This window comes from Psychrobacter immobilis (assembly GCF_003148585.1).
Lineage (GTDB): Bacteria > Pseudomonadota > Gammaproteobacteria > Pseudomonadales > Moraxellaceae > Psychrobacter > Psychrobacter immobilis.
Genome location: NZ_QGGM01000013.1, coordinates 1 through 57,671, shown reverse-complemented (window position 1 = coordinate 57,671; position 57,671 = coordinate 1). Strand labels below are relative to the sequence as shown.

Here is a 57,671-nt window from a genome sequence, read left to right as displayed (position 1 = left end):
CATCTATCTAGATCACCATGATAAACAGCAATGGTACAAGCTATACGATTACAGAAATTATTTGTTATATCTTTATCAGATAAAGTGACTAATCTTTCCATCGCAGTGACAAGTTTAATAATTTGAGAGTTTTCATTATTATCTTTTGCTGCCTCTCCAAACCAGTAGAATGCGTCAATTAAGCGGTCTGCTAAGCACTCTTTGCTATTGATAGAGCTTGCATGATTAGCAAGCTTGCTTATAACAGTTCCTATATCAGACTTTAAGTCTTCTTCGAATAAATCCCAAAATTCCTTTAAATCCTCATTGAACAAATAGGAGCCTTCAATCCAGTAATCATCATTGCTACTAGCTATATAATGAGTAGTATCTTTATGAAAAGGATGATTCAACAATATTATTTGATCGGCTTTATAGTGATAGGATGTGGTGAAAACTCTAATAACACCATATATGAAATTTGCGACATTCTCTGCTCTGTGCTTACTAAGATTACTAGAGCTCTCTGGTATAGGTATATGTAATAGACAATTGAAGATATCTTCATTACTCTTTATAAAGAAACGATAATGGTCATCCTCTTTGACTTTAGCGTAAATGCTATCTTTATGAATTATTTTTAAATTCCCAATATTTATTTCTTTTTCAGGGCTCAAACCAACTGCATTAAACGGAAAGAAGTAAGTAATCTGCTTCCTACTTCTCTTCGCTCTTTTCTGTGCCCTTGCGAGTAATTTCATACAGCCGGGTGAATCAAAACTACCATTATTCTTTAAATGTATATATATGGAGTTTCTAATCTCAGTTTCTAAATCAAGTACTGTTACACCTTCAGTAAGTCTATATTGCCTTTTGGCTATATTTTCTAATACTTTCTGAGCAGCTGATGAAAAATTGAATTGGATTAACGTGTGATCAATTTCACCTATGTCTTGGGGTGGTTTTAAAGAAGAAACTATACAATCAATATCATTGTAAAAATCACTTTTATATAACTCAGGATCTAGTCTAGATAATTTATTAAGTCTTATTGCTTCAGTTATAATGAAGTTCAAGTCTTCAATATCTTGATTAGCAGCGCTCATAGATTTATACCTTAGCTAATATGGATGACTAGCATGCCTTAACCCACATAAATAATTTAAAAACGTTTATTTAACCCTTCTCAGTCAACAGCCTAATTCCCAAGCCAATAAATACCACACCGCTTATCTTGTTTAAAATGGCTTCGATAGAGGGCTTTTTTCTCAGGTTCTCACTGAATTTTGACGCCAATAATGCTAAGCATAAGCACCATATAAAGCCAGTGACAGCAAAGGTCAGTCCTAAAATGACGAACGACACCATGCTATAAGCATAACTGGCATCGATAAACTGAGGGAAGAACGCCAAAAAGAATAATGCAACTTTTGGATTAAAGGTATTGGTGAGCACACCTTGCTTATATATCTGCCAGTGATCTAAAGGCTGAACGGGCTTTGGCTTCTCGTCATCCTGCAAACTCGCGGCTATCAAAGGCTGTTGTTTACTTATGAGCATTTTGACGCCTAGATAGCACAAATAGCTGGCACCAATATATTTTACGAGCATAAATGCCGTAGGGGAGTTAGCCAGCAACACGGACAATCCTAGCGAAGCCAGTAGCGTATGCACCAGAATGCCTGAAGTAATACCCAACACAGAATAAAACCCTGCCGTTTGCCCCTGCGAAATACTACGGGTAATGATGTACATGCTATCCGTGCCTGGGGTCAGGTTTAACAAAATAGCTGCCATGATAAACCCTAGATAGTTCTCAATCCCGAACATGGTTAAAACGTCCTTGTGTTAAGCCTAAAAATTTTTACGTTATAAAGTATTTATACATTCTATAAAATTCTTATAGGATTGATGGTAGCGAGGATCTTACGGGTTGGCAATAGAATAAATCATTCAATAAATACTGATATTAAAAACCATAAAGCAGGTTATGGCTTCAGTCTTTATCAAAATCAATAAAACGTAAATATCTTATAAAATCGCAGATACCGCAATGTGAACTCTGATAAGATATCAGAGATTAATAAGACATTTGTTGATAATAAGGATTTAAGATGAAACGTTTGGCTTATACCATTGCTGTATCTGTTTTGGCCACGACGGTTGGGATAAATGCCGCGCATGCCGAGAGAGTTTGCAAAGTAACAGATCCGACGGGTACTCCATTAAATATTCGTGATGAACCTAATGGCAAGGTTATTAATAAGCTGCGTAATGATCGCGAGGTGTATGTCACAGATACCACTTATGATAATAAAAATCGTCCGTGGGTATATTTAGAAGGCTATTACAAGGGCGAATACAGGCATTGGGGCTGGGCGATTAGAGAGTTTGTCTCTTGTTATGATCGTTGATATATTAATTTCAGCTTATCCAAACTATAATGAACTGGATATAACAAAACCAATAGACATAAAAAAGCCCAGTCACCGTATGATGACTGGGCTTTTTTATTGTTCGCTTACTAGTCTAATCTGATGCTAAGCAAAAGTGCTAATAAGTGACGCCGAATAGTGGCGTCCCCAGGGGGATTCGAACCCCCGTTACCGCCGTGAAAGGGCGGTGTCCTAGGCCTCTAGACGATGGGGACGCATAGAGTGTTATAACCAATGGTTACAACGGTATTTCACAATATCAGATAGCTTAATAAATAAGCATTGCCTAGGTGCTGATATCGTCCTACTAGCGAGTATTTATGATTACGTTTCAGTAGTACTGAGCGTTGCAATAAATAGTATGGTGGAGCTAAACGGAGTCGAACCGTTGACCCCTTGCATGCCATGCAAGTGCTCTACCAACTGAGCTATAGCCCCTCGCTAAGAGTGTGCGTATTTTATGCAAGACCGGCAGTCCTGTCAACTACTATTTTAAAAATAATGCATAAATATTTGAAAAAAAGCGTTTAAAGCTATTTTAGCTGCTTAATATGCCCAAATTAGCGTGGATTTTGCTTAAGAGAGATCTCTTTGATGGCTTTATCGGTGAAAAACTCTTCTTCGCTGCCATCAGAAAAGATAATAGCACTGCATTCAGTCGGTATGTATTGACCGCCTTTTTCTCTGACGGTTCTTATACCTTTAAAGCCAGTGATGTCAAACTTGCTTAATTTGTCTAGATTATGATTGGTATAACCACAGTAAGTAGTATATATCCATTTCAAATCTTCGAAATCTTGACCCTTTGTCAGGGTAAGCTGTGCATCATAAAGCTCTTTTACGATGGCGTCATAATATTTCTGTGCTTCTTTGAGCGTGTTAAAGACATAATCTTTGCTTTCTATCGTGACGGTTTTGGCGGCCATGTTAGCATCCAGTAAATATTCTAATGTAGTTTGGATTATCGAATTCATAATACTTCTCTTTCGGTAAAGCTATTTTTACAACTATAATTTCACCTAATGATAGTTAGTCATCTTTGACATAGCTAGGATCTCTTCTGCATCGTGGACAAATTATCTCTACATCACCTTCATCAGTCCATACAACTCTTCGTAAATCATCAGAAGGCCATGTGATACCACATATTGTACAATCACTTTCTATATCATCACTATATTCGTTATCGCAGTAAACGCACCGATATCCTGTTTCACTATTCTTTTCAGGTATCATGCTATCACTAGAGCATTCTACACAATATATTATTTGCTCATCATTAGGTGAATGACTCTCGTACCTTTCAAATTCATGGCTCTGTTTGTGGCGTTGGAGTTTTAGAATCCCCTTTATTTTTCTCAAATATGATTCAGATTGTAGAATACGCTCAGCTTGTAGATTACTCTGAGCTTGACTATTTATAAGCTGGTTCAATAGTATTCTTGTTTCACCTGCCTCCTGCAAAGTTTCTTCTGAAACACTCGCTTTTAGGTAATCTCTAGAATATTTAAGGAAAAACTCTGCGTCATACATTAGAAAATTTTTGACTTCTGCATGGTTATACATATCATCAAGTAGTTCAGGTCTTGGCTGTCGATGCTTTGTTTGAGAGTTACCGTTAAATACAGCAACTTCTAACCACCAGTCTGCCTTATTATCATCCGTTACAAAGATAATATCCTTTAGTTCTACTTCTTTTACATGGTCCAATATCTGTTGCCATATAAGATAGTCAGCATACTTTTTCTGATAAACAATTTGATTGTCTACACAAACTTCATCTTTTTTTTCATCTAAATAGCCTGGAGATATTTTTAGTTTATATTTAACTTGAGCATTTTTGTACAAAGTATCTATTTTTTCTTGAGTGTAAGCTGCGCTCCCAACTCTATTATCAAAAATCGTATCTATCTTTTCTTCAAGAGGATCGGCTTCATTAATTTTTTGTTGATCGTTGATAGTGTTATTAATTTCTCTTATTAGTTCATCACCTAACGATTTAAATTTTTCTTTAATATTGTCAACATCAATTGGCGAGTGTACTTTCTTTATCTGTAATTTATTTAATTCCGATACTAAAGTGCTTTGCGATTTATTTATGGCTTCTTTTGCTTCTATAAGTAAATTCGTTCTGCTTCTAATAGTCGTTAATCTATTACGTTTGAATTCGAGAGCTACATGGTGAGGAATCCATATTCTATCATCCAGACTTTCTAGAATTTTTATAAATTCATCTCTACTACTATCTTGGTATCTATAAAGATTGAGTAATATATTGGTATCAAAAATAAATAAAGAATTTTCCCAAATATGACGGTATTCTTGCTCTGTAAAATTATAATCATACTGTTTAAACATATTTTTCATGGCATATTACCTTAACCGATTTTTAATTGAAAAGTAGTATTTTTTATAATGGAGGTAGTGAAAGTTTAGAATGCATATTTCTATTATTAGAATATCAACTTCAATAGATAATTTAATTTTTATAAATTTCAGATCTACTTATGATTAATTGCAATATCATTACTGACACGCACCAGAAACTATCTAAAAACGAGAGGTTGTAACTTAGTTTTATTATTAATTAAATATAGAATATTTTATTTAAAATTTTTTTTGGTAAACTAAGTAAGTGTTTACCAAAAAAAAGTTATCCTAATCGTATATTGATTAGGATAACTTGAACAGCTGTTATAAAATTATTTTTTAAATCGACTCATGTATCGCTACTCAGCTGCCAAAAAGTCTGGCAATTCAGCTGCTTGTTTCTCAAGTTTTTTTAGCTTCTTTTTACCTAAGCCGCCAAGCACGTCAACTGCATGGCGCAAGCGAGTCAAGGTCATATCAGCGCCGATAATTGCCATAGAATTCATGACAGGCGTCGATGAGGTGCTACCAGCGATAGCGATAAAGAATGGTGCCATAAAGTCACGCATTTTAATATCAAGATGGGCGGCAAGACCTTTTAAGGTGGCGTAGATATTTTCTTCTGACCACGTTGGCAAGGTTTCTAGCTGCCAAAGCGCTAGTTGCAGCATCTCAGTAATTTGCTCAGGGGTGAGCGATTTATGGGTAAAGCTTTCCGCAGTGATAGCAGGTAAGTTTTGGAAATAGAAGCCACCCCAATTAACTGCATCAGATAACAGCTCAATACGAGGCTGAATCGCCGCTGCGATAGCCGTAAGCTTGTCACTGTTATTTGCCCAATCGAGGATTTTATTTTTTAACTGTTCAGGAGTAAGCGCGCGTAGCCATTCTGCGTTGAGCCAGTTTAGTTTTTCGATATCAAAGATAGGGCCGCCAAGTGACACCCGCTGAATATCAAAACTAGCAATCATTTCTGCTAAGGTAAATTGTTCAGCTTCGTCAGGCATTGAGTAGCCCATACGACCGAGGTAGTTTAGCAGCGCTTCAGGGAGCACACCAGCATCACGATAGTAAGTGATAGAGGTTGGGTTTTTACGCTTAGACAGTTTTGATTTATCTGGGTTACGCAGCAGTGGCATATGGCAAAGTACAGGCATCTCCCAACCAAAATACTCATAGAGCAGCTGATGCTTGGGCGCAGAGTTAAGCCACTCTTCACCGCGTAGCACATGGCTGATGTCCATCAAATGGTCATCGACGACGTTGGCCAAATGGTATGTTGGCATGCCGTCGGTTTTTAGCAGCACTTGCATGTCGACTTGTGTCCAAGGAATCTCAACCGTACCGCGCAACATGTCATGTACTTGACAGACGCCTTCGGTTGGCACACGCATACGAATGACATGCGGTTTGCCCTCACTGACCAATTGCGCGGTTTTTTCAGGGGCCAAATGGGCACAACGACCGTCATAACGTGGCGTTTCACCATTGGCCATTTGTGCAGCACGCATGGCATCTAACTCTTCACTGGTACAAAAGCAGCGAAACGCATGGTCGTTTTCTATGAGCTGTTCAGCGTGCTTTTTATAAATATCACTACGCTCACTCTGACGATAAGGCGCGTGCGGACCACCAATATCTGGACCTTCCGCCCAATCGAGACCAACCCAACGCAGCGCATCCAAAATCATTTTTTCAGATTGTTCGGTTGAGCGCGTTTGATCCGTGTCTTCGATACGTAAAATAAATTCGCCGCCGTGGGCTTTAGCAAAAGCTAAATTGAATAGGGCAATATAAGCGGTGCCGACATGCGGAAAGCCAGTAGGCGATGGCGCAATGCGGGTGCGGACAGGGCGCGTGCTGTTAGTTGAAGTCGATGATTGCATCATAAAATTCTCAGAATAGGCTAGTTAATGAATATGGCAGTGAAAAATGCTAATGATAAATATGAATGACAAGTTTGAATAAAAAATACGGATGAAACAATAGCCGTCAATGTAGAAAAATAGCGTAAAATATAGCGCTAGTATAACAGAGAGATGGAATATTTTTAACGAAATGCCCGTATAGCGCTTGACTACCCGTGTATCCTTGCGATAATAATGTTAGACAAGCCATAACTTGTTTATTTTCATCTGATTTTTCACTCTTACTGACCAAAATGGTCGTCATCTACTGAGTCGTTTGTGTCCATATTGAATAATAAGCCAAAAAATACGCCGAATACTAAGCAAGATTCTAAAATAGACTCTTCTTTAGCCACTGTTAATGCTGCATCAGCGGTTGAGCTGTCTGCTGTAGAAAACGATTTTGTGGTAGAGAGTGACTCTACTAATCAGCCGACGCAAGAGTCTGTCACTGATAAAGCCAACTCTGATGAATTGAGCTTTGTTCATGATGCGGTGTTATTGCAAGAAACCGTCGCGGCAGTGTTGGGTGTCAAAGCGCTACCTAAGCAAACAGACGATGCAGAACAAAGCAGTGGCAACCAAAATAGCTTGCAGATGAGTGGCGTCTACGTTGATGCTACCTTTGGGCGTGGTGGTCATAGCCGACTACTATTAAGTCAGTTGGCCGATGATGCAACCTTGATTGTTTTTGATAAAGATCCAACGGCGATTAGCGTCGCGCGCGAATTGGCAAAGACCGATAGTCGCGTAAAAGTGGTGCACGATAGTTTTGCGACGTTGACGGATAGTCTAGCGGCAATGGGAATCACTCAAGTTGATGGCTTAATGGCAGATTTGGGTATCTCATCACCGCAAATTGATGATGGCAGTCGTGGTTTTAGTTTTATGCGCGACGGGGCGGTCGATATGCGTATGGATACCAGCCGTGGGCAGTCGGTCGCTGAGTGGCTTGAAAAAGTCGACGATGAAACCTTAGCCAATGTGCTTTATGAGTTTGGCGAAGAGCGCCATAGTCGCCGCATCGCCCGTGCTATTAAGCAGATGGACAGTTACGATTCTACTTTGGCATTGGCTGAAGTGATTAAAGTGGCGCATCCTAATTGGCAGCGTGGTAAGCATCCAGCGACTCAAAGTTTTCAGGCGATGCGCATTTTTATTAACAATGAGCTTGGCGATGTTGATGACTTTTTAGAACAAAGCATTCCGATTTTAAAGTCAGGCGGGCAGCTGGCAGTGATTAGTTTTCACTCATTAGAAGATCGCCGTATCAAGCAGTTTTTGCAGCGTCATAGCAAAGGGCAATATCCAGAGGATGAGAATTTGCCGATGCCGCCGAAGCGTCCACGCTACTTTAGCAAGCCTAAACGCGTGGGTCCAAGCAAAGCTGAAACCAGTCAAAATCCACGCGCGCGTAGTGCGTGGTTGCGCATGGCGACTCGTACTGATACCGACTATCTACACAGTGTCGAGCAATAACACAGATAGCGTGATGTTATAGAGAGGGTGTTTGGCTGCGTTGCTGGTGATTGGTTACTGGCAATTAAGTAGGATAGAAAGTCTGAATACTTACGCGGCTGTTAAAAATCTGTAAACATTATCTGCTAGGCTCGGCTGTTCCTTTTTCGTTTGGTTTTACTTTATTGATGGTTCTGTACAAAGCGTCTTACCGCTCTAAAACAGTTGCCAATTTTCATACTTGAAGTCCACTTTTTGAGAGCGTCATGGCAATATCTGACAAACCCGCAAACCGTCGCGCTGCAATTCCGCATAACACCGATATCGGCGAGCTATTTGTGCGCCGATTTAATGTGGTTAGTATTTATGTAGGGGTGCTATTGCTGTTAGCAGTGGCGATTGTGTGGAGCGGTATCAAAACAGCCGAAGGCGTTCAGCAATATCATCAGGATTATAAAACCTTGCAAGACATGAAAAAACAAGAGCGTAATCTGCAAGTCGAACATCAGCGTTTGCTCATTGAACAGCAGACTTTTAGTGCGACGCCGCAAATTGCTAGCCGTGCGGTGGCTGAATTGGGCATGTTTTCACCGACGCTAAAAGATAAGCTTATTATCCAGCCGGGTGTTGCCACAGCACAGGTGCCAGTCGTCGATACTGACTCAGATGAGGATAAGTCTGACGTTATCGAACCACGAGCTGCTACGGATATATCGCCTGACGCTCCTATCACCGATGCCACGGTAGCGGAGGCAGGACAATGAGTGATAAAAAACCTAATGCCAATAGCGGTAAAACGACCGCGAAAAATGTGAATAAAAAGCCAACTAGCGGTAAGGTGACTAAGCCCTTACGTCCTGCCAGTGCAGCCAAATCCGGACAAACAGGCAGCACGGCTGAAAAAAAATCATCCGGCAACCGTAAGGCTAAACTGTTTGATCGATTGAAAAAGAGTGAAGAGCAAGGCGCTTATACCAGTGTCAAAAACCTGAAAAATAAAAGAGGATTTTTGGGTAAAGCGTCTGGCGCTTCCTCTCGCGGCGGTTTTGAGCAAGACAAAAACCGTTTCCGTACTATTTGGGTCATTGCATTGGTTGTCTTGGGTTTGCTGATAGCCCGTGCTTATTATTTACAAGTTGCCAATGCCCAGTTTTATCAAGACAAAGGTGATGAGCTCATCACTAGCGTGCGCACGCAAAAATCCTATCGCGGTATGATTACCGATCGCAATAATTTGCCACTTGCAGTCAGTGCACCACTGGCGACGGTCTCCTTTAGTCCGCATGATTATGCGCGCGAATATTACGAGCTTAAGCGTATTATTATCACCAATCCTGAGAGTCCACAGCTGGTTGCGCGTATGCAAAAGCGTTTGGATAATATGGATCTGACCACGCTTGCAGCTGCTGCGAATATTTCGGTCACTGAGCTGAAAAAAGTTACCGCTATCGATGACAGTATTGATGTAACCGATGAAGCAGCAGTTAAAGCCGCGCTGCCATCGGGTGCAGGCTCGCACTATTTGCCGCTACTGAATAAAGTAACGCCTGAGATTGCCCAAAGTGTCAGCACCCTTGATTTTCCTGGCGTCTATGAAAAAAACTTTTTCCAACGTTATTACCCGCAGCCACAACCAAACTCGCAACTATTGGGCTTTATGGGACAAAATGTCAGCGATCCTGAAGGTGGTTACGAAGGTCGTGCTGGTATCGAACGCCAATATGAAACTGAGCTGGCAGGTGATGATGGTAAAGTGTTGGTGCTAAAAGACGCCAAACAAAACAGTTTAAAAGAAATTAAACAGATTGAACCAGAAATACCAGGTAAAGATGTGGCGTTGACCATTGATTCGCGCCTGCAGTATTTGCTTTATAAAGAACTAGAGAAAGCAGGGCGTTTGCAAAAAGCGCGCTGGTCAACAGGCATGATTGTTGATGTGCAAACGGGTGAAGTGCTTGCCTTGTCAACATGGCCATCTTTTAATTCTAATAACCTGAATGAGATGACTGGTGAAAACCAACGTAACCGTGCGCTGCTCGATGTCTTTGAACCCGGTTCTGTGATGAAACCATTCACCGTTGCAGCGGCTTTAGATTCAGGAAAATATACCGCCACTACTTTAATCGATACCAATCCTGGCTCTATTCGTGTCCGTGGTTATACCATTCGTGACCATAATAATTTAGGGCGGATCACGATGGCAACGCTATTACAGAAATCTAGTAACGTCGCCTCGACTAAGATTGCTTTGTCTTTACCCGCTGATGGCATTACCAATATGCAAAAGCAATTTGGTTTTGGTTCAAAGACACCACTACAGTTCCCAGGGGAAGGTAGTGGGCTGGTGGTCACACCAAAAGAAAAAGAAACCTCACGACGTGCAACGGTCAGTTATGGTTATGGTCTACAGGTAACATTGGCTCAGGTCGCGCAGGCTTATTCGGCGCTGGCGGCAGGCGGTGTGATGCACCCATTGACCCTCATTAAAGATGACAAGCCGCAGCCAAGCAAGCGTATCATGGCACACGAGCAAGCGATGTCTATCGTACAAATGATGGAAAGTGTCACCGAACCGGGTGGTACGGCTAAAGGTGCTGCTATTGACGGTTATCGCGTCGCTGGTAAAACAGGAACGTCACGCCGTATCAATCCGAAAGGTGGCTATTATACTGACCAATACCGCAACGTTTTTGCGGGTATGGCACCAGCGTCCAACCCTAGGCTGGTCGGTGTAATGCTCATCGAAGACCCGCGTGGTCAGATTTATGCTGGTTTAACAGTCGCGCCAGTCTTTCATAATGTCATGAAAGAGGCGCTGCGTTTATACAATGTACCCTTAGATAAGCCGTTAAAAACGGAAGATCTATAGGCTTAAAAGTAAGTTTGTTAGATGTTCAGTTTTTAACTATTTGATGTGTTTTAACCGTATAGGATTTGCCAATGACCCTGTCACCCTCGTCGCCAAGCATTACCCCAGTCACCTTGCAACAGCTGACTGAATCTAGTAGTAGCAATAGCAGGCATGGTGTAGGTATAGAGCAGGCGTTGCAAAAACTATCGACTCAGACGACATTGATTGGGGCGGATTCAAAACCAATCAATTCGTTTCTTGATATTCCATTCCTGCAGTTTCGTTTAGACAGTCGTCAGCTAGAGCCGAACGATGTGTTTGTGTTATTAAAAAGCCACATACCAAACTGTCAAAAAAGTCGCGACTACCTCTATCAAGCCGCTGAAAATGCGGCTTTTATCCTATCAGAAATAGATCCTACGGCTTTGCTTAACACGACTAGTGTATCAAATCATGCCGATATCACTTTACCAAATGATAGTACTGCTAAAGCGCAGCGGCAATTAGCAGCACTGCCTTGCCCCATTTTATACGTGCCCAATATTCGTGATTTTTTAGGAACGCTCATTCAAGCACGTTTGCAATATCAGCAGCCCGTGACCTTGCCAACGGTGGTCGCAGTGACGGGCACCAATGGCAAAACGACTATCAGTCAATTGGTGGCGCAGTTGACGCAGCTGACAGGTATGAGCAGCGCAGTTATGGGCACGGCAGGTAATGGTAGGCTTGGTGCTTTGGTGCAAGCCAGCCATACCACGGGTGATGCCTTAGCAGTTCAGCAATTTTTATATCAAATGGGTACAGAGAATGCTGAATTATTGGCATTGGAAGCCAGCTCACATGGTTTGGATCAGCAGCGTTTACAAGGTATGCCAGTGTCGGTTGCGATTTATACCAATCTTAGCCGTGACCACTTAGACTATCATGCCGATATGGCAGAGTATGCAGCAACAAAAGCTAAACTGTTTGATAAAGCGCATTTTCCAGATTTAACCCATGCCATTATCAATATCGATGATGAACATGCCCAGATTATGCTCGACACCGCACATGCCAGTGATTTAACGGTCTGGACGTACAGTTTAGAACCATCAAAATCTGCGACCTTTGTTGCGGCTGAAATCAGACCAAGCTTACAAGGTGTCGAGATTACGCTACGTACTGATTTAGGCGATGGCGAAGTTAATCATTTAGATATCGTCAGCCCATTACTCGGGCGCTTTAACGTTGCCAATTTGCTTGCCGCGATGGCAGCAGCCGTCGCTTTAGGCATTAGCCTTGAGCGTATTACTGCAGTGGTGCCGCAGCTACAAGGTGCGGTTGGACGTATGCAGCGTGTGCCGTCTAATGATGGCTGCTTTATCGTTGATTATGCGCATACGCCAGATGCCTTAAGCCAAGTGCTTGCCAGCCTAAAGACCCATTGTAAAGGTCAGCTGTGGGCAGTGTTTGGTTGTGGTGGCGACCGTGATGCGGGCAAACGTCCTTTGATGGCGCAAGCAGGATTGGCAGGCGCGGATAAAGTTGTGTTAACGGCAGACAATCCACGCACCGAAGATCCCAATATCATTTTGCAAGATATGCAAGCTGGTATGACGAGTGAGCAATATCAGCGTACCTATATTGAGCCTGCGCGCCAAACCGCCATTGAATATGCAGTTAATAAAGCAGCGCCTGATGATATTGTCGTTATCGCTGGCAAGGGTCATGAAACCTATCAAGAAATTAACCATGTTCGTTATGATTTTGACGACAGTATTATTTTGCAAAACGCCTTAAAACAAGCAGGGCGCGTATAGCCTTGATAAATAAATAGTAGCGCTGAACATCCATTTTATATGCTTCTTAAGAAGCATGAGTCGTTAACGATAAAAAATAAATAAGTAGTCATCATATATAAGGTAATCATTATGACAGCCGACAACGATAACAGCATTCAGTCGCAAGGGCTGTATGTTTGGCGAGCAGACAACCTGCTCGCAGCAACCGCAACACTGGGTGGACATTGGCAACTGAGTGAAGATCAACCCGATTCAGAAAACACTTCAGTAAATGATGTCATGAGCACTCGTATCGCCACCGATACCCGTACGATAAAACCTGGTGATATATTTTTAGCGTTATCGGGTGATAATTTTGATGGTCACGATTATCTCGATACGGCCATCGCGCAAGGTGCGGTTGCGGCTATCGTCGCTCGCCCTGTTGCTACGGCTGATGCAAATAGCATTCCGCAGTTAGTGGTGAGCGATACCCGTTTGGCGCTAGGAAAATTGGCTGCGTATCGTCGTCAACAGCATCAAAATTTAACCGTCATTGCTATTACTGGCTCTAGCGGTAAGACCACCTGTAAAGAGATGCTGGGTAGTATCTTTGGCAGACTTGCCCCAACGCTTATCACGCGTGGTAACCTAAATAATGACTTGGGTGTGCCGATGATGTTGCTCGAATTATCCGACCATCATCGCTATGCCATCCTAGAGCTTGGCGCAAACCATATTGGCGAAATTGCTTATACTACCGAGATTGTAAAGCCAGATGTCGCGTGTATTTTAAATATTGGCACGGCGCATTTGGGTGAGTTTGGTAGCCGTGAAGGGATTTGCCAAACCAAGGCTGAGATTTACCATACCTTGAATGACAGCCAATTTGCGATCGTTCCTGATAAAGATGATTTTACCAATCAATTACGCCGTATCGCTGAAAAGTATACGTCACACGTGATTGGTTTTGGTAATACTGATGTCAGTGCCAGCCATTTAGATGTCGAGCCTGAGCGCAGTGAATTTAAGCTGCATATCGGCAATCAAGTCCATGATATCAACTTGCCACTAGCGGGCGAGCACAATGTCAATAATGCTTTAGCCGCTGCTGCTTGTGCTCATGCACTGAATATCGATGTTAGTGATATCGTTGTCGGGCTTGAAAATGCGCGTCCTGCCAAAGGTCGCTTGAACAGTCAGCTGTTAGGCATGCATCGCTTGATTGATGATACCTATAATGCCAATCCGCATTCGGTGCGAGCGGCAGCAAAAGTATTGGCGGCGCAAACGGGCACGCAAGTCATGGTGCTGGGCGATATCGCAGAACTTGGAGAGGCGGCGGTCAGCGAGCATCAAAGCTTGGGTCGTACCATTGCGACAACGGGCATCAATGTGCTGCTGTGTGTTGGTGAATACGCGCCTTTTACCGTGGCGGGTGCACAAGAGGTTTCTGACATCAATGCCCATGCGTTTACCGATAAAGACAGTTTATTGGCGTATTTGAAGCCGTATTTGCAAGCGCAGCAGGCGCAGCCTTGTACGGTGCTGTTTAAAGGTTCTCGTTCCATGCAAATGGAAACCCTTATCAATGCGCTAATCGAGGAGTAGGCGGTGTTAGTTTGGTTGTTTGGCTGGCTTGGCCAGTATTACACGCCGTTTTCTGCGGTTTCTTCGTTGACGCTGCGAGCGTTACTCGCGGTCATTACCGCCCTCGCATTTAGCATGTTTTTTGGTGGGCCTGTCATTCGACGTCTGCGTGCATTGAAATATGGTCAAGCGATTCGCAATGATGGCCCGCAATCGCATTTGGCGAAAACTGGTACGCCGACCATGGGTGGGGTGCTGATTTTAAGTGCGATTGGCGTGTCCACCTTACTATGGGCGCGTTTGAATAATCCGTACGTTTGGATTTTGCTCATTGTTATGATTATCTTTGGCGCGGTCGGCTGGGCAGATGATTGGCTAAAAATTAAGTATAAAGATCCCAAAGGCTTAATTGCTCGTAAGAAATATTTTTGGCTCTCTATGGGTGCTTTGTTCGTCGGTGTGTCTTTGTATTATATCGCCACCTTGCAGCCAGATATCGCGACCACGCGTGAGATGCAGGATTTGCTGCTACCGATTTTCAAAGATTGGATGATTCCTTTTTCGGCAGTGCCGTTTGGCATTGGCTTTATTATCTTTACCTACTTTGTGATTAATGGTGCTTCTAACGCCGTCAACTTGACCGATGGCTTGGATGGTTTAGCGATTTTGCCTGTGGTCTTGGTCGCGGCAGGTTTGGGCGCGATGGCTTATGTATCAGGTGATGTACGCTTTGCTGATTACTTGCATGTGCCTTATATTGCCTATAACTCCGAGGTTCTCATTGTCTGTGGTTCGATGATTGGTGCAGGGCTTGGTTTCTTATGGTTCAATGCCCATCCAGCCCAAGTATTTATGGGGGATGTAGGAGCGCTTGCTCTCGGGGCTATGCTCGGTACGATTGCTGTCATGACTCGTCAAGAAATCGCTTTTGCTATTATGGGCGGTCTATTTGTCGCCGAAGCATTATCGGTCATGCTACAGGTTGGCTCGTATAAGCTGCGTAAAAAACGTGTCTTTCGGATGGCGCCATTGCATCATCACTTTGAAGAGATTGGCTGGAAAGAGACGCAAGTGGTGGCAAGGTTTTGGATTATTGCCATTATTCTCGTCATCCTTGGGCTCATGACCTTAAAACTGCGTTAACATAGCCATATCGTTCGAACATGTCAGCAGATATCTTGTATGCAAAAGCCATCTCACTTTAGTTGAGGTGGCTTTTTTTGGTTGCTAACAGTTTGGTTGCTGATAGTTTATTTTTCGCATTTTCTTTCCTGCATTGTTTATCACGCAGTAAGCCTGAATTTTGTTAAAATGGCAGCCATATTGCGATGACGTTGAGATACTTGTGAGCTTATTTATTTGTCCCCTTTGCCAATCACCATTACAGCCTGCTGCAAATACGTGGCGCTGCGATGGCAGCTTGCACCCAAAACAAACTGCTCATCCATTTGATGTGGCACGTCAGGGTTATGTTAATTTATTACCCGTGCAACAAAAAAAATCCAAAGCACCGGGCGATAGCCAGCAATCAATTGATGCGCGCAAACGGTTTTTAAACGCCGGACATTATCAGCCATTGCAGACGCTTATTTGCCAAAAAATGAGGGAATTGTTGGCGAAAAATGAGTCGGTTGCTGATTCAGCAATTGAGCCGATAACTAAAAAAGATAGCAAGGCAATCAATTGGTTGGATATTGGTTGCGGTGAAGGGTATTACACGCAGGCAATGGCACAGACAGGCATGGATACGCTCATCGCTGCAGATATCAGTAAACCTGCTGTGGTAGAGCTTGCGAAAGCCAGTAAGGTAGCAGGGCGTCTTTGGTATCAGCAAGTTAAAGACAGTGTTACTAATGCGACAGCCAAGTCGGCAGTCATCTATCCGCTTGTTACCAGCGCTGCCCATTTGCCGTTACGCGCGCATAGCATAAAGGGTATTAGCAGTATTTTTAGCCCTATCTTGCCAGACGCGTTCAATGAGGTATTGGCTGCAGACGGTTATTTAATCATTGCCAAGCCAGATATCGGGCATCTAGCGACGATGCGCGAAGCGTTATTTGATAACGTCCGTGAGCATGATTCGGATAAGTTTTTGCATGAATTGGCTCCATACTTTACGCTGATGGGTACGGAGCATGTCAGTACCGAGATGACGTTGTCAGCCGCTGATTTGGCTGATTTGATGACTATGACGCCTTATGCTTATCGCGCGCTTAATGAAAAAAGACAGGCGCTACTAGCAGCCGTCGAAACAGAATCCTTTACGACACAAGCTAAGTTTGTCGTTTATATTTTGCAGAAGACAGCAGCTGAATAGAATGGCTTAAGGTCATTAGCCCGTTTAGATATGATCAATTGAATTGAGGGCACGCCCTAATAATGGGTTACAAAACAGGCCCCATCGTGGCGACAATGTTATTCCAGATTTTATAAGATAACGGCCAGTTTTCAACTTGCTCACGAGTGACCTCTTCAGAATCAGCGATATACTGGTATTGTCGCTCAACGATGGCCGCTGTGAGCGTTTTATCGCTAAACACAATGTTGTTTTCATAGTTCAAATCAAAGCTACGCAAGTCTAAATTAGTCGAGCCAATCAGACTGATTTCACCATCGATGGTCAAGGTTTTTGCGTGTAATAGACCGGGTTCATATTCGTAAATATTGACCCCCGCTTCAAGCAGCTGCCAGTAATAACTGTGACTGGTAGCAGCCACGACTATTGAGTCGTTATTCTTTGGGAAAATCATGGTTACTTGTACACCGCGATAAGCGGTCGCACACAAAATGCTAACGAGCGAATAATCAGGCACAAAATAAGGCGTTGAGATAATCAGGGTTCTTTTTGCCTGACCAATTAAGACACCTAAAAATTGTGGCGTGGTGCTGCGTCGTTGGGTAGGACCATCAGAAAAAACTTGTGCAGCAAAGCCATTTGGCGGCAATGTGACTGGTAATGGTGGCGGTGATGTTATTGGTAAAGGCTCATCAGTTTCTGGCTGTGGGGATTTTTGTTGCTTTGGTTTAGGGTCAATAAAATAAGGAAAGCTGGCAAGCGGCGTATCAGGATTTTCAGTCAGCCAATCACTGGCGAACAACATCTGATTCTGTGCCACCACTGGCCCTTTGACCCGCAGCATAATGTCTACCCACGGCGCAAATTTTGGCTTTACACGAAACTCAGGATCGGCGCAGTTGCGACTGCCACAGTAGCCGATTTTGCCGTCAATAACCGTAATCTTGCGGTGATTTCGCAAGTCAATCCGGCTAAACATGAGTACCTTTAAAAGATTACTAATTGGTAGGGCAACACTGACTTGTACGCCAGCTTCTATCATTTCCTGCCATATCTTTGAGCCGACCATTTTTCGTGAGCCCATGCCGTCAACCATTGCTCGGCATATGACGCCGCGCCTTGCCGCTCGTATGAGCGCTTGAGCAGTATCGATTCCCATACCATCGATTAGCCAAATATAATACAGCACATGAATATGATCGGTCGCTGCATCAAAGTCGGCAATCATACGTTTGCGCGTCTCAGCCGCATCTGCCATCAGCTCTGCGTGATTGCCCACCGTTGTATGATAGCCAGTTGCATTGGCAGAGTAGGCAAAGGCCGCTTGGTATTCAGGTTTGATGGCCTCCGACAAAGCGATGTCATCACCAAGTACTTCAGGACTATGTGCGCTTAATTTATCGATGATTTCTTTACGTTTGCGCGTAAAATCGCGTCCTAGATGCACCTCACCAAACATCCAATAAATTACAACCCCCAGATAAGGCAAAATGAACAATATGACGAGCCAAGCAAGCCGAGCGGGCGAGGTCAGATCATGGCGGGCAAGCACTCGCAAAGAGATCAGTATCAGCAGCATGAAATGAACAGTTAAAAAGATATCCAATAGCATAATGCGCTCCATCATTATTATTTTTATTTGCAGTATTTATCAGTGGTTCTTACTGATTATAACGCACTGTAAAATTACCACCGTTTTGATTGGTAAAAACAGTAATGCGGCAACGCTAGAGCTATGATATTTAGCAGTAAGCTTGTTCAAACTGATGAAATATACATCACTATCAATACTCTCCTAACAGCCAGCCACTAACAAAAGCAAAATACTCGCGAAACCAAGCGTTATAACGAATGGATAAAGGCGTGGGACTGGCGACGGTGATCGGCTGTGTATAGCCCTGATGTCGCGCAATGCTGGCTGCGCGAATGCTATGAAAGTCACTGGTAACGATGGCGATAGGATCAGTGATAGATAGCCCTTTTGCTTCTAACAACGCTCGGCTGTTAGCGAGGTTTTCTTCCGTACTGGTACTTTTACCTTCTTGTAAAATGCGTTCGAATGGCACGCCATGTGCCTCATGCAAATACGTGGCCATGATATCGGCTTCGCTACGTGTACGCTGAAAACCAACGCCACCACTGGTCATCACCAAAGCATCTGGTTGTGTCTCGATAAGGGGCACAGCGGTGTCCAAACGCTTGGCGAGCGTCGGTGTCGGCTTACCTGCAACCGTGCCTGAGCCTAATATAATAATCGCTGCCACTGTCGGTGCAGGCTGCTGGCTAAGCGTAATCTGCTGTTGTAATGACCAAATAAATAGAGCGAAGCTCAACAACCAAAGTATAAATACAGCCCATAACCCATACCAAAGGCGGTTAAAGCCATAATGTTGGCTGCAAAACCTGCGTATTGCATGCCAAAACATCCCATGTATGACAAAAACCATGCCGAGTAAAAAAGGTACAACCGAGCCGAAGTTGACTTTACCGACGACCATCAATGCAACGCAATCGATGATAAGTATGATGCCGATAACAGATAAGAGGCCACGAATAACGGAAATTAAACCTTTAGACATAGTGAAAGACGCTTTTATTCAAGTGAATGGAGTTTCTGATAGTGGCTTATAAAAGTAGGCGGTAGTGAGGTATGTCTTAACCCATTTTCAACCTTTTTTTAACCTGTCTTTATAAAATATAGTGATTCTGGACATACTGAATGCACAGTTCATGAAACGCTTGTGCTGGCGGTGAAATCGTTTTATTTGCCAATTTAAAAATACCAATTTGTCTGTCTAAGGCAGGTTCAAGTAAGTCGAGCCATACCAATTCTGGCTCATTCGATGGAAAGGCGAGCTTGGGTAGGGTGGTGATGCCAAGATCATTGCGTAATAATGAAAATAAGGAAGTAATATTCTCGACCGTGTAACGCGCATTACGGTTGAGCACCTCGGCGGGTGTGTTTTCGAGTAGTCGGCAAGTGCCATTATAGATAAAAGGCTGGATCATAAGTTGTTGCCATTTAAGCCCTGTTTTTTGATAGTTTCTTGACGGTTTTACTGGTTGATTTAACGAATTGCTTTTTAAGCAGACCACGCCAATCGGGTCAGATATGAGCAAGGTGAAATCTATATTTGATTGGTCGATACTGGTGCAGTTGCCCAATGCCAAATCGATTTCACCTGCCAATAAACGATTGGCCACACCGACAGAGTTATCATCTATTAGTACAATCTCGACATCAGGATATCTCTTGGAGTATTCAACCAACACACTAGGCAAGAGTTTTGTCACCAGTGATGGCACGCTTGCAATCCTTATTTTGCCTTTATCGCCAGCGGCTGCTCCTTTTAAATCATCCTCTAGCGCTTGATAAACCGTCATAAACTGCTCGATTTTGGGTAAACAAGTCTCGCCAAAAGGCGTGAGTGTTGCTTTATTTCCTCCTTCAAATAAGCGCTGACCTAGTATTTTTTCCAATTCCTTTATCGAGGCAGACAATGCCGCTTGCGAGCGATTGGCTCGGTCAGCGGCCGCCCGAAAGCCACCTTCCTCTACCACGCATAAAAAGTGACGTAATTGCTGTAATTTCATACGCTTACTCCTCACCACTATTAATATATAAGATATCGTCTATGATAGATTAAATCTATCATATTCTAAATTTAATTAGTTAGATTTATCATTAGTACTTGGGTAGGATACCTCTATAGCAATCGCTGCCCAATCATTGATCAAAGGATATGACGACATGACGACTCATTCAACCAAACAAGCCATCAAAACCTCACTTTATGCGTCTAAAGCCCCTTTAGAATGGGCGATCACTAGCAATGGTACGTTGTACACCGCGCAGATTCCTATCGATGAAAATGGTGATGTGGTTGCAGGTGGTATCGAAGTGCAAACCCGTCAAACGCTAGACAATCTCAAGCACACACTAGAATGTGCCAATGTCAGCATGAATTCGGTACTACAGGTCATGATCTATGTGACCGATCGCGACTATCTAAAAACGGTCAATCAAGTTTATGCTGAATACTTTGAAGCACCCTATCCAAATCGGGCAGCACTCGTAATAGCAGGACTGGCACGAGAGGAAATGCTGGTTGAGCTGGTCGTATATGCCGCTGTGCCTTAAAACTAATTTTAATATTCCATCTTTTAATACTTTATCAAGGAAGCTCTTATGTCAGCTCACACCGCCAAACAGATATTGCAGCAAGACCCAACCAAATCACTTTATATCAATGGTGAATGGCAGGCGGGCGTAAATACCGTTGCCAATATTAACCCATCTGATATCACTGACACTATCGGTGAGTTCGCACAGGCCAGTGGCGATCAAGTCAAAGACGCTATTGCTGCTGCTCGTCACGCTCAACCAAAATGGGAAGCGACTCCTTTAGAAAAAAAGCAGTCTATCCTACAAGCAATTGGCGATGAAATGATTGCTCGCTGTGATGAGCTAGGTACGCTGTTGTCTCTTGAAGAAGGTAAGCCTTTTGCGGAAGGTCGCGGAGAGATTTACCGCGCAGGTCAGTTCTTTCATTACTATGCCGCTGAAGTATTGCGCCAAATCGGTGATAACGCAGCCTCAGTACGTCCTGGTGTCAAGGTTGAAGTCACCCGCGAAGCAGTCGGTGTGGTCGCGATTATCTCACCTTGGAACTTTCCAACGGCCACCGCTGTATGGAAGATCGCGCCAGCTCTGGCCTTTGGTAACACGGTCATTTGGAAGCCTGCGAACTTAACACCTGCCAGCGCAGTGGCATTGGCTGAAATCATTCACCGTCAAGGCATGCCAGAAGGGACGTTTAACCTGCTACTGGGTGGCGGCTCGTCAGTCGGCGATGCACTCATCAATTCTACAGATATCGATGCCGTTAGCTTTACCGGTTCTGTACCAACAGGTCGCAAGGTCGCTGCTGCGACGGCACCGAACTTTATCCGTTGCCAGCTTGAGATGGGCAGCAAAAACGCCTTGGTCATCGCAGATGATGCCGATTTGCAAGTTGCTATCGATGCGGCAGTGGCTGGTGCGTTTGGCGGTTCGGGACAAAAATGTACCGCTTCTTCACGACTCATCGTAATGGACAGTATTCATGATGCCTTCGTCGAAGGTGTGGTCGCAAAAATGAAGACTTTAAAGGTCGGTCATGCGCTTGATGAAGGTATCTTTATGGGGCCTGTCGTCGATGACAAGCAGCTGGCATCAAACATGGGCTGGATCGAAAAAGCCAAGCAATCTGGTGCCAATTTAGCCTTTGGTGGTGAGCGTTTAGAGATGCCGCATGACGGCTACTATATGTCGCCGACGTTATTTACCGAGACGGACAACAGCTGGGATATCAACCAAGAAGAAGTATTTGCGCCGCTCGCTTGCGTCATGCGTGTCAAGGATTTGGACGAAGCGATTGCGATGACCAATGACACGCGTTTTGGTCTGACGGGCGGCATCATTACCCAGAGCTTGCGTAGCAGTGCGATGTTCAAAGAGCAAGTGCAAGCAGGTTGCGTGATGGTCAATCTAGCGACTGCGGGAACTGACTACCACGTGCCGTTTGGTGGTCGTAAACAGTCAAGCTTTGGCCCGCGTGAGCAAGGTCAATATGCCAAAGAGTTCTATACCATCGTGAAGACCGCTTATCAAAAAGCGTACTAAAAATGTCTTAACAAGCATACTCGCCGCTATCGAAGCGATACTGTGCTAAAACGCGCTCAATCGCTAATGATAGCGGCTACCGATAAAAGTATTAAAGGGAATTGATATGTACCAAGACCATATCGTCATTGACGGATTACAGTATAGCCATTGGGATCGTGACTACTTTAAGATGCTACAAGCCAGTGGTATCAATGCGGTACATGCCACTTTGGTCTATCACGAAGATGCCCGTCAGACCATGACCCGCTTTAGCGAGTGGCATGCACGCTTTGAGCAAAACTCAGATCTTATCTTGCCAGTGTCCTCAGTTGCTGATATCAAGATGGCAAAAGAGCAGGGTAAAGTTGGCATCTTCTTTGGCGCGCAAAACTGCTCACCAATCGATGATGAAATCGGACTAATCAGCGTAATGCGCCGTTTGGGTTTATTGATTATGCAGCTGACTTACAACAACCAGAGCTTACTAGCCACTGGTTGTTATGAGCAGAATGACAGCGGCATTACCCGATTTGGTCAGCAGGCCATCGCTGAGATGAACCGTGTCGGTATGATTATTGACATGTCGCACAGCGCAGAACGTTCAACGCTTGAGGCGATAGAAGCATCATCGCGCCCGATATGTATCAGTCATGCCAATCCAACCACAGCACACGATGCCCTGCGTAATAAATCGGATACGGTCATCAGTGCCTTGACCCAAGCAGGCGGGTTGTTAGGTTTCAGCTTATATCCGTTTCATTTACCAAATGGTAGTGATTGCACATTAGATGATTTTTGTACGATGATTGCCAATTGTGCTGACAAATATGGCGTCGAGCATTTATCCATTGGTAGTGACTTGTGTCTCAATCAACCGCAAGCCGTGCTTGAGTGGATGCGTAATGGGCGCTGGTCAAAAGCGATGGACTATGGTGAAGGCAATGCCAATAATTCAGGTTGGCCAGATACCTTGCCATGGTTTGCTGGCAAGGACGGTATGGAAAATATCTATAACGGTCTACTCAAACACGGCTTTAATGAAAGCGATGCTGGAAAAGTCATCGGTCAAAACTGGTTTGATTTTTTAGAGCAAGGTCTAAAGCCTTTGGCTTGAACAGCCAGTTCTAAAGATTTTTTAGCCAGTTATTGTGTGAAACCGCTATAAGACGACAGACGTTTTATAGCGTATAGCCATCCGAAATAGAGAGCTTTGAAATCAATAATATAGTGAGGCTATCTGGCTATATCCTCATTGCGATACCTCTAATTTAGAACGCAACATTAGCCTTAGCATATGGAGCCACATCATGGCCGATTTAAAGGGACTTAACCAAGGTGAGCAAGGACGCTCAAACGCTGCCAATAGCACAGCGGATAAGGTCAGCGCTGTACCAGCTGCTACCGATATTGATGCGTTGGGGCTAAAAAACCCTGCCTTTTGGTATAGTGGCGGGTTTATTACGATTTTTGTGCTCATGGCGATTTTTGCAGAAGCACAGTTAGCAACGATTGTGGATGTTGGTTTTAAATGGTCGGCCAATATCTTTGGTCCTTTTTGGCAAATTCTGCTTCTCGCTACTTTCGTCATCGCTTTAGCGGTTGGTGCAGGTCGCACGGGTCGTGTAATTTTGGGAAACTTACCAAAGCCTGAAATGGACAACTTCAAGTGGATGGCCATCCTATTTTGTACATTGTTGGCTGGCGGCGGGGTTTTTTGGGCGGCGGCAGAACCTATTGCTCATTTCGTGTCAGCGCCTCCTTTATACGGTGAGTCACCAGACTTGCAACAACGAGCATTTAACGCCTTATCACAATCTTTTATGCATTGGGGATTTTTGGCGTGGTCGATTGTCGGTAGTTTGACCGCGATTGTGGTCATGCATTTGCATTATGACAAAGGTTTGCCGCTGAAACCTCGCACACTTCTTTATCCTATGTTTGGTGAGCGCGTACTTACTGGTCAAACGGGCGCGATTATCGATGCTTGCTGTATCGTCGCCGTGGCTGCGGGTACGATTGGCCCTATTGGTTTTTTGGGTCTACAGACCAGCTATGCACTGAATGAATTGTTTGGTATTCCTGATACTTTTGCCACCCAGCTTATCATTATCATATTCGCGATTGCGCTTTATACCTTATCAGCGATCAGTGGTCTTGCTCGAGGCATGCAATTGCTCAGCCGCTTCAATGTCATATTGGCAGTTGCGCTGATGGTCTTTATTTTGATATTTGGACCGACCAATTTTATCGTCAATGGTTATATTCAAGGTGTCGGCACGATGGTCGATAACTTTATTCCGATGGCCACTTTTCGCGGTGATGAAGGCTGGCTTGGCGGTTGGACCGTGTTCTTTTGGGGTTGGTTCTTAGGTTATGGCCCGATGATGGCTATCTTTATCGCTCGTATCTCACGTGGTCGTACGATTCGTCAATTGATTACCACGGTTTGTATCATTGCGCCACTCGTTACTTGCTTTTGGTTCACCGTCGTTGGTGGTTCGGGTCTGGCGTTTGAGATTGCCAATCCGGGCAGTGTCAGTAGCGCATTTGAAGGCTTTAACTTACCTGGTGCACTATTAGCCGTTACCCAGCAATTACCCTTTCCTTTAATTACCTCGATATTATTTCTAATTTTAACCACCGTTTTTATCGTCACGACAGGTGATTCGATGACCTATACCATCAGTGTGGTCATCAGTGGCGAGCGTGAGCCAAACGCCATGATTCGTACCTTTTGGGGCATTATGATGGGGGTGACAGCGATTGTTTTAATCTCGCTTGGTTCAGGTGGCGTGACAGCATTGCAGTCTTTTATCGTGATTACCGCTGTGCCTGTCTCCTTTATCCTGCTGCCATCGCTATGGAACGGGCCACAAATTGCCCAGCAAATGGCGCGAGAGCAAGACTTGTATCGACCTAATCAGGTAGAGGTAAGACATAAAATTAGCGAAGAAAAGCTCGCTAAGGAAAAGCTTACTCAAAAAACTGATTGACTACCAAACGGTCAAGGTCAAAACAACGATCCTAAAAACGGCTGAATACTTATTTACCAATAGATATCATCATTGGCATTATTAACAAAGCTGCTGGCTCAATATATTAGGTAAGGTAGTGAAATTATGAATATGATTCATGCAAATAATGAAAGAATTAATGTCAACCCGCCTCAACTGAGCACTGACTTTCGTACTCGTGACGTGATTATGAATGCAGAAAGGTTGGGCGCGATGCACCAAACTCGCATTAGCTTTGTGCGCACGTTACTGCGTAAGATTGATAGAGAGCAATGGACGCTCAGTACCCATTTGTGGGATTTGGATGAGCAAGGCTATGGCACGGTTATTTATCGCCTCAATACTCCAGAGCATCTGTATCATCTGGTGGTGTTTTGTAATGAGCTGGCTGATGAAGAGCGTAATGATAGGGTGATTGCCCAAAAATGGGATGTGACCTTTGGTTTGGTCTTTGGTGAGATAAGTGAAGAATTACTGGGTAATCTACAAGCCAACGTACCGCTGCAAGAAGCAGGTCGCAACTCTAATATGGTGATGGTGCTGGCACGAGCAAATAAGAGCGTACGGGTCTTTGATCATATCGTTAGCTCACTCGCCATTGGTCAGCAACCAGATTTAGATATACTCGCGCAAGTGGGTTATATATTGCGCACTACTGCCGTCTATGGCAATGGTAAGTTTGGTATTTATGACTTCAAACCGTTAGATCACAGTGCAGATTTTGATCAATCCTTTCGCGCGCAGATGTGTGCCGTGTATTTGCTGCGTGAGTTTAGCTTAGATTGGGTCGATTATTTGGCAAAGCAAAAAGGCGGTAGCAACGCCGCTGCGCTGCATCCAGAGATTAAGCGTTACTTGGGAGTTGGTAACGCCACCGGTCTGGGCATGGCACCGTATCTAATCAACCATCCTTGTGTCGTCGATCAATGGCTAACTACCCGTGAAGAAGCGTTGCAAGTAACACTGATCTGCCAGATTGAACCCAAAAAAACCGCATATTTTGCCAGTTTAATCAAACGTGCTATTCAGCATTTTAGCGAGATTGTTACCATCAATGAGTCGCAAATCAAACTCAATGAAGCGGTCGTTGCAGAATTAGCCGTATTACAAAATAATTTGATGGTAACCATTAATCAATACAGTACATGGGCAGAGTTCTTACAAGCTCACTATCATCTAAGCCTTGAGAGCCAAGAAGTGATTATCTCTTGCTTGATGGAGCTTTATCCTGAGCGTGTCGATGCGTTTCAAGAAAAAATAAATGCCGATGAAACGCTGTCGCTACCGAAAGGCAAGGTGATCCAAGATTTAATCGATGTATTAGAGCGATATTATCAGTGGGTGATTAATATTGATTTTAGCCAGCCTGATAATAGCCATTGGTTTTGGTATCGCTCGGTGGATAAAGAAGAGCCAAGGATGGGCGTGCGCGGGCAAGAACCGGGTGCTGATCGTGAGCTTGCATTAGACATCGCACGGCAAGCAAATAAGCTGTATCTCGCGTTGAAACCCACCGATCCAAAGCAGCTCATTTCAGAGTTCATCTTAAATCAGCCAAAATATCGCTCGATTGCGCGCCGCGTTTGGACGATGGGACATAAGCCACTGGGCGATATTCAGATGAATGTCTTGCATAAAACCGCATTACCCATGCACCTGTTACGGTGTAAATTATCGATGTTTGGTGCCACCAAGTTCGATCCCAGATCAGATCGCTGGGTGCGGATCACCTTGTTTCAAGGTGCGCCTTTGTTTGCAGAAGTGCATAGTGATGAATGGCTGTTTCCTTTATTACCCGATTTATCGAAAGAGCAGGGAGGTTTGACTCATGATCGTATCGCATAATGAAATCGTGACGATAGTACACAAAGCCTTTACTGGGATGCACCGTGAAGTAGGCGAAGCGGATGTGATTGCTACTATGGTCGCTGAGTTACAGATGGCGGGCTTGGACGGTATCAGACACTTTAACAATGCCAGTCCGTATATCTTAACTGAGCACGATACGCCAATCGATATCGTCCATCAACAAGACGGCGCTATTCGTTTAGATTTGCATGGTAGCAGCTTGGCTTGTCACTTGCCGACTATCATCGATTATGCGCTTGAAAAAATGGGTGATTTGGCGCATTTTCATATTTATTTACAGAACTGTCATAACCGCTGGTTGGCTTATAGCGAGCTGGTGGGGCTGGCTGCCAAAGGCTTTGCTTGTCTGGCTAAATGGGACAATGGCTCTGTGCCCAAACATACATTGTTTACATTAAATAAAGATTTTGTTTATCCTGACCTTTATTTTTTTGACAACGCGCAAGCCAATTACAATACCAATGATATGGTCATTGAAATTGCCACGCAAAACTTCGATATCGAATCAGATACACAGAATTTCGATCGCAAAATATCAACAGATGAATTGTTTGAAACGCATCAGCGCGCATGGAAAGAAGGCATCTATGTCGATGATGAGCAGTGGGCGATACTCAAAAAAACGGCTGCGGCGATGTTGGTAGAAAATAGCGAAACATCAAGTAAAGGTGCGGGAGGGGCGTAAGCGAGAGGAATGTAATAAATAAAAGGTTACAAAATGACATAGGCAAATAGATTAAGCCAAAATGAGGTTTGTAATTAAAAATTTCAGAAAGTATTTTGGATTAAAAGGTATTTCGGAGTTGTTTGAACAGATGGGAAAAGCTAGAGGCTTTGATTAAGCAGAATAAGATTGGCGGTGAAGGAGGGATTCGAACCCTCGATACGCTATTAACGCATACACACTTTCCAGGCGTGCGGTTTCAGCCACTCACCCACTTCACCGTTTTTAGACGGCTCAGTATAGCGGATACTGTCTAGAATGTCACGACTTGCACCTTATCTTTCTTTATTTACAAACGCCTGCTACGATAGCGTATACGTAATGACAAGCATAGATGGTTGAAAGTTGAATGATAAGTTTCGGTAGGCTCAATGCTCGTTTGAAAAACAGTATTACAATGACCGTGATGGCGGTGGTCGTAAGTATAACTTCAGCGCATGCTGATGACTTTACTCAGTGTAGCGAGTCCTTTTATGGCGGTGTCTATCCTGAGTTTATTAATACCAAGCTAAGCAACAAAACCCAAGCTTTATGCATGGATGGTTTTGCCGTTATGTATTCTGGTGTGTCGCGTACACCGCTTTGGTCAGCAGAATATTTGGATCGCAAGCGTTTACAACAAGCAAAAGAAATTGATCGTGAAGACAGCTTTCATGAAGAAAGTAGGTTACCAAAATCCGCACGCGCCTCATTGTCCGACTATTCAGGCTCTGGCTATGATCGCGGGCATTTAGCGCCCAATGCCGATATGGCGAATCGTAGTCAACAATATGATAGCTTTAGCCTTGCCAATATCGCCCCGCAGTCACCGCGCAACAATCGCTATATCTGGCGTAATATTGAATCAGCCACTCGCTATTTGACCCAGCAATATGGAGAGGTTTATAGCATTACAGGGGTAGCATTTACTGGCAAAACAACCAAGCAACTGGCAGATCGTGTACTGGTGCCCAGTCATTTTTTTAAAGCCGTCTATATACCAGCGATTAATCAAGCAGGGGTCTATTATGCACCCAATGATGAGTCAGAGCGCATAGAGGTTATTAGTGTTGATGAACTCTCGACCAGGATTGGTATCGATGTGCTGCCCGTCTTGGATGCCAAAACCAAAACACAGGCATTTGATCTGCCATTAAAGGCGGGTGAAAGCTCCGAGTTGCCGGATGAGCCAACAGAAGAGCCGGCTTGGATGCTGTTTGTTTGGGCGATTCTTGAGTGGGTAATCGCCCAATTGCAAGCATAATGCCTTTGTGACACAAGTCTATATATAATAAAAGGCACAAAAAATCCAAAAATTACGCAAGGTATTAATAAAAAGGAGAATCAAATGATTGATCCATTTGCCAATGACCACCAAAGCATGCAAATCGGTGAGCTTATCATCGAAAACCAAACAGATAAAATTATTATATATGGCGATATTGATTTGACTCTTGATGCTACTGGATATAAGCAAGCACAACAGTTACATGAACTAACAAGCAAGATTCTTCAGGCATTTGAAAATGATGCTATTTACAATAATAGTCAGCATAAGTCAAAAGAAAAAGATGACCGGTTGGATAAAAATATTGACAATCCTTTTTTATAACTATTTGATATAGTTCAATTTTTATAGAAATAATAAACTATAAAAAAATTACTAGGCAAAAGCTTAAAATTGCTTATAATGAGTCAAGACATCGCTTATGTCGTATAAAATTTTGATGAGCAGTTTTTTTAGATGCGCTAATCACTTCCAAAGAGTAGAAAGTCGCATAGCTGTTAATAGGAATTTTAGCGAAGGATAAGCCTAGGAGATCAGAAACATAACGTTTCGAGTAATCATTGTATGAAGGGAATCAGTCTATGAAATTATTTACCAAAACCACTCTAGCTGTTGCAGGTATCAGTTTAGCAAGCATGGCATTCGCCGCTGATCCTTTGGCCAATACCACGTGGCAGACATTTGATGAAGGTAAGCCAAAAGGTACCGTAAAGATTACTGAGTCAAACGGTGTACTAACAGGTACGCTTATCGCTACCAACTCAGCCAAAGGCAAAAAGCACGTTGGTACGACCATTATTAAAGGTTTAAAGTCTGATGGTGGTGGCAAATATAGTGGTGGTACGATTACTGATCCTGAAAAGGGCAAAGACTATCGTATGACCGCAAACTTGAGTGGCAACACCTTAAATCTAAAAGGTTATATCGGTCCATTCTCACGCAGTCAAACGTGGAAAAAGAAATAAACCTATCGTTTATTTTTAGTATTAGACCTAATATTGATAAATAAAAATCCCGCAATACCTTTTGGTAATGCGGGATTTTTAGTACATATATTTTAATATTGGCTTCAGAGCTTATCTCACAAACTCAGGATATGCTTCCATACCACACTCTGCTATATCCGCACCTTCATACTCATCTTCTTCAGATATACGCAGACCAATCACTAATTTGATAACCGCCCAAGTGATTAAGCTGGCGATGAATACCCAAGTAAAGATAGTGGCTGCACCAGCAATCTGACCTACGAACGATGCTGCTGGGTTGGTAATTGGTACGATAAGCAGACCGAACAGACCGACTACACCATGAACTGAGATAGCACCCACTGGATCATCTATTTTTATTTTATCCAATGCTAAGATAGATAGCACAACGATAACGCCAGCGATCAAACCAAACAGTGTTGCTTGTAATGCAGATGGGGTTGAGGGTTCTGCCGTGATAGCGACTAATCCTGCGAGTGCACCATTTAAGAGCATGGTTAAGTCAGCTTTGCCAAAGATGATGCGTGCTATTATTAAAGCACCAATTGCACCGCCGGCCGCTGCTGCATTGGTATTCAAAAAGACCATAGCAACCGAGTTGGCGCTGGCAATATCACCCAGTTTTAGCACCGAGCCGCCATTGAAACCGAACCAACCCATCCAGAGAATAAGTGTTCCAAGCGCTGCCAGTGGTAAGTTAGCACCTGGAATGGCGCGTATTTCACCATTAGGGCCATACTTGCCTTTACGTGCACCTAATAATAATACCCCTGCTAATGCAGCCGCAGCACCCGCCATATGGACGATACCAGAACCTGCAAAATCAGAAAAACCCATGTCGCCTAAATTGAACATACCAAATACATCATTGCCACCCCACGTCCAGCTACCCTCTAATGGATAAATGACACCAGTCATCACCACAGCAAATAATAAGAACGACCACAGCTTCATGCGCTCAGCCACCGCTCCTGAAACGATCGACATACAGGTTGCAACAAACACCACTTGGAAGAAAAAATCAGACGCAGCGGAGTAAACAGAATCACCATCAAAGCCGTTTTCAGCGGAGGCTGCTAGGGCATCTGCTACCAGCGTTTCATTACCCGCGATACCGCTCAAGAATAGGTTGCCACCATACATAATGGCATAGCCGCATATCATGTACATGGTACAAGCGGTGGCAAAAAGTGCGATATTTTTGGTTAAAATCTCAACGGTGTTTTTTGAGCGGACAAGTCCAGCTTCTAACATAGTGAAGCCTGCTGCCATCCACATGACGAGCGCCCCGCACATTAAAAAGTAAAACGTGTCAAGTGCGTACTGGAGCTCGAAGATTTGATTTTGCATGTTAATTCCCCCTTGAATTGATGCAATACAGCTATCGGTATGATCTATAAATCTGTGTCTATATGGCCTTGAGCGTTAGATAGCGTCAGGGCCTGTCTCGCCCGTACGAATACGAATGACTTGCTCGAGTGCAGTGACGAAGATTTTTCCATCACCAATCTTGCCCGTGCTAGCGATGCGAGTGATGGCTTCGATAGCAGGTTCGACCATCTCATCAATAACAGCCACTTCGACTTTTACTTTAGGTAAGAAGTCCACCACGTATTCTGCGCCGCGATAGAGTTCTGTGTGACCTTTTTGGCGACCGAAACCTTTGACTTCAGTAACAGTGACACCTTTAACACCGATGTCAGAAAGCGCTTCACGTACATCATCGAGCTTAAACGGTTTTAAGATCGCAGTGATTAGCTTCATAAAATATTCCTTATTTGTGTGATGCCGCAGGTTGATAGAAGCATTGTGGTGCATTGTATCGCTGCCATGCTTACTATTAGTCATTCAAGAACTGTGCCAATTTACTCAAGGGGGATAGGTAAGATTGGATTTGTTTGTTCAAAAACAGCCATAGTTATGGCAAAAAATACTGGTTATGCTGCAATGGTATAAACCACCGTTATGAGCATAGAGAATGCGAATTAACCTTTAGCGTTGAACTGACGAAAACTTTATTATAACCAACTTTTTAGGTGCTTGGGGAGACCATCCATCTATTTCCTGTGATGATTTGCTAACCTAGTTTGGTATATGAAACGAATCACTTGAGGAGAAAGTAGGGAAAATTGTGTAATACGGTAAGCGGCAGAGCTTAACATGGATGTATAGGCTCTGCGCTCAAAGAGAGAGGAGTGGCTGTGTAGATCGGCTAAAGCCTATACCTTTGGGAAGAGTAGGTAGGGGGTTTTGGTGCTACCGAGCAGCTTTTTTGTGTCGCTACCTTTTAGAAGTTCACGCAGACGAGATTGGCCAAAGGCACCGGTCATTAGCATACCGATATTATTTTCATTTTGATAATAATTCAAAGCCGAAGTGACATCGCGGCAGTCCAGCAAGGCTTTTTTAGACTTGATGCCTGCTTGTTTGAGCCGCGCATAAGCTTCGCGTAGCGCATCGCAATTTTCAGAATCTTCTTTACCGACCATCACGATATGAACGGTTAATGCGCGCACCAGTGAGGTTTTGCAGAGCCAATTGAGCAATTTATGTGAAGTAGGACTGTTGTCAAAAGCAAATAAAGCGGTCGTAGGGTGCAAAAATGGTGCATGAGTCACCAAAATGGGGCAGTGACTGACTCTAATTAACTGGCTCAATGTCGATTTGCAGGTGACATTGTGACCTATAACGATCAATTGTGCTTTGTCATCGACGTAATCGATACTTTCATTGAGGTGTTCATGGCGATGCAGGGTATATGTTTTTAGTTTTTGTCGCTGCTGTTCGCAATAGGTGGTAGCTTGATGAAGCAAAAGCTTGCCTTGGGCTTTTAGCTCACAATTACTCAAGTGCTCCTTGGTGGTGAATTGCTCAAGCAGCATGTTTTCATCATCGATATTTAGGCAGCCTGAATAATTCACAGCCGCTTTTTGTTGTAAGCTCGGTACAGAATGCAACAGTCCAACAGGTGCTTGTAGACGAGTCGCGGCCCACATGCTGGCTTCTAACACTGCTTGCACGTGGTCTGGGCAGTCCAAGCAGGCAATCACACTATCTGGTTTCAAATTACTCATAAGACCACCACATTATTCCAATATTAAAAAGACAGAATAAAAAGACAGCTGCTTAGCTCAAGGGTGGGGCGATAATGCTTATGCCCAACCCTTTGCACCAATGCAGCTGTTTATTCAACTGTTTATTTATGAGCGGTTAATCAATATTAGCTCAATAAATAGACGTGGCTTTGTTTAATCCAATAAGCCAATATCTCGGCGATCGTGGATAGAGAAGCGATCAATCAGTGTTCGGCTCGCATTATTGAGTCCCACCACTTTGACATCAATGCCCTCACGTTGCAAGCGCATGACCAGTTTGTCCAAGGTGTCTACGGCACTGACATCCCAAAAATGCGCTTGGCTGACATCAATTTGAATACTGTCCAAAGCTTCTTTGGTATCGAAGCTGTTTAAGAACTGAGTCGTAGAAGCAAAGAATACTTGTCCTTGCACATAATAATAACGGGTATTAGTACTCTCATCATACTCACTAAATACCGTTAAGAATTGACCAATTTTATTGGCAAACGCCAGCGCCGATAGCAGCACGCCCACGCCCACGCCATAAGCTAGGTTGTGCGTAAATACTGTGGTCAAAACAGTCGCTAGCATGACAATGTTAAATGACATCGGATGCGTTTTAAATTCGCGAATAGACTGCCAGTTAAAAGTACCAATAGAGACCATAATCATCACAGCGACCAGTGCCGCCATTGGAATTTGACTGACCCATTCACTTAAGAACACTACCATAATGAGCAGTACGATACCTGCCATCAAAGTGGACAGACGCGTACGTCCGCCAGATTTGACGTTGATCATAGATTGACCAATCATGGCACAGCCTGCCATACCACCGAAGAAACCTGATACGACGTTGGCAATCCCTTGACCACGACACTCGCGGTTTTTATCGCTTGGCGTATCTGTCAAATCATCGACGATAGTCGCTGTCATCATCGATTCTAATAAACCAACGATGGCAAGTGCGATAGAGTAAGGCGCGATGATCAGTAAAGTATTTAGGTTCAAGGGAATGTCAGGTAATAAGAACATCGGTAATGAATCAGGCAAATCGCCCATACTGCCGACATTACGAATATCAAGATTCATATACATGGCGACAGCGGTCAAACCAACGATACAGATCAGCGGTGACGGAATCACGCGACCGATTTTAGGAATCAGCGGAAACAAGTAGATAATCGCTAAACCCGCCGCTGTCATGATATAAACCGTCATGCCAACGCGTTCGGTCATGGGATTCAACTCTGGTAGCTGAGCGGCAAATATCAATATCGCGAGCGCATTGACGAAGCCAATGACTACCGAGCGCGACACAAAGCGCATCAAGTTACCAAGCTTTAAAATACCCATTACAATCTGAATCCCACCGCACAATAAGGTGGCAGCTAGCAAATACTGCAAACCATGCTCGGCGACTAAGTCAACCATCACCAGTGCCATTGCCCCAGTTGCTGCCGAAATCATGCCTGGACGACCACCGACGAAACTGATCACGACCGCGATACAAAATGAGGCATACAAGCCGACTTTTGGATCAACACCCGCGATAATAGAAAAGGCAATGGCTTCAGGAATCAGCGCTAAGGCAACAACCAAACCGGATAAAACGTCGCCGCGAACATTGGAAAACCACTCGTCACGTAAGTTATCAATAAAAGATGTCATAAGTAAACTGCATAGGGTTAGAGGCAAAAAAAGTAATCATTACTCATTCATAAAATGATCGCATCGATATAAAAGTAGCTATTCATCTTTCTTTTACGGCAACATGTGCTGTGTCATATTGCGGTATTGAGTTATTAAAGATCAGTAATAAGTAGGTCTATTGATTTACTTACTGGTATCGCTAATACGCTCACCAATAATTGATATGATGATAAATTCAGTGAGATTACCTAAAAAAATAGTTAAAATAAGGTGCTTAAAGCAGGGCGTTTATAAGAGCACCTACAGTAACGAATAGCGTCAGCAATGATATGCTGCGGTAGAGGGTAATAAATAATTTATCAAATAAAAATAGCCGCTCGACATGACCCGTCTATAGTAGTAACTTTGCCAAACAGAAGTGACAATAGCGTGCTAACTGTGACAACATGCTAAACTAAAATGCTTGGGTAAATACCCAGTCACTTACAGATTAAGGCAACTATTATAGCATTAGCCACTTAATATAAAAACAGGCGCATAATAGCACATCGTCATAAAAAACCAGTACCGAAATCTGAACGATACCGTTATGATGCGTCTCATCTTGACGGCATCATTTTGCTTCTTTATATACTAGGTTTGTTTGATGCCATTTTGCTCGTCCAACAGAAGGAATAAATATGACCACCAACGCTGCAACAGACGCCTTACTTCACAAAGGCAGTGGTCTACAAGTCGTGGTCGGTTTGGGACAATCTGGGTTATCAGTTGCGCGCTATTTGGCCAATCAAGGCTATCAGGTTGCTGTTACTGATACTCAGGTAACACCTAGCTTAGCAGATCAACTACCCGCTGAGATTAGTATTCGCCAATTTGGTGCGATTGACGCCGAGCTCTTGCAGCAAGCGGCACGTATTGTTATAAGCCCCGGTATCTCTCTTGCTACCGAAGCCGTCGCCGCTGCTCGCCAAGCGAATATTCCAGTGGTTAGTGACATTCAGCTATTTTGTGAGGCTTGTACCGTACCGATAGTGGCGATTACTGGCTCTAATGCCAAGAGCACCGTGACCACCTTGGTCGGGCAAATGGCCGCGGATGCTAGTGTCAATGTTGGTGTCGGCGGTAATATTGGCGTGCCAGCGCTGACCTTGCTTGATAATCCTGATATGGAGCTGGCAGTGCTTGAGCTGTCGAGCTTTCAGTTAGAGACGGTGACCAATTTGGGTGCGCAAGTGGCGACGGTTCTAAATATGTCACCTGACCATCTAGATCGCCATGGCGATATGCTGGGCTACCATCAAGCCAAACATCGTATCTTTCAGGGTGCTAAGTCCGTGGTTATCAATCGCGAAGACGCATTGACGCGCCCGCTCGTGGCTGATAATTTGCCCAGAGTGAGTACCGGTATACATGCTCCTGATAAAGGTCAATATGGTCTTATTACTACTCCTGAAGGCCAGATTTATCTTGCCCACGGTACAGAAAAACTACTGTCGGCAGATAAACTGTTGATTAAAGGTCGTCATAATCTGCTCAATGCACAGGCAGCCTTGGCATTAGGCGAACTTGCTGGTTTGCCATTGGGCAGTATGTTAAATACCTTACAGCAGTTTACTGGACTTGAGCATCGTTGCCAGTATGTGGCAAATGCTGCAGACATTGATTATTTTAATGATTCAAAAGGCACCAATATCGGCTCAACGATGGCAGCTATCGAAGGGCTGGGCGCAGTCTATGCACCAAAGGATGGTAAACTACTATTGATTTTGGGTGGACAAGGTAAGGGTCAACAGTTTGGTGAATTGACGCCGTTTATCAATCAGTATGTTAGCCAAGTACTGTTTATTGGTGAAGATGCGCCGCTGATTGAACAGCATCTGCGCGCGGCTAAGATAAGCGCCGATGTGGCGTTACATCAATGCCAAACTTTAGAAAATGCCTTTACAACCATTCAACAAGTCACGACAAGCAGCCTATCGCAAGTGCAAGCGGTGCTATTGTCACCTGCTTGTGCCAGCTTTGATCAATATAGTGGCTACGCAGCTCGCGGTGAGCATTTCAGTCAGTTGGTTGGTCAATTAGCAACTGAGTCGTCAGATATGATGACTGCGGAATAAAAGGTTTGGTGATTTAAGCATTTGCATGATAAGTGCTTAGCGAATATCAGCATTTAATAAAGAGCTCATGTATTTAATAAAGAATAAGGGCAATGCAATAGGGTTGCCCTGAATTGACTTTTATGATGCGCGCGCATTTTCTGTATAAATGATTGTTTTGCTTATAGATTGCTGCTACTGTCAATCATAGCCAGTCAGCAACATGAATGGTCAGCTTATTTGCTTAGTAATCTGTCTGGTACTGTCTATTTTCTATTTTTTAAACGGTGGCGTTTAATAGACGCCGTGTTTTTTCGTTCGTTAGTGTATATAAAATTATGGCGCTCTCTTCTCTTTTTCGTTCCTCGTCCCAACCGAAGCAAGCATCTGGCTCAGATGGTATTCTTTCTATGCCGTCAGCACGCGCCATTCTCCTATCGAGTGTTGGCTGTATGTTGGTGCTCAGTTTATTGATGGTGGCTTCCGCTTCTATTCCTTTTGCCCTCAGTCGCGGCATGACAGAGCTGCACTTTTTCAAAAACCAGCTGCTGTATATGATGATCGGTTTGACGGTCGCTACGGTTTCTTATTACAGCGTGTCTTTGCGAACACTATATAAGACTGAAACCCAATTTATCCTATTGGGTATCACTGGCATGCTGCTAGTGGCAACCCTATTCAGTACGCCTATTAACGGCTCCAAGCGTTGGCTGAACCTAGGGGTATTTAATTTTCAGGTGGCAGAGTTGGCCAAGTTGGTGATGATTGTCTTTGTCTCTGATTTTGTGGTGCGTCGCTCTTTTGAAGTTCGTAACGGCTTAGACGGTTTTTTACGGATTATGTTGGTGGTGGCACTCATCACCATGCTGCTATTGTCACAGCCTGATTTTGGTTCTTTTGTCGTTATTTTAGGTACCATCTTTGCGATTTTTTATATCGCTGGTGCGCCTTACAAGCACTTTTTAGCACTGGGCGCGGCTGCCATCGGTGGTGCGGTATTGATGGTGACGACAGCGCAGTACCGATTGGTACGTGTGATGTCATTTATGGATCCGTTTGATGATGTGCAAGACACGGATTATCAGCTGGCACGCAGTTTGATTGCCTTTGGTCGTGGACAATTTACAGGCGTTGGTTATGGTGAGAGCGTACAAAAACTGTCGCATTTGCCTGAGGCACATACTGATTTTCTACTAGCCATTACAGGGGAAGAGTTAGGCTTTGTTGGGGTTACTATGGTACTGGTGCTCGAAGCGCTGATTATCGGTAGCGCGATGCGTATCAGTTATAACGCGCTCAAGCGTCGGCAGATGCGTATGAGTTATACCGCCTTTGGTATCGGTGTGGTGTTCATAGCGCAGACAATTATCAATGCGGCGATGAATATGGGCGCGATTCCAACCAAAGGATTGACCATGCCATTCTTCAGTTATGGCGGCTCTTCGATGTTGATTAGTTTGGTGATGGTTGCGTTATTGCTAAAAATTTATAAAGAAAGCCCTGAAATCGAAAAAAGCCAATGCCGTTATTATTGATAGGTTGAGCATTAGTGATAGGCTCGATGCATCATGACTGGCATTATCCAAAGAAGCGTCGCTAAATAGTGGCGCTTTTTGCTAGCTGGCTTTCTTTTATCCACTGTGCATATTTAACTGTTGCTTGCCTTGTAGCGGCGTACTGTCCCATTGAGCAATGGCTTGCTTTAACATACGAGTAGGTGTGTCTCTATCAACGGCTGGTTGCTGTAATAGTTGTAAAGCATCGGCGATAAGTTTACTTGGATCTCGTGTATCAATTGGTTGTGCTAGGTTTTGCTTGGAGAGTTTTTGTCCATCAGCATGACATATCAGTGGCAAGTGATACCAGTGATTGATGGCAGGCAAGCGTGCGGCATCCATGATGCTGATTTGCGCTGTCGTCATGGTTAGGATATCTAGACCGCGCATAATATGTGTCACCTGTTGCAGTCCATCATCAAGGCTGGCAGCCAAAATATAATTGATCATACCATCTTGGCGACGCACCACCATATCACCCAATGTCTGCTGAGGATTATCCCACTGCAATCCTTGAATACCGTCGTTAAAACCAATCTTATAATTCGGTAGCTGTATGCGTAGCTTATGTTGCTCTCTATCAAGGTCAGCGCTGACGCAGCAGCGTGGATAGCGCTTCCTGTTTGGTTGCAATGGCTTAGCATCATAAGCTGGGCTCAGCTCTTCTTGCGCCCAGTATTGCTCTAAATCTTTACGCGAGCACTGACAACCATAAGTGAGCGGATGCAGGGCTGAGTGTAGATAATCATTATAAATATCAATACGCTCAGATTGATAAATGATATCACCGTCCCAGTACAATCCAAGCGCTTCCAAATCAATCAAGATTTGCTCAGTAAATTGCTGATCACAGCGTTCGGTATCAGTGTCTTCAATACGCAGTAGCCATTTACCACCAATGGATTTTATATGGCAAAAGCTGGCAAGCGCGGTCGTCAATGAGCCAAGATGCAGTTCACCAGTCGGTGAGGGAGCAAAACGACCAATTGGCTGTACTGGTATGATTGGAGTGGGCATAGGAATAAGGTTAGTTTTCAAAGTAGGAAATTATCGGTAAAAAAGGTAGAAGATAGAATAATAAATATATCCGTAAAAAGATATTTGTGAAATGAGTCTGTTTTGTTAGCAAATCAATATAAGCAAGCTTAAAGCTCTGTATCAGCCATGATTCATTGACTAAAAACCAGCCAGCTAAAACGCAATAAGCGACCATATTTTGGTCGCTTATGCTTGCATTCTACTATTGAGATGAGTTGTAACTCGTTTAAGCGCCTTGATTTTGGCGTTCTTTAATCTCAGACAGTGTTTTACAATCGATACATTGGGTAGCTGTTGGGCGTGCTTCGAGACGACGCAAACCAATCTCTACGCCACAAGTTTCACAAAATCCATAATCATCATTTTCAATTTCTGACATAGATTTATCAATTTTGCGAATGAGCTTACGTTCACGGTCACGCGTACGCAATGCGAGGGCAAACTCTTCTTCTTGGGTGGCGCGATCATTGATATCTGGCATAGCACTGGACTCGTCTTGGATATAAGTCTTGGTGCGATCCGCTTCGCCAATCAGTTGGCTCTTCCAATCCAATAATATAGCCTTAAAGTGCTCTAACTGCGCATCAGACATGTACTCTTCGTCTTTGGCAGGCACATAAGGAGTAAACTTAGCTTCACTTGGATTCGTGGTCAGGGTGCTCATATGGGTATCCTACTTTTTTCAAATTAATTCAATAAAACGACGTATCAAAAGACAAGACGCTATCAATGTCATAAACGCTATAATTTGTCCCTTTATAAAACGTTTTACCACTTGGTAACACAAGTAACACAGCGGATCTAATAGTACAGTTATCTTGATATGCTTAAAGCAATCTATCAATGGTCAGGTATATGGTTATGCATATTTTTATTTAAATAGCGTTGTCTTAATAATGCGACAAATCACTGACTGTGAAGACTTAGCTGTGATCGATTTAGCCATCCTAGCTATTATAATTCTACCTAATACCAGGCAGTCCTCATTTCGTTTTATACGTTGTATCATTGTTTCTGACAATAATGAAGTCATTTTTCATCATCATGTCGTTTTTACCGTGCCAGTCATTGTATTCTGAACTCGGAAATATCAGTCAATAGCTTGAGATATAAGGGCTCACATCAGTATGGGTGCCAATAAATCTGGGCGTCAAGTATCCAGTCTTTCTACCCAGCTTGCAACCTTTCCATTGTTGGCTAATTGCAACCAACGGTAACCGGGCGGGACGCTTTTATCATAGGAGAAATCATTTTCATAAGGCTTGAACTGGTAGCAAGTAGAAGGCGTACTATAGACCGTGACCCCTTGACGATGGCGGACCTGCTCTTGGTGCGTATGACCACTGATAATGACCTTGAGATGGTCAAATCCTAACAGATGCTGCCAAAAGGCTTCACTATTCTCCGCCATATGCGTGTCAATCCAGTCAGAGTCTACGGGAATGACATGGTGATGTAGAGCAATCAGCGCAGGCTTATCACAAGCATCGAGTCTCTCGCATAACCAGTCAATATCGGTAGACGTTATCTCGCCCGCGACTTTACCCGTGATGGATGAGTCTAATAACAGCAGCTGCCAACGATCAGTCTCAATGACATGCCGGCTTAGCAAGCGCGGGTCGGCAGGTTGAGCAATCAGTTCGCGCTCAAAGAACGGCAAGTCACTGCCTATCTCATCCGTCACATCATGATTGCCTGCGATACAAGCAAAAGGAATATGGGTCGCTTGCAATACCTCAAAAATATGATCGTAAATAGCGGGTTTGACTTCATTGACTAAGTCGCCAGTCACGACAATCAAATCGCAGCGAATGTCGCTACTCAAAGCTTGCTGTAGTACTGTTTCAAAGCACTGCTGACAGACAGTGGCTTCGCTATTGTTAATATCGCCATCAACCCTAGAAGAAACGGGCGTTGATAAATGCAAATCTGTGATTTGTAGTATGTTTACCTGTTCATCTGGTGTGCTAATGTTATTAACAGGATAGCTTAGCATTGGGTCAGTCCCTCATCGAATCGAAACAAGTGATGCTGTTAAAACGAATGATAGATAAATGGATGTCCTGCATCGAGTAGACTAATGAATTTTGGTCTAACCAATATGTTTTTTGGCTTGACGCCGCTAGTATGTCGATGGTATTAGGGCAAGTTTATAACATAAAGTCAATGAAAGCTCTATCATATTGATGAAATAAAGTTGGATAAGAGGATAAAAAAACCAGCGGCTTTATGTGTACGATAATGTGTCTAGCGGCGCGCTGACCAAATTTTTGCAGTACTGAGCTTTGAGAAAATCAGCGCGATAAAAAATAAAATGGCTAATATTAATACGATAGCAAGTCCTGTCTGAATATCTAGCCAGATGCTTCCCCAAACGCCTAGCGTCACGCCAAGCTGTGCGATCAGTAGCGATATAACGACCATTTGTTTTGGCGATGATGACCACAAACGTGCCGTTAATGCTGGTAATACCAATAGACCGCTGATTAGTAAACTACCAACCGCTTGCAGGGCAATCGCACAAAATCCCGCCAATACGCCCATAAAGAACAGCCGCTGGCGTGTCGGATTAACACCTTGAATACGCGCCAGTGCTTCATGAGTGGCAAGCTTAATTTGTGCAGGCCATATATACATGAGTAGACCGAGCCCTACCAGCACGCTACCGGCAAGTAAGGGCAAGTCTGCCCAATCAAGCTCTAGCAAATTACCAAACAAAAACCCCAGTACGTTTGCTTGTTGGTCAGTCAACTGGGTCAAAGCCAATAAACCTAAGCATAACAATGACACCGCCACGACCGCCAAAACCGCATCGACAGGCAGGCGCTCATCATCGATTAATACCAGCCCTAGCACCACCATGACGCTGACCAAGGCAATGCCAATGCCCATAGGTAATTGCCACCATACTGCTAAAGCCACGCCAAGCAAGGTACCATGTGCTAAAGCATCAGCAAAAAAGGCCATGCGTCGCCACAAGACTAAGCAACCTAAAGGCGCTGATAGTAGCGCTAAAATACTGCCAGCGATCCAAGCAGGGGCAATGATGGCTAACCAAGCAGTCATAATAAATATCCGTAAAAGTTTTTATAAAGCTCAACGCTCGATATGTGTTTGATGTATCAAGCTTCGATATATTTTATATTTGTGAATGTTCAACGCGCCTTAATGATTATAGTTCGCTTGGGGCGTGATGCTCACAGGCATGCGGTTGATGGACATAAGGCTGCTCATAATGATGCCCAAATAGCTTTTGAAACTCACTACTAATGGCAAGCTCGCTTGGTTGTCCCTCACAGCAAATATGCTTATTAAGACAAATCACGCGTCGACTGCCTTTCATGACCCAATGCAGATCATGCGATACCACCAGCATGGCACAACGCAAAAACTCCGGCAGCTCATCAATAAACTGATAGAGCCAAACCTCAGTATCAGGGTCCAGTCCTTGCATCGGCTCATCTAAAATCAATAAGTTGGGTTTGTCTAACAGTGCTCGCGCGAGCAAGACCCTTTGTGTCTCACCACCCGACAGGTGCAGCATTTGTCGCGATAATAAGTGCGTTAATGACAAATTATCAAAGATAAATTGACGCTGCTCAGACGTTAAGCGCCTTTTATCCGCTTGTGCCAATAAATCGCAGACTCGTAATGGCAATATCGGCGGTACAGCAAAGCGCTGCGGCACATAGCCAAGCTGTAACTTCTGATGAGAGGTAATGTGCCCTTTAGTTGGCTCAATCAATCCCAAAATAAGTTTAACCAACGTTGACTTACCAGCGCCATTGGGTCCAATAAGACTGACTGTTTCATTAACCGCAATGTCGATATCAATATGTGAGAGTAAGCGTTGATGCCCTATATCGTAGCTGATATCGCTTAGGCTCAGCAGTTTACTCGCAGTGTTAATGGTATTGCCATCAACAGCGGAAAAGTTCGGTTGATTAGACGGTGAGGTAGACAGGCTCATAGTATGACAACCAATAAGTGAATGAGTAATACAAATAAAAAACGGATGACAAAGACTTACGCTTCAGTGGTCAGGGTGTGTTACTGGCACGCTTGGCAACGACCACTCAGCTCAATCACACTGCGTTCCACAATAAAGCCAACGTCTTGCTCAGCAAAACTCATCATTTCCTGTACGGGCACACTGCTACATTCTTGTACACGCTGACACTGACCGCAGATTAAAAATGCTGCGGTATGCTGCGCGCGTGGGTGACAGCAGGGCACATAAGCATTGATAGAGGTCAATTGATGTATCAAGCCTTCACTCAATAGAAACTCCAGACTGCGATAGACAGTGGGTGGCGCGACATTTTTTGGCGCTTGTTTTTTAGAGCTAATTTCTTTAGATGCTGCTTTCATTGGGTGCTGTTGCGAGTTAAGCGCTTCGCTGCTGTCATCATTGTTATCAGGCTCTGATAAGCGCATTTGCTGCAATTGCGTGATCAAATCATATGCACCGATAGGCTTATTGGCTGCCAATACCAATTGATATATTTGCTGGCGCAATGGGGTAAAGCGTGCACCGTTCAGGTGACATTGTTCTTTTGCTGCCATTAGGCGCTCGGTCACATCATGCGGTGTAAAGTCCTGCACATCATGTAAATGATCGCAGACTGATAAACTGGTGGACATGGTGCAAGCTCCTACGAAATAAAATGGCACTGTTATTATAGTAATTTAGTATGTTATAGTATAACATACTAAAAATAAGAGCAGATAGGTGATCTTGGCTTATTTATTGATACCTTAATGATCACTCAGATACAACGGCAATAACGTCTAAATGTTTCCACTTATATTTTATCTTTCATACATTAAAGAATCTATTATGAACTCAGTTTTCAAATATTTTTTAAGCTCAACCATTATACTACAGCGATGGCTCATTACGGGCATAGTTGCATTAGGCATCTTTACTGTGAGTGCACAAGCGGCAACAGTCAGCGTGAGTAACTACCCACTGTTTTTATTGAGTCAAGCAGTGACTGAAGGTTCACCGCCCGCCAAGCAGTTATTGCAGGCCGGGGAGGTAGGTCATCATGGCAGTATCAGCCCAGGCGATATTAAAGCCATTCAGGACAGTAAATTTGTCGTGTGGTTTGGTGAGCCATTAGAAAATAACTTGGCGGCAAGCCTTAATACCGCCCCCAATGCGATTGCCTTATTTGAATTTGATGCCTTTAATCGTCATCCGCTACGTGACGTCCAAGGCAAGCCTATTGCTGGCACCTTGGATCCACATATATGGTTAGATCCTGAAAATGCCAAAGCCATGACTCGTGCCCTTGCCGTGATTCATAGCCATGCCAATCCGCAATATAAAGCACTTTATCACGCCAATGCGCAAAAATTTGCTCAGCGAATGGATAGGGGAGTGGCATCTTTCGTAAAACAAGCTAAAGGCAAGCAGCAAACCCAGCCTTATTGGGCCTATCATGATGCTTATCAATACATTGAATCCAGCACAAACTTAAAGCTTGTTGGCAGTTTAAGCACTGACCACCATTTAGCACCTCGAGCAAGCCAAATACGCTGGCTAAATGAGAAGCGTCCAGCCAAGCAAATGTGTCTGGTTAGCCCAAGTCAACCAGCCAAAGGTCTACTCGCTAAGTTACAGCCTGTAAAAACCACTGTGCAACCTGAAGATATGAGCAATAGTAAAGACTTTGTGATTGGTTGGCAGACGATGGCACAGCAAATCTATCAATGTATATCGTAGGATAACTGATTAACTATAGTGGCTTGCAACGCTTAAGAAGCCATTATGTAGTCATACTTTGGGTATTATCCATTGGTCAGTAACTATGATGTCTATGAGTGATTCAGCTAGGTCACTGATAAAAGGTATATTTTTCTTGCTTAACGGTGGTATGCCCCTTATAATAAGTGGCGTTTTATTTTGGTTAAAAGGTAACACCTGTAGAGTGAGCCGTTCACGGATAAAAGTGTCGCGACGATGTTATATTGCCACCTTATCCCAATGCTGTAAGGCTATAGGATTGCATTACCGATGACCAGGCCTGCCAAACGCACACAAAAAGATAAAATTGGCATCTATATCAAACGCCAAGCTTGGATACTATTTATCCTTATTATTATTGCTTGGGCTTTAGATGCCAGTTGGCTACATAGTGAGCTTACTGTTGCAAAAAGCGCCGCTATTGGTGCGCTACTCAGCTTTGCTACCCAAGCTGTATTTGCTTTTTTTATCTTTTGGTACACTGGATATCGCGCGCGCCAACATATTGTTAGCCAGCTATATCGAGGCCAAATGGCCAAATGGCTATTGACTGTGTTTGGTTTCGCACTAATTTTTATTACCGTACAACCCCTATCTGCGCCTGCGCTGTTTATCGGTTTTATGGTAATGCAAATTAGTCACAGTTGGATGTTGTGGCATATACGCTAGCATTAATAGACGATGACTATATCAATAGTTGAGTGCTTAATAGTGCTAGGCAAGTCACCCTGCCGTCCAGCTTCTCTATGACTGATTTCATAAGAAAGTCAAAACATACAAAACTGTCTAAAGACAGCGCCAATGATTATAAAGACTGTGATATGAGCGTTTAAATGAGTATAGCGTGTGATAATGGAGTCGATAGCCAATTATTAGCTATCAGTATTGCCTCTAATTAAATTCTTACAATTTAATTAATCACGCAAAGCTATGTTAGTAAACGTTAATAGTAGTTAACTTATTCATACAGTGCATAAAAAAGTCATAATTGACTTTACACGAATACAACGCTGCATTAATATAGGCAGCTAAATATTTTGCTTATGAACGCTGTATTAAGCGTCGATCGTGAAAACGCGGCAGTAAGTAAACACAGATATAATAATTTCGCGTACATATACAAGGGCTATTACTGAATCATCATAAGCCCTTTTTTGATAGCTAAAATTTATCTTACGTTATCAAATTGCGCACTAGTAATAGAACTATGGGTTGGATGTTATTGATTACATGAGCGCTTTAGCATGGTTCATCGGCTTGCTAGCAGGTCAAATAGGATCGTTAATACCTCATCAGATGACAACCATATTTTTGGTAGTTGATTAAATCGTTGATTAATAAGAAGCTGACATTATGGCAGGCGAGCAAACAACAACAGACTATATCTCTCACCACTTAACGAACTGGACGTACGGCTATCTGCCGGGCGAAGGCTGGAAAGTTGCCTATACTGCTGAAGAAGCTAGTGCAATGGGCTTTAAAGCCATCCACCTTGATTCTATGCTTTGGTCAATTGGTCTAGGCATTGTTTTCTGCGCCATCTTCTGGATGGTCGCTAGAAAAGTCACTTCAGGCGTGCCGGGTAAAACTCAGGCCGCGGTTGAGATGATCGTTGAGTTCGTTGATAACAACGTTCGTGATTCGTATAGTGGTACCTCAAAGCTGATTGCGCCTTTGGCGTTGACTATCTTTGTATGGATATTCTTAATGAACTTGATGGATTTATTACCCGTCGACTTTATCCCTATGCTTGCCGGACAAGTTGGCGCGCTGATGGGACATGATCCACATCATGTGTTCTTTAAGATCGTGCCAACCACGGATCCTAATATCACGCTTGGCATGTCTTTTTCTGTCTTTATATTGATTCTGTTTTACAGTATCAAAGAAAAAGGTCTAGGCGGCTTTGTTGGCGAGCTGACACTGCATCCGTTTAGTGCCAAAAATCCTATCGTACAAATTATTTTAATACCCATCAACTTTATCTTAGAGTTTGTTACTTTGATAGCCAAGCCTATCTCTTTAGGTTTACGACTATTCGGTAACATGTATGCTGGTGAGTTGATTTTCATACTGATTGCTCTAATGCCGTTTTGGATTCAATGGGCGTTATCAGTACCGTGGGCTATTTTCCACATCTTAATTATTACACTTCAAGCGTTCGTATTTATGATGCTGACGATAGTTTATATGTCACTTGCATCATCAACTGAACATTAATTAGACATTCAATAGGTAAATGAGGATACATCCATGGATCCAGTATTAGGTGGTTACACAGTTATCGCAGTAGCACTACTTATCGGTTTAGGTGCACTAGGTACAGGTATTGGTTTTGCTATTCTAGGTGGTAAATTCCTAGAAGGCGTTGCGCGTCAGCCAGAACTTGGTTCACAGCTGCAAACTCGTATGTTCATCGTAGCAGGTCTTCTTGATGCTATTCCGATGATCGGTGTTGGTATTGCTATGCTATTGTTGTTCGCTAACCCTCTAGCAGGTTAATCAGAAAGCTCAGTTGTAAATGTTTGGTAGTCAAAGTTTGTATCTTAACCATAGCCAAAGTTTGGCTATCAAATATGATCAATGAAACTGATTTTTCATTAACAAAGAGGTGATCACGTGAATATCAATTCTACCCTCATCGGTCAAGCCATTGCTTTTGCAATCTTTGTGATGTTCTGCATGAAATTCGTGTGGCCACCACTTATTGGTGCCATCAATGAGCGTCAGCGTAAAATTGCTGAAGGCCTGAATGCCGCAGAAAAAGCAAAAGCAGATCTGGCGACCGCTGAGCAAGACGTCCAGCAGGAGCTTGATCTTGCAAAGACCAAAGCTGCTGCTTTAATCGAGCAAGCGAACAAGAGTGCCAACCAGCTTGTCGAAGATGCAAAAATGCAGGCCCAAGTGGAAGGCGAGCGCATTCGTCAACAAGCGCAAGCGTCTATCGACCAAGAAATCAATCAAGCGCGTGAATCATTACGTGCCCAAGTTGCTGAACTGGCTGTACTTGGTGCAGAAAAGATTTTGCAAGACAAAGTCGATGTGCAAAAACATGCCAGTATGTTAGACCAACTGGCGGCAAAGCTGTAACTGTGAGGATATAATGGCTGACTTATCAACCTTAGCACGACCCTACGCTAAAGCCGCGTTTGACTATGCCAACGAAAACGGGGCCGTAAACGAGTGGGAAAATTTCTTGTTTGTCGCCAGTGCAATTGTCAATGACAAAGCGTTCCGTACATGGCTAGAAAATCCAGCCGTTACGGCTGAGCATAAGTCAGCTGCTTTGGTTGATCTTTATGACTCACAAGTGGCTGGTGATAGCGACTCTGCTTTTAAACAGCTACTAGGCGAGAGCAAAGGCTCTCGTTATGGTAATAGTATTAGCTATCCTAAAGTGTCACCAGCGCTCAATAATTTTATTAAGCAGTTGGCGCAGCAAGAGCGTCTGGCGCTGCTTCCTGAAGTTTATGAGCATTATCGCCGCCACAAGGCAATAAGCTTAAAGCAGCTTGATGCTTACGTGACCTCTGCCTATCCATTGACTGACGCTCAGCGTGAAATGCTTCAAACGCGCCTTGCTGCATCGTTAAATGCTAGTGTGGTGATTCATGAGTCGGTCGATCCAAGTCTATTGGCAGGCGCTACCATCAAAGTCGGTGACAAAATCATTGATGATTCGATGCGCGGCAAGTTACAACAGTTAAAAACACAGCTAACGGCCTAATGCCATTTACCAGCGCAGTCATCTATGATTTGCGTGAAAGTAAGAGCATTTAAGTCAGTGGGCGGGTTATCATAAATTAAAGGAAACAAGGCAATGCAACAATTGAATCCAGCGGAAATCAGTAACCTGATTAAGCAGCGTATTCAAGACCTTGATGCGGGTGCAACTGCAAAGAATGAAGGCACGATTGTCAAAGTATCTGACGGTATCGTGCAGATTCATGGTCTTGAAGATGCCATGTACGGCGAAATGATTGAGTTTGAAGGCGAAATCTATGGAATGGCGCTTAACTTAGAGCGTGATTCTGTCGGCGCGGTAGTACTTGGTGATTACCTAAAGCTGCAAGAAGGTCAAAAAGCCTATTGTACTGGTCGTATTCTTGAAGTACCAGTAGGTCCTGAGCTGCTAGGCCGTGTTGTTGACGCCTTGGGAAATCCTATTGATGGCAAAGGTCCTATCGATGCCAAAATGACTGATAAAGTCGAAAAAATCGCCCCAGGCGTTATTGATCGTCAGTCAGTAGATCAACCAGTAATGACGGGTTATAAAGCCGTTGATACTATGATTCCAATTGGTCGTGGTCAGCGTGAGCTTATCATTGGTGACCGTCAGACGGGTAAAACCGCGATGGCTATCGATGCGATCATCGCGCAGAAATCATCTGGTATCAAGTGTGTATACGTCGCAATCGGTCAGAAACGTTCTACCATTGCAAACGTCGTACGCAAGCTTGAGCAAACTGGTGCATTAGCATATACCACGGTTGTGGTTGCATCAGCATCAGAGCCTGCCGCACTACAGTATATCGCACCGTATTCAGGTTGTACGATGGGCGAATACTTCCGTGACCGCGGTGAAGATGCACTGATTGTATTTGATGACTTATCAAAACAAGCCGTTGCTTATCGTCAAATTTCACTATTGCTACGTCGTCCGCCAGGTCGTGAAGCGTATCCTGGGGATGTATTCTATTTACATTCACGTTTACTTGAGCGTGCATCACGCGTAAACGCGGCGTACGTAGAAAAGTTCACTAATGGTGAAGTAGTTGGTAAAACCGGTTCTTTAACCGCACTGCCAATTATTGAAACCCAAGCTGGTGACGTATCTGCATTCGTACCGACTAACGTGATTTCAATCACCGATGGTCAGATTTTCTTAGAATCAAGCCTATTCAACTCAGGTATCCGTCCAGCAGTTAACGCTGGTATCTCGGTATCTCGTGTGGGCGGGGCAGCTCAGACTAAGATCATCAAGAAGCTATCTGGTGGTATCCGTACTGCACTGGCTCAGTATCGTGAACTGGCCGCCTTTGCTCAGTTTGCATCAGATCTTGATGACGCGACTCGCGAACAGCTTGATCATGGTGAGCGTGTGACTGAATTGATGAAGCAGAAGCAGTATCAGCCAATGTCAATCTCTGAGCAAGCTGCAGTTATCTATGCATCGAATGAAGGCTTTTTAGCGGACGTTCCTGTCGAAAAAATCGGTTCTTTTGAAGAAGCTTACTTACGCTATATGCATGATGAGCAAAGTGAATTGATGCGTGAGATTGATGATACTGCGAATTATAATGATGATATCGCAGGTCGTTTGAAGTCATCTTTAGAGACCTTTAAACAAAATCACAGTTATTAATTTAACGGGTTAAGCCGAATTGGTTATGGCTGTCTTTGATGGCTAATAAAGTGGCGCATTGTCTTGTATTTTTTTATTAAGACAGTAGCGCCACTGTTCTAACCATTTACGGTATTAGATCGCGTCATGCACAAAATATATAACATTAATCTGTTGGATTGATGTTATATACTAAATTAATTGTCGCATGCGCCAATGCTTTTTAACCCTCTTATATTGGAATCATTATGGCAAGCTTAAAAGAGATACGTGCCAAAGTCACCAGTATTAAAAGCACCCAAAAAATTACTCGTGCTATGCAAATGGTTGCGGCAAGTAAAATGCGCCGTGCCCAAGAGCGCATGGAAGTGGGTCGCCCGTATGCTGATAGTATGCGCCGGGTTATTTCACATTTGGTGCATGCCTCATCAGACTATAAACATCCGTATATGGTCTCGCGTCCAGTCAATAAGGTTGGCTATATTGTCATTACCTCTGATCGCGGTCTGGCGGGTGGTTTGAATATTAACTTATTCAAAGCTTTATCTAAGAGTATCCAGCAGTATCAAGATCAATCTGTACAAACTGAGTTTGCAGTCATTGGCGCTAAAGGTGTGAGTTTTTTCAAAAACTTTGGTGGTAAAGTGACCTCGGCAGTAACCGATTATGGTGATAAGCCAACGTTTGAGCAGATAAACGCACCGGTTCAAGCCATGCTTGACGATTATACTAACGGTAAAATAGACCGCATCTATGTGGTTTATAATAAGTTTGTTAATGCGATGACCCAAAAGCCGACTGTCAATCAGTTGGTACCTTTACCAGACAGTGCGTTTGGTGAAGAAGAGAGCGGCATTCAAACAGAACTGAGCTGGGATTATATCTACGAGCCTGATATCAAAACATTGATTGATGAGTTGCTTGGCCGCTATATTGAGTCGATTGTGTATCAAGCGGTAATGGAAAACATTGCCTCTGAGCAGTCCTCACGTATGGTTGCGATGAAAGCGGCGACAGATAATGCTGGTGACCTAATTAACGATTTACAGTTGGTTTATAACAAGCTGCGTCAAGCGGCGATTACCCGAGAAATCTCGGAAATCGTTGGCGGTGCTGCTGCTGTTTCATAATTGAAACCCCTTATGAAACCCACTATATACAGAAGTTCAAGGAGAACGCAATGAGTAGCGGTCGTATTGTACAGATTATTGGCGCGGTTCTTGACGTTGAGTTCAACCGTAGTGAAGTTCCTCAGATTTATGATGCCTTGCAAGTAGATGGTACCGAAACCACCCTAGAAGTACAGCAACAACTAGGTGATGGCATCGTCCGTACTATCGCAATGGGTTCAACTGAAGGCCTAAAGCGTAACTTAACAGTCACTAACACTGGTGCGCCTATTGCTGTGCCTGTTGGTATTGGTACGCTTGGCCGTATCATGGATGTTCTTGGTCGTCCTATCGATGAAGAAGGTCCTGTAGAGGCTGACGAAAAATGGTCTATCCACCGTGAAGCGCCAAGCTACGCGGATCAGTCAAACAGTACTGAGCTGTTAGAAACTGGTATTAAAGTTATTGATCTACTTTGCCCGTTTGCGAAAGGTGGTAAAGTTGGTCTGTTTGGTGGTGCTGGTGTTGGTAAAACCGTTAACATGATGGAGCTGATCAATAACATCGCTCTAAAACATGAAGGTTTGTCAGTATTTGCTGGTGTTGGTGAGCGTACTCGTGAAGGTAACGATTTCTATCACGAAATGCAAGAAGCTGGCGTTGTAAACACTGAAGACTTTAGCAAATCTAAAGTTGCCATGGTATACGGCCAGATGAATGAGCCACCGGGTAACCGCTTGCGTGTTGCGTTGTCTGGTTTGACCATGGCTGAATACTTCCGTGATACCAAAGATCCTGCCACTGGCAAAGGTCGTGACGTATTGCTGTTTGTTGATAACATCTACCGTTATACACTAGCCGGTACTGAAGTATCAGCACTACTTGGTCGTATGCCATCTGCGGTTGGTTATCAGCCAACACTTGCTGAAGAGATGGGTATGCTGCAAGAGCGTATTACTTCGACTCAGTCTGGCTCTATCACCTCAGTTCAAGCAGTATATGTTCCTGCGGATGATTTGACGGATCCATCACCAGCAACGACGTTCGCGCATTTGGATGCAACGGTTGTATTGAGTCGTGATATTGCTTCACAAGGTATCTATCCTGCGGTTGATCCGCTAGATTCAACCTCGCGTCAGCTAGATCCATTAGTCATTGGCGAAGAGCATTATAACGTTGCTCGTGGCGTGCAAGAAATTTTGCAGCGCTATCGTGAGCTAAAAGACATCATCGCTATCTTGGGTATGGATGAGTTGTCAGAAGAAGATAAACTAGTCGTTTATCGTTCGCGTAAGATTCAGCGCTTCTTGTCACAGCCATTCCACGTTGCTGAAGTCTTTACTGGCGCACCTGGTAAATATGTACCACTACGCGATACCATTGCTAGCTTTAAAGCAATCATCGCGGGTGAATACGATGACCTACCAGAGCAAGCGTTCTATATGGCTGGTGGCATCGACGAAGTTGTTGCTAAAGCAGAAAAAATGAAATCTACTGCAGCGTAAGTTGTGTTAGCATTTGCTAAAGGGCAGATAGGCCATAAAAAGTCTATTTGCCAGTTAGTAACGCCTCGCAGTTTTGATTGTGTTTTGATCGTAAGGAGTTAAGTATGGCAACGTTACAATGTCGCGTCGTAAGTGCTCGTGAAGAGTTGTATTCAGGCGAAATCAGCATGTTAATAGCTACTGGTACCGAAGGCGAGATTGGTGTATTGCCAGGTCACACACCGCTTATTACTTTGTTAAAACCGGGTGCGATGCGAGTGCAAACACCAAACGGTGAAGAAGAAGTGATTTATGTATCAGGCGGTGTTTTAGAAGTACAGCCGAAGATGGTTACCGTATTGGCTGATACAGCGATGCGTGCACATAACCTTGATGAAAGCAAAATTGTCGAAGCACGTAAAAAGGCTGAGCAGATGCTGGTTAATCAATCGGATACTGTACAAACTAATGCAGCTTTAGCATCATTAGCAGAGTCTGTGGCACAGCTACAGACTATCCGTAAGTACAAAAACCGCGCTTAATTTTTTGTGGAAAATTTTAGAGTTTCTTTTTGACTCTTACCACAGACACAAAAAAACAGTCCATCATGGGCTGTTTTTTTATGTTTATTGTTTAATATTCTATGCTTGTTGATCGAGGCTAAATACACGATTTATGATGCAATTTCGATCTCGACAGCCAGTTTTTTAAATATGAGTTTTAACTAACTATGTATACATGAACTATGCATTTACTAAACATGTATCTACTAATTATGTATCGAATGATAGTAGGCAATACTGGGATAATAGATGAAAAAGTCACTGGCAGCAAAGGTGATATGTCGCTATATTAGACGTAACAGGAATACAAGTATCGGTATCAATCAAGTATCCTATCGCTGTGCGCTGCATTAAGATTGGCTGCTTATAGAAACTCAGGTGAGGAAAGGATCGTAAAAAAACATTTCGCTTGCTATTATTTGTATAAAGCTCATAATTTTTGGACGTAAACTAAAGTTTTAATGGGTGTAGTTTATAGGTTTTGTTAACGACTATAAGCTATAGTATAGGAAGCTGTATGTTTAATAGTATACTGTGCTACCAAGTTTGTAACAGCTATACCAACATCAATTGTGCCACTTAATGGTGCTATTAATTTTACCGCTCTTACTTTTACTGCTTTTAAATGAGATGTATTAGAGGATATAACAATGACAACGAATGAAGAAGACAACACCCCCCGAATTTTGATTGTTGAGGATGATGAGCGTCTGGCCATGTTGACTCAAGATTATTTGGTCAAAAATGGTTTAGAAGTCGCTATCGAAACCGATGGTAATCGTGCTATTCGTCGCATCGTCAGTGAACAACCAGATTTGGTCGTACTTGATGTCATGCTTCCTGGTAGCGATGGACTGACGGTATGTCGTGAAGTACGCCCGCATTATCAGAATCCTATTTTGATGCTGACTGCGCGTACTGAAGATATGGATCAGGTACTGGGTCTTGAGATGGGTGCTGATGATTATGTCGCTAAACCTGCTCAGCCACGTGTCTTGCTAGCACGTATTCGTGCGTTATTACGTCGCTCAGAAAATGCCCCATCAGAAGATGTACCACAGCGCCTAGAATTTGGTGAACTGGTCATCGACAATGGCGGTCGTTCAGTGAATTTAGGTGATGAGTTGGTTGATTTCACCAGTGCTGAATATGACTTATTATGGTTGCTTGCTTCTAATGCGGGTCGAATTCTTTCGCGTGAAGATATCTTTGAGCGTCTACGTGGTATTGAATATGACGGTCAAGATCGTTCAATTGACGTTCGTATCTCACGCATTCGTCCAAAAATCGGTGATGATCCAGAAAATCCAAAACGTATCAAAACCGTTCGTAGTAAAGGGTATTTGTTCGTTAAAGAAGGCAACTAAGTCAATTTTGCTCCGGCAACGGCTTATTGCTCATTAGCGTGACCAAAGAAACCAGCGACTAGGCTGGTTTTTTTGTGGCTAAATTTTAATTTTTGAACTTAAATACAGCGTTATGTGGTTTAATTAAGCAATTATTGCGGGTGCTGCCTAAATGTACATGAGGTAAATGGATTTTAGGTGATGCTCAGTTATAAATTAAAATACAGCAGCCAGAATGGTTTTTTATTCAACAGTGTTTGATATCATTTATCACGCAGCGCTTGTTTGCTGAATGATGTCGGCAGTTTTTATTCATTAAGTTGGTTACGGCACGTATGTCATTAGTCTCTTCTTTAAAACACAGTATCTTTGTTCGTATTTATGCTGGGCTACTCATAGTCTGTTTGTGTGTGGCATTGTTTGCTCAACTGTTGATGGATACCATCAATAAAGAGCGCGTCCAATCCTACCGTGAAAACATGGCAACAGGGGCTTTTCATCTGGTGAGTGAAGGTATTGCTCATCAAGAAAGTGAAGAGCAGCGTGAATATTGGTTATCTGATGCCAGTAGTTTATTTGGCTCAGAATTCAAAGTTTTGCCTATTGATGAAGTAGACTTTAATGCCAGTGAACTGCGGCGTTTTGAAAATGGTAATACGGTTGTTCGTTATACCGAGCAACCTGTCTATGCCGATGTTTATTATCGTCTACCGGACAATCAAAGCGTTTTGACCGCCAGAATATCGCAAGTGACTGAGCAGCAAGTACGGGCAATCGCTGTGTTTTTATTAGATGATTTGTCTTACTATGTGACGTTATCTGATAAGCGTGCCCGTTTGGCTGAACTGGAAAAAAAGTTTTCCTTTCCTTTAGAGTTTAAAGCCGTCAACACACTGGATTTGGATACCGATCAGCTTGCACGATTACGCCGAGATGAAGTGGTTATTTCCTTACAAGATACCAATAGCAGCAAAAGTAATTCGGCTATTAGAGTAGTGGTACCTTCTGAAATCAATGACATGGCGATATTGATTGGTCCGGTGCCATTATTCAATTGGTTCCCACTTAATCTGATTATTAGTATGATTCTTATCAGCATGTTTTTGATCAGCTTAGGCGTGTATGCGTTGATTTTTCCGCTTGAGCGTAAATTGCAGTTGATTCAGGTTGGCGTCAATGAGGTGAGTAAAGGTAATCTTGAAAGTCAAGTTCAAGTCATTGGGCAGGATGAAATTGCCCGTTTAGCCGCGACTTTTAATGCCATGACCTCGCATATCAAGCGCCTTATTGAGTCGCAGCGAGAATTAACGCGAGCGGTATCACATGAGCTTCGTACACCGGTGGCTCGTATCCGTTTTGCCGTTGATATGCTGGCTGATACGGATGACGAAGACTCACGTTTTATGCAGCGTGATTTTATTGATGAAGATATAGAAGCGCTTAATGGCTTGATTGATGAGATTTTGACTTATGCTAAGCTCGAAGAAGGCTCGCCAAAGCTGGATTTAGAACCAGTTAATCTTAGAGAGTTATTGGAGCAGATTGAGCGTGAAACCAATGCCTTGGGTAAGCCTATTAAAATAGTGACCAAGCTGCCGAATGCTAAAGTAACCGCTGTCGCAGATAGGCGTTATTTACACCGTGTGATTCAAAATTTGGCGGGCAATGCCTTACGCTATGCAGAGACCACGATTATCATTAGTGCTGGCGTCAGAAAGGGCAATGCTTTTGTTAGTGTTGAGGATGATGGTCATGGTATTCCAGAAGCAGATCGCGAAAAGGTTTTTATTCCATTTTCACGCTTAGATGACAGTCGCACACGCGCCTCAGGCGGCTATGGTTTAGGCTTGTCTATTGTATCGCGCATTGCCTTTTGGTTTAATGGTAGTATGAAAGTCGATGAGAGCCGAGAGCTTGGCGGTGCACGATTTGTCATGACGTGGCCTATCAAGCCACTGACACAAATTTTGGCTGCTGATGAACTGACGCAAGAAAAAAGCGAGCGTGGTTTTGAAGATAAATAATGCCACTGCACCAGATTGTCGTTATTTTTTAGTATAAAAATAGCGGCATCAATTAAGCAGTGTGTGACAAATAAACTGGCTCAATTTCTAAGGAGTGTTCTCAATCTCATCTTTAGAATGAATACACACCTTAGATAGCATTGTCGGTTAATTTTTATTATTAGCGGTTTAAAGATAGCTTTAAATCAGAGGAGGGCAAAGGATGCCATATTTATTTGGTGGTTTGGTGGTACTAAATGCAATAACGTTGGGCTACTATTTATTCTTGCAGCAGCCATCGACGACGCAAACGTTAACAGCAGCGCAAGAAAATATTACTCAGCCATTAGCGTTTACGAATAGCGCCAAATATATTCCACCTATCATTGGAAACAAAGACTAGGGCGTGTCATCAATTAGCACAGTTGTTTTAGAATAAGCTATAGTAACTCTATATTTACTCATATGAGCTTAATCATCATGACAAGACGACA

The 57,671-nt window shown here is 43.5% G+C and carries 50 protein-coding genes and 3 tRNA genes (1 of these 53 running past the window's edge); 32 read left to right on the top strand and 21 right to left on the bottom strand.

Features of this window, described 5'->3' with window-relative positions; translation table 11 throughout:
* Positions 1-1,085: the 5' portion of a HEPN domain-containing protein gene (locus C8D84_RS10575; RefSeq protein WP_109591998.1), read on the bottom strand. The gene continues 256 nt to the left of window position 1, outside the view; the window shows 1,085 of its 1,341 coding nt (coding positions 1-1,085); it begins with the start codon at positions 1,083-1,085; its stop codon lies beyond the left edge, outside the window.
* A 70-nt stretch (positions 1,086-1,155) separates the two neighbouring features.
* On the bottom strand, positions 1,156-1,809 hold the full coding sequence (locus C8D84_RS10570) for a LysE family translocator (protein WP_109591996.1): 654 nt from the start codon (positions 1,807-1,809) through the stop codon (positions 1,156-1,158).
* Between the two features lie 284 nt (positions 1,810-2,093).
* Here C8D84_RS10570 and C8D84_RS10565 point away from each other — a divergent pair, with 284 nt between their 5' ends.
* On the top strand, positions 2,094-2,393 hold the full coding sequence (locus C8D84_RS10565) for a peptide-binding protein (protein ID WP_109591994.1): 300 nt from the start codon (positions 2,094-2,096) through the stop codon (positions 2,391-2,393).
* A gap of 160 nt (positions 2,394-2,553) precedes the next feature.
* On the opposite strand, the gene C8D84_RS10560 is transcribed toward C8D84_RS10565, so the two are convergent.
* From C8D84_RS10560 to gltX, 5 genes are all read right to left on the bottom strand, one after another.
* Positions 2,554-2,629, bottom strand: a tRNA-Glu gene (locus C8D84_RS10560).
* Between the two features lie 147 nt (positions 2,630-2,776).
* Positions 2,777-2,852: transfer RNA gene (locus C8D84_RS10555), tRNA-Ala, on the bottom strand.
* A gap of 122 nt (positions 2,853-2,974) precedes the next feature.
* The gene (locus C8D84_RS10550; protein ID WP_227676018.1) at positions 2,975-3,388 is read right to left on the bottom strand and encodes a hypothetical protein; all 414 of its coding nucleotides are present in this window, start codon (positions 3,386-3,388) and stop codon (positions 2,975-2,977) included.
* Positions 3,389-3,443: 55 nt separating this feature from the next.
* Entirely contained in the window at positions 3,444-4,781 is a 1,338-nt protein-coding gene (locus tag C8D84_RS10545) for a PIN-like domain-containing protein (RefSeq protein ID WP_109591992.1), read from the bottom strand.
* Between the two features lie 362 nt (positions 4,782-5,143).
* On the bottom strand, positions 5,144-6,673 hold the full coding sequence (gltX, locus tag C8D84_RS10540; protein ID WP_109591990.1) for a glutamate--tRNA ligase: 1,530 nt from the start codon (positions 6,671-6,673) through the stop codon (positions 5,144-5,146).
* A 297-nt stretch (positions 6,674-6,970) separates the two neighbouring features.
* Here gltX and rsmH point away from each other — a divergent pair, with 297 nt between their 5' ends.
* The 7 genes from rsmH to C8D84_RS10505 all read left to right on the top strand — a co-directional run bounded on the left by rsmH (position 6,971) and on the right by C8D84_RS10505 (position 16,667).
* Positions 6,971-8,170 carry a 16S rRNA (cytosine(1402)-N(4))-methyltransferase RsmH gene (gene rsmH / locus C8D84_RS10535; protein ID WP_407691882.1) on the top strand — a complete coding sequence of 400 codons (1,200 nt, stop codon included), beginning with the start codon at positions 6,971-6,973 and terminating at the stop codon, positions 8,168-8,170.
* A 245-nt stretch (positions 8,171-8,415) separates the two neighbouring features.
* Positions 8,416-8,913: a cell division protein FtsL gene (gene ftsL / locus C8D84_RS10530; RefSeq protein WP_109591988.1), complete on the top strand. Its 498-nt coding sequence runs from the start codon at positions 8,416-8,418 to the stop codon at positions 8,911-8,913.
* Positions 8,910-11,018 (top strand): peptidoglycan D,D-transpeptidase FtsI family protein, encoded by a 2,109-nt coding sequence (locus tag C8D84_RS10525; protein WP_109591986.1) that lies wholly within the window; start codon positions 8,910-8,912, stop codon positions 11,016-11,018. Before ftsL ends, C8D84_RS10525 begins: the two co-directional genes overlap by 4 nt.
* 71 nt (positions 11,019-11,089) lie before the next feature.
* The gene (locus C8D84_RS10520; protein ID WP_109591984.1) at positions 11,090-12,799 is read left to right on the top strand and encodes a UDP-N-acetylmuramoyl-L-alanyl-D-glutamate--2,6-diaminopimelate ligase; all 1,710 of its coding nucleotides are present in this window, start codon (positions 11,090-11,092) and stop codon (positions 12,797-12,799) included.
* 111 nt (positions 12,800-12,910) lie between these two features.
* Complete coding sequence (locus tag C8D84_RS10515) at positions 12,911-14,371, top strand: UDP-N-acetylmuramoyl-tripeptide--D-alanyl-D-alanine ligase (RefSeq protein ID WP_087813658.1); 1,461 nt, start codon at positions 12,911-12,913, stop codon at positions 14,369-14,371.
* A gap of 3 nt (positions 14,372-14,374) precedes the next feature.
* Positions 14,375-15,493, top strand: coding sequence for a phospho-N-acetylmuramoyl-pentapeptide-transferase (gene mraY / locus C8D84_RS10510; RefSeq protein WP_087813657.1), 1,119 nt, complete (start codon positions 14,375-14,377; stop codon positions 15,491-15,493).
* A gap of 202 nt (positions 15,494-15,695) precedes the next feature.
* Complete coding sequence (locus tag C8D84_RS10505; RefSeq protein WP_322872470.1) at positions 15,696-16,667, top strand: putative RNA methyltransferase; 972 nt, start codon at positions 15,696-15,698, stop codon at positions 16,665-16,667.
* Between the two features lie 67 nt (positions 16,668-16,734).
* Here C8D84_RS10505 and C8D84_RS10500 read toward each other — a convergent pair whose 3' ends face one another.
* The 3 genes from C8D84_RS10500 to C8D84_RS10490 all read right to left on the bottom strand — a co-directional run bounded on the left by C8D84_RS10500 (position 16,735) and on the right by C8D84_RS10490 (position 20,240).
* Complete coding sequence (locus C8D84_RS10500) at positions 16,735-18,258, bottom strand: phospholipase D-like domain-containing protein (RefSeq protein ID WP_109591982.1); 1,524 nt, start codon at positions 18,256-18,258, stop codon at positions 16,735-16,737.
* A 172-nt stretch (positions 18,259-18,430) separates the two neighbouring features.
* Complete coding sequence (locus tag C8D84_RS10495; protein WP_109591980.1) at positions 18,431-19,225, bottom strand: YdcF family protein; 795 nt, start codon at positions 19,223-19,225, stop codon at positions 18,431-18,433.
* Between the two features lie 109 nt (positions 19,226-19,334).
* On the bottom strand, positions 19,335-20,240 hold the full coding sequence (locus tag C8D84_RS10490; protein ID WP_109591978.1) for a LysR family transcriptional regulator: 906 nt from the start codon (positions 20,238-20,240) through the stop codon (positions 19,335-19,337).
* Between the two features lie 157 nt (positions 20,241-20,397).
* On the opposite strand from C8D84_RS10490, the gene C8D84_RS10485 reads away from it, so the two are divergent.
* The 6 genes from C8D84_RS10485 to C8D84_RS10460 all read left to right on the top strand — a co-directional run bounded on the left by C8D84_RS10485 (position 20,398) and on the right by C8D84_RS10460 (position 27,861).
* Positions 20,398-20,787: a RidA family protein gene (locus C8D84_RS10485; protein WP_109591976.1), complete on the top strand. Its 390-nt coding sequence runs from the start codon at positions 20,398-20,400 to the stop codon at positions 20,785-20,787.
* A 48-nt stretch (positions 20,788-20,835) separates the two neighbouring features.
* Positions 20,836-22,311 (top strand): aldehyde dehydrogenase family protein, encoded by a 1,476-nt coding sequence (locus C8D84_RS10480; RefSeq protein ID WP_109591974.1) that lies wholly within the window; start codon positions 20,836-20,838, stop codon positions 22,309-22,311.
* Positions 22,312-22,417: 106 nt separating this feature from the next.
* The gene (locus C8D84_RS10475) at positions 22,418-23,407 is read left to right on the top strand and encodes a membrane dipeptidase (protein ID WP_109591972.1); all 990 of its coding nucleotides are present in this window, start codon (positions 22,418-22,420) and stop codon (positions 23,405-23,407) included.
* A gap of 193 nt (positions 23,408-23,600) precedes the next feature.
* On the top strand, positions 23,601-25,286 hold the full coding sequence (locus tag C8D84_RS10470) for a BCCT family transporter (protein ID WP_109591970.1): 1,686 nt from the start codon (positions 23,601-23,603) through the stop codon (positions 25,284-25,286).
* A gap of 126 nt (positions 25,287-25,412) precedes the next feature.
* Positions 25,413-27,152, top strand: a complete 1,740-nt coding sequence (locus C8D84_RS10465; RefSeq protein ID WP_228244538.1) for a hypothetical protein — start codon at positions 25,413-25,415, stop codon at positions 27,150-27,152.
* Complete coding sequence (locus C8D84_RS10460) at positions 27,136-27,861, top strand: DUF3726 domain-containing protein (protein WP_109591968.1); 726 nt, start codon at positions 27,136-27,138, stop codon at positions 27,859-27,861. The genes C8D84_RS10465 and C8D84_RS10460 overlap by 17 nt, the downstream gene beginning before the upstream one ends.
* 169 nt (positions 27,862-28,030) lie before the next feature.
* Here the strand turns inward: C8D84_RS10460 and C8D84_RS10455 are convergent.
* Positions 28,031-28,121 (bottom strand) — tRNA-Ser (locus C8D84_RS10455).
* A gap of 158 nt (positions 28,122-28,279) precedes the next feature.
* Between C8D84_RS10455 and C8D84_RS10450 the strand changes: the two genes are divergently transcribed.
* The 3 genes from C8D84_RS10450 (at position 28,280) to C8D84_RS10440 (ending at position 30,132) form a co-directional block, all read left to right on the top strand.
* Positions 28,280-29,143 carry a DNA/RNA non-specific endonuclease gene (locus tag C8D84_RS10450; protein ID WP_227676020.1) on the top strand — a complete coding sequence of 288 codons (864 nt, stop codon included), beginning with the start codon at positions 28,280-28,282 and terminating at the stop codon, positions 29,141-29,143.
* Positions 29,144-29,227: 84 nt separating this feature from the next.
* A complete protein-coding gene (locus C8D84_RS10445) occupies positions 29,228-29,491 on the top strand; it encodes a histidine phosphatase family protein (RefSeq protein WP_109591966.1) in 264 nt (87 codons plus the stop codon).
* Positions 29,492-29,748: 257 nt separating this feature from the next.
* Positions 29,749-30,132, top strand: a complete 384-nt coding sequence (locus tag C8D84_RS10440) for a DUF2147 domain-containing protein (RefSeq protein ID WP_045445845.1) — start codon at positions 29,749-29,751, stop codon at positions 30,130-30,132.
* Between the two features lie 111 nt (positions 30,133-30,243).
* On the opposite strand, the gene C8D84_RS10435 is transcribed toward C8D84_RS10440, so the two are convergent.
* From C8D84_RS10435 to C8D84_RS10420, 4 genes are all read right to left on the bottom strand, one after another.
* The gene (locus tag C8D84_RS10435) at positions 30,244-31,506 is read right to left on the bottom strand and encodes an ammonium transporter (protein ID WP_045452414.1); all 1,263 of its coding nucleotides are present in this window, start codon (positions 31,504-31,506) and stop codon (positions 30,244-30,246) included.
* A gap of 75 nt (positions 31,507-31,581) precedes the next feature.
* On the bottom strand, positions 31,582-31,920 hold the full coding sequence (locus tag C8D84_RS10430) for a P-II family nitrogen regulator (protein WP_010197981.1): 339 nt from the start codon (positions 31,918-31,920) through the stop codon (positions 31,582-31,584).
* 455 nt (positions 31,921-32,375) lie between these two features.
* Positions 32,376-33,230, bottom strand: coding sequence for a universal stress protein (locus C8D84_RS10425; protein ID WP_109591964.1), 855 nt, complete (start codon positions 33,228-33,230; stop codon positions 32,376-32,378).
* A gap of 174 nt (positions 33,231-33,404) precedes the next feature.
* Positions 33,405-34,904, bottom strand: coding sequence for a SulP family inorganic anion transporter (locus C8D84_RS10420; RefSeq protein ID WP_087813692.1), 1,500 nt, complete (start codon positions 34,902-34,904; stop codon positions 33,405-33,407).
* Positions 34,905-35,566: 662 nt separating this feature from the next.
* Here C8D84_RS10420 and murD point away from each other — a divergent pair.
* Positions 35,567-37,003, top strand: a complete 1,437-nt coding sequence (gene murD, locus C8D84_RS10415; protein ID WP_109591962.1) for a UDP-N-acetylmuramoyl-L-alanine--D-glutamate ligase — start codon at positions 35,567-35,569, stop codon at positions 37,001-37,003.
* 389 nt (positions 37,004-37,392) lie between these two features.
* On the top strand, positions 37,393-38,517 hold the full coding sequence (gene ftsW, locus C8D84_RS10410; protein WP_055125364.1) for a putative lipid II flippase FtsW: 1,125 nt from the start codon (positions 37,393-37,395) through the stop codon (positions 38,515-38,517).
* A gap of 96 nt (positions 38,518-38,613) precedes the next feature.
* Here ftsW and gluQRS read toward each other — a convergent pair whose 3' ends face one another.
* The 6 genes from gluQRS to C8D84_RS10380 form a co-directional block, all read right to left on the bottom strand.
* Positions 38,614-39,555, bottom strand: a complete 942-nt coding sequence (gene gluQRS, locus C8D84_RS10405) for a tRNA glutamyl-Q(34) synthetase GluQRS (RefSeq protein WP_109591960.1) — start codon at positions 39,553-39,555, stop codon at positions 38,614-38,616.
* Positions 39,556-39,802: 247 nt separating this feature from the next.
* Positions 39,803-40,240, bottom strand: a complete 438-nt coding sequence (gene dksA / locus C8D84_RS10400) for an RNA polymerase-binding protein DksA (protein ID WP_045445865.1) — start codon at positions 40,238-40,240, stop codon at positions 39,803-39,805.
* A gap of 486 nt (positions 40,241-40,726) precedes the next feature.
* Positions 40,727-41,572, bottom strand: a complete 846-nt coding sequence (locus tag C8D84_RS10395) for a metallophosphoesterase (protein ID WP_109591958.1) — start codon at positions 41,570-41,572, stop codon at positions 40,727-40,729.
* A 251-nt stretch (positions 41,573-41,823) separates the two neighbouring features.
* Positions 41,824-42,642, bottom strand: a complete 819-nt coding sequence (locus tag C8D84_RS10390) for a metal ABC transporter permease (RefSeq protein ID WP_055125361.1) — start codon at positions 42,640-42,642, stop codon at positions 41,824-41,826.
* A 106-nt stretch (positions 42,643-42,748) separates the two neighbouring features.
* Entirely contained in the window at positions 42,749-43,546 is a 798-nt protein-coding gene (locus C8D84_RS10385; protein ID WP_109591957.1) for a metal ABC transporter ATP-binding protein, read from the bottom strand.
* 80 nt (positions 43,547-43,626) lie between these two features.
* Complete coding sequence (locus C8D84_RS10380) at positions 43,627-44,220, bottom strand: helix-turn-helix domain-containing protein (protein ID WP_109591955.1); 594 nt, start codon at positions 44,218-44,220, stop codon at positions 43,627-43,629.
* Between the two features lie 196 nt (positions 44,221-44,416).
* On the opposite strand from C8D84_RS10380, the gene C8D84_RS10375 reads away from it, so the two are divergent.
* The 13 genes from C8D84_RS10375 (at position 44,417) to C8D84_RS10315 (ending at position 57,580) form a co-directional block, all read left to right on the top strand.
* Positions 44,417-45,307 carry a metal ABC transporter solute-binding protein, Zn/Mn family gene (locus tag C8D84_RS10375; RefSeq protein ID WP_228244537.1) on the top strand — a complete coding sequence of 297 codons (891 nt, stop codon included), beginning with the start codon at positions 44,417-44,419 and terminating at the stop codon, positions 45,305-45,307.
* 291 nt (positions 45,308-45,598) lie between these two features.
* Positions 45,599-45,997, top strand: coding sequence for an ATP synthase subunit I (locus C8D84_RS10370; RefSeq protein ID WP_109591951.1), 399 nt, complete (start codon positions 45,599-45,601; stop codon positions 45,995-45,997).
* Positions 45,998-46,681: 684 nt separating this feature from the next.
* Positions 46,682-47,548, top strand: coding sequence for a F0F1 ATP synthase subunit A (gene atpB / locus C8D84_RS10365; RefSeq protein ID WP_109591949.1), 867 nt, complete (start codon positions 46,682-46,684; stop codon positions 47,546-47,548).
* 33 nt (positions 47,549-47,581) lie between these two features.
* On the top strand, positions 47,582-47,830 hold the full coding sequence (gene atpE / locus C8D84_RS10360) for a F0F1 ATP synthase subunit C (protein WP_010197960.1): 249 nt from the start codon (positions 47,582-47,584) through the stop codon (positions 47,828-47,830).
* A gap of 117 nt (positions 47,831-47,947) precedes the next feature.
* Complete coding sequence (locus C8D84_RS10355) at positions 47,948-48,418, top strand: F0F1 ATP synthase subunit B (RefSeq protein WP_045452424.1); 471 nt, start codon at positions 47,948-47,950, stop codon at positions 48,416-48,418.
* Positions 48,419-48,431: 13 nt separating this feature from the next.
* The gene (locus tag C8D84_RS10350; RefSeq protein ID WP_045445877.1) at positions 48,432-49,055 is read left to right on the top strand and encodes a F0F1 ATP synthase subunit delta; all 624 of its coding nucleotides are present in this window, start codon (positions 48,432-48,434) and stop codon (positions 49,053-49,055) included.
* A gap of 93 nt (positions 49,056-49,148) precedes the next feature.
* On the top strand, positions 49,149-50,693 hold the full coding sequence (gene atpA, locus C8D84_RS10345; RefSeq protein ID WP_055125356.1) for a F0F1 ATP synthase subunit alpha: 1,545 nt from the start codon (positions 49,149-49,151) through the stop codon (positions 50,691-50,693).
* A 227-nt stretch (positions 50,694-50,920) separates the two neighbouring features.
* The gene (atpG, locus tag C8D84_RS10340) at positions 50,921-51,802 is read left to right on the top strand and encodes a F0F1 ATP synthase subunit gamma (protein WP_045445883.1); all 882 of its coding nucleotides are present in this window, start codon (positions 50,921-50,923) and stop codon (positions 51,800-51,802) included.
* A 50-nt stretch (positions 51,803-51,852) separates the two neighbouring features.
* Entirely contained in the window at positions 51,853-53,286 is a 1,434-nt protein-coding gene (gene atpD, locus C8D84_RS10335) for a F0F1 ATP synthase subunit beta (protein WP_045452427.1), read from the top strand.
* A 104-nt stretch (positions 53,287-53,390) separates the two neighbouring features.
* Positions 53,391-53,807: a F0F1 ATP synthase subunit epsilon gene (locus tag C8D84_RS10330; protein ID WP_021812807.1), complete on the top strand. Its 417-nt coding sequence runs from the start codon at positions 53,391-53,393 to the stop codon at positions 53,805-53,807.
* Positions 53,808-54,478: 671 nt separating this feature from the next.
* A complete protein-coding gene (locus tag C8D84_RS10325) occupies positions 54,479-55,195 on the top strand; it encodes a response regulator (protein ID WP_045445894.1) in 717 nt (238 codons plus the stop codon).
* A 314-nt stretch (positions 55,196-55,509) separates the two neighbouring features.
* The gene (locus C8D84_RS10320; RefSeq protein ID WP_045445985.1) at positions 55,510-57,198 is read left to right on the top strand and encodes an ATP-binding protein; all 1,689 of its coding nucleotides are present in this window, start codon (positions 55,510-55,512) and stop codon (positions 57,196-57,198) included.
* 202 nt (positions 57,199-57,400) lie between these two features.
* On the top strand, positions 57,401-57,580 hold the full coding sequence (locus tag C8D84_RS10315) for a hypothetical protein (RefSeq protein ID WP_045445897.1): 180 nt from the start codon (positions 57,401-57,403) through the stop codon (positions 57,578-57,580).
* Positions 57,581-57,671 lie beyond the last annotated feature (91 nt).

Excerpts from the sequence above, each read along its gene's own strand:
- C8D84_RS10430 (WP_010197981.1), bottom strand. The coding sequence starts at position 31,920 with ATGAAGCTAATCACTGCGATCTTAAAACCGTTTAAGCTCGATGATGTA.
- C8D84_RS10570 (WP_109591996.1), bottom strand. The coding sequence starts at position 1,809 with ATGTTCGGGATTGAGAACTATCTAGGGTTTATCATGGCAGCTATTTTG.
- C8D84_RS10465 (WP_228244538.1), top strand. The coding sequence starts at position 25,413 with ATGAATATGATTCATGCAAATAATGAAAGAATTAATGTCAACCCGCCT.
- C8D84_RS10440 (WP_045445845.1), top strand. The coding sequence starts at position 29,749 with ATGAAATTATTTACCAAAACCACTCTAGCTGTTGCAGGTATCAGTTTA.
- C8D84_RS10475 (WP_109591972.1), top strand. The coding sequence starts at position 22,418 with ATGTACCAAGACCATATCGTCATTGACGGATTACAGTATAGCCATTGG.
- C8D84_RS10545 (WP_109591992.1), bottom strand. The coding sequence starts at position 4,781 with ATGAAAAATATGTTTAAACAGTATGATTATAATTTTACAGAGCAAGAA.
- C8D84_RS10375 (WP_228244537.1), top strand. The coding sequence starts at position 44,417 with ATGAACTCAGTTTTCAAATATTTTTTAAGCTCAACCATTATACTACAG.
- C8D84_RS10550 (WP_227676018.1), bottom strand. The coding sequence starts at position 3,388 with ATGAATTCGATAATCCAAACTACATTAGAATATTTACTGGATGCTAAC.
- C8D84_RS10390 (WP_055125361.1), bottom strand. The coding sequence starts at position 42,642 with ATGACTGCTTGGTTAGCCATCATTGCCCCTGCTTGGATCGCTGGCAGT.
- C8D84_RS10525 (WP_109591986.1), top strand. The coding sequence starts at position 8,910 with ATGAGTGATAAAAAACCTAATGCCAATAGCGGTAAAACGACCGCGAAA.
- C8D84_RS10380 (WP_109591955.1), bottom strand. The coding sequence starts at position 44,220 with ATGTCCACCAGTTTATCAGTCTGCGATCATTTACATGATGTGCAGGAC.
- gltX (WP_109591990.1), bottom strand. The coding sequence starts at position 6,673 with ATGATGCAATCATCGACTTCAACTAACAGCACGCGCCCTGTCCGCACC.
- C8D84_RS10515 (WP_087813658.1), top strand. The coding sequence starts at position 12,911 with ATGACAGCCGACAACGATAACAGCATTCAGTCGCAAGGGCTGTATGTT.
- C8D84_RS10315 (WP_045445897.1), top strand. The coding sequence starts at position 57,401 with ATGCCATATTTATTTGGTGGTTTGGTGGTACTAAATGCAATAACGTTG.
- C8D84_RS10565 (WP_109591994.1), top strand. The coding sequence starts at position 2,094 with ATGAAACGTTTGGCTTATACCATTGCTGTATCTGTTTTGGCCACGACG.
- atpB (WP_109591949.1), top strand. The coding sequence starts at position 46,682 with ATGGCAGGCGAGCAAACAACAACAGACTATATCTCTCACCACTTAACG.
- gluQRS (WP_109591960.1), bottom strand. The coding sequence starts at position 39,555 with ATGCCCACTCCAATCATACCAGTACAGCCAATTGGTCGTTTTGCTCCC.
- C8D84_RS10520 (WP_109591984.1), top strand. The coding sequence starts at position 11,090 with ATGACCCTGTCACCCTCGTCGCCAAGCATTACCCCAGTCACCTTGCAA.
- C8D84_RS10420 (WP_087813692.1), bottom strand. The coding sequence starts at position 34,904 with ATGACATCTTTTATTGATAACTTACGTGACGAGTGGTTTTCCAATGTT.
- ftsL (WP_109591988.1), top strand. The coding sequence starts at position 8,416 with ATGGCAATATCTGACAAACCCGCAAACCGTCGCGCTGCAATTCCGCAT.
- C8D84_RS10460 (WP_109591968.1), top strand. The coding sequence starts at position 27,136 with ATGATCGTATCGCATAATGAAATCGTGACGATAGTACACAAAGCCTTT.
- C8D84_RS10325 (WP_045445894.1), top strand. The coding sequence starts at position 54,479 with ATGACAACGAATGAAGAAGACAACACCCCCCGAATTTTGATTGTTGAG.
- dksA (WP_045445865.1), bottom strand. The coding sequence starts at position 40,240 with ATGAGCACCCTGACCACGAATCCAAGTGAAGCTAAGTTTACTCCTTAT.
- C8D84_RS10425 (WP_109591964.1), bottom strand. The coding sequence starts at position 33,230 with ATGAGTAATTTGAAACCAGATAGTGTGATTGCCTGCTTGGACTGCCCA.
- C8D84_RS10370 (WP_109591951.1), top strand. The coding sequence starts at position 45,599 with ATGACCAGGCCTGCCAAACGCACACAAAAAGATAAAATTGGCATCTAT.
- C8D84_RS10320 (WP_045445985.1), top strand. The coding sequence starts at position 55,510 with ATGTCATTAGTCTCTTCTTTAAAACACAGTATCTTTGTTCGTATTTAT.
- C8D84_RS10385 (WP_109591957.1), bottom strand. The coding sequence starts at position 43,546 with ATGAGCCTGTCTACCTCACCGTCTAATCAACCGAACTTTTCCGCTGTT.
- C8D84_RS10350 (WP_045445877.1), top strand. The coding sequence starts at position 48,432 with ATGGCTGACTTATCAACCTTAGCACGACCCTACGCTAAAGCCGCGTTT.
- C8D84_RS10480 (WP_109591974.1), top strand. The coding sequence starts at position 20,836 with ATGTCAGCTCACACCGCCAAACAGATATTGCAGCAAGACCCAACCAAA.
- murD (WP_109591962.1), top strand. The coding sequence starts at position 35,567 with ATGACCACCAACGCTGCAACAGACGCCTTACTTCACAAAGGCAGTGGT.
- C8D84_RS10485 (WP_109591976.1), top strand. The coding sequence starts at position 20,398 with ATGACGACTCATTCAACCAAACAAGCCATCAAAACCTCACTTTATGCG.
- C8D84_RS10395 (WP_109591958.1), bottom strand. The coding sequence starts at position 41,572 with ATGCTAAGCTATCCTGTTAATAACATTAGCACACCAGATGAACAGGTA.
- C8D84_RS10445 (WP_109591966.1), top strand. The coding sequence starts at position 29,228 with ATGATTGATCCATTTGCCAATGACCACCAAAGCATGCAAATCGGTGAG.
- atpE (WP_010197960.1), top strand. The coding sequence starts at position 47,582 with ATGGATCCAGTATTAGGTGGTTACACAGTTATCGCAGTAGCACTACTT.
- C8D84_RS10330 (WP_021812807.1), top strand. The coding sequence starts at position 53,391 with ATGGCAACGTTACAATGTCGCGTCGTAAGTGCTCGTGAAGAGTTGTAT.
- C8D84_RS10495 (WP_109591980.1), bottom strand. The coding sequence starts at position 19,225 with ATGTCTAAAGGTTTAATTTCCGTTATTCGTGGCCTCTTATCTGTTATC.
- C8D84_RS10500 (WP_109591982.1), bottom strand. The coding sequence starts at position 18,258 with ATGCTATTGGATATCTTTTTAACTGTTCATTTCATGCTGCTGATACTG.
- C8D84_RS10435 (WP_045452414.1), bottom strand. The coding sequence starts at position 31,506 with ATGCAAAATCAAATCTTCGAGCTCCAGTACGCACTTGACACGTTTTAC.
- atpA (WP_055125356.1), top strand. The coding sequence starts at position 49,149 with ATGCAACAATTGAATCCAGCGGAAATCAGTAACCTGATTAAGCAGCGT.
- C8D84_RS10470 (WP_109591970.1), top strand. The coding sequence starts at position 23,601 with ATGGCCGATTTAAAGGGACTTAACCAAGGTGAGCAAGGACGCTCAAAC.
- ftsW (WP_055125364.1), top strand. The coding sequence starts at position 37,393 with ATGCCGTCAGCACGCGCCATTCTCCTATCGAGTGTTGGCTGTATGTTG.
- atpD (WP_045452427.1), top strand. The coding sequence starts at position 51,853 with ATGAGTAGCGGTCGTATTGTACAGATTATTGGCGCGGTTCTTGACGTT.
- atpG (WP_045445883.1), top strand. The coding sequence starts at position 50,921 with ATGGCAAGCTTAAAAGAGATACGTGCCAAAGTCACCAGTATTAAAAGC.
- C8D84_RS10490 (WP_109591978.1), bottom strand. The coding sequence starts at position 20,240 with ATGAAATTACAGCAATTACGTCACTTTTTATGCGTGGTAGAGGAAGGT.